Raw genomic sequence first — 57,671 nt, forward strand, 5'->3', positions numbered from 1 at the left:
TGGATAACCTATATTAGGCAAAGCGTACGTACATTAATAACCTAAATTTTTATTTGCATCCCTTCAGATCATTATATAAAGAATTGAGTAAAACGCCTTCATAATCTTGGCCTAATTCCCAGATCATTGCTCCTCCCAGCCCTTTGTCTTTTATGTATTTAGCTTTATATCCAATGGACTTTTTATTATCGTAAGAAATAAAGGTGAAGCCGTCAAATAGCCAAGGGACCTTTGATTCTTTATGAAAAAAATGTACAAAGTTCGGGTCATCTATGTAATTTTTTACGATGTCACTGTAGCTTATAGAATTTCCGTGGGAAAAAGGTTGGTATAGTCCATAATTGATATCGGGCACATCCTTGTACTCGTATCCGTAGAAAGGAATTCCCATAACCATTTTATCTCTTGGGAAGCCAGTTTTTATCCAGTTAGTAATGCCTTCATCAACACTCCATTTATATTGGGGGGATCTGTCACTATTAGTAAAAAGAGGTGCATTAAAGTCAGTGAATTGATCACGGGGTCCATGAATATCATAGGTCATAACATTTACATAATCTACATATTCTGCTAGTTTATCCAGTTCTATATTATTTAGGTAATCGTTGTTCGTAGCTCCTGCAAAAGTAAGCAGATAATGTTTTCCATCTATTTTTCCCCTTTCATCCAACTTTTCTCTTAATTTCCGCATTAAAAGGGTGAAGTTTTGTTTATCCTCCGGTCTGGTTTTATTGGTGGGCAGACCTCCCCCTACGGGATACTCCCAGTCAATATCAACACCATCAAATTTATATTTAACTATAAAATCAATAACGCTATCGGCAAATGTGTTTCTGGATTCTTCCGTAAGAGCAACATTCGAGAAGTCTCCTGACCAATTCCATCCGCCAATGGATATTAAGGTTTTCAGCTCAGGATTTATTTTCTTTAATTTATTTAATTCCTTAATATTTTTTTCGTCTACATCTGGATAGCCAAGTTCTATTTTTAGGTCATTTCCTATATTGGCAAAGGCATAATTGATGTGTGTTAGCTTTTCTGCATCGATATCTTTGGGAGAAACTGTTTTATTCCAGGCTGCATAATAGCCTACTATCTTTTCAGGTTTTCTTACCCTGCATCTTTCTATTAGCCAACAAGTTATTATGATAAGCAGTAATAGTATTAAACTTATCACTTTGGATGAAAAAGAGGATTTAAAAGTTTTTTTATTTATTTGCATATTGCTCCCGAATAATATATTAATTAATATTTATATTATATCTATGAAAATATTTTAATATTATTTAATAAATCTATAAATATTCTATTCATTCATCTTTTGTGTAATAAAAAATGACTATCCAATACCTCTGGGGTTAATAGGATAATCATTCTTTATTACATTTCTTAAAAAATAGGAATTTTATTTTAGCTGTTTATTTTGTTATGAATACACTGCTTTATAATTTGCAGGTTTTCCTCTGTGGCCTCTATTCCATCTATGACGGGAGGTTTGTATTTATTATTTAGAATATTTCCTTTTATGACATACTCGTACCAAGTTGCAGCCAAAGCATATCTTCCATAAACCAAATGCATATGGAATCCATCTCTGCATAGACTTTGCCCGCCATTTTTATAGTCAAAAGGAGGCAATGTTCTTAGTTCCTGAATCACCTCTCCAAAAGGAATAATATCTAAGGATAGTTCATCAGCCACTGTTTGGTAACATTGAATCAACTCCCTATACATAATATCCTGATTTTTTTGGTAATAGCTAAAATGTGCATGATCGGAATCGATTTCATAGGCCCAGGTCTGATGGATTAGTTGCTTTGCATTTGGAACATGTTCTTTGATATAATTGGACAACTTTTCTATGTAAGGACGATAGGTATCTATCAGCCCGCTAAAGCCACTGCATTGCTGCATGGTTACTACATCCCATTCTTCTTCCACTAAGGTTTCAAGTATGGAAGCATATTTTCCATTAAATGTGCCATTTAATTGATATTCGTAATCTTTTTTATTCTCAACTATGTTATTCCAATGGGTCTCTAAAGAACAACCACCTATATAAAGATTAACAAGTTTTAATTCTACTCCACCACTCTTTGCTACATCATACAAATAGGTAGTAGAATCTTGAGAAAAACTATTTCCAATAGCCAATATTTTAAGCATCTTTTCACTCCCTTGTATTCTTTAGTAAATCAATTTGCGAGATTTAAAGTTACTTCGCAAATTCTACAAGTTAAGCATAGTATCAATGCCATTATTAGTCAAGATATTTTATCCTTTCCTAAGGGATATTGAAAACAATTTTCTCAAACTAAGCCTAGCCCATAACTGCAAATAAATAGATAAGAGGGATATTAAGAAGCTCATTTGCTATACATTATTGATTTTCCTTATCTAAGGTCACTCATAGCATACGGATTTAATATACTCCTACGCCCCAATGCATACTGTGGTTGTTTCATCAGATTGTTATATACAGAAATTAACTGTTTACCTACTTCTTTTATATCTTTTTCCTTTGCCATTTCATATCCCTGCTCTACCAAGGATGGCAGAGTATGATTTATAATTCCCTGGATCTTAGCTTCAAATTGAGGTAAGTCATTTCCGGTATATATATTTTCACCATCTTTAAACCAGCCCTGATAAATAGGTATATCACGTATTAATACGGGGATTTTCATGGATAAGGCTTCTAATAATACGATTCCTTCCGTTTCTTCATGGGTCAGGAATAGGAATAAATCACTTCCGCTATAGGCATCTTTTAACTCTTCCCGATTTACATAGCCGGGGAAATACAGATTTGGCAGTTTGGTTTCCACTGCTTTTTTAACATCGCTTGTTACCGTGTTTAGATTGGTATATCCAAACCATACGAATTTATATTCAGGCATTGCCTTTGCCAGTTCTACAAAATCTAAAATACCTTTTCTCTCAATGTATAATCCCACTGAAATAATTATTTTGTCCTGTTCGTTAAAATGATATTTTTCACGAAAACGTCTGCCGCCTTCCACGTCTTTCTTAAAGAAGTCTAAATCTATACCATTAGAAATATTAGTAATGGGCTTTTTCAAACCATATCCCTCTAATATGCTTTTAGAATACAAAGTTGGTGTTATGATAACATCTCCGCTGCTGTAGCATTTCATCAGCCATTTTTTAAAAAGAGGTGAGATAATATTGGAACCGCGAAATGAATTCTTAAAATCTTCTTCTGTAGAATGGGCATGATATACTACTTTTTTGCCTTTTGCCTTAGCTATTTTAGCCATAAAATAAGAGCTTGGAAAAACAGTATTAATATGTACAATATCATACTCATTCTTTTTATTTGTTGTATATGCAATGTGATTTTCTTCCAAGGCTTTGATTTGATGATAAATTGCCCTTCCTACGCCGCTTTTTTCGACCATTTTAAGATGATCGGAATGTAATAATATTTTCATATAACCATGCTCCTTCCAAGACCTGAAGATTTTGTGGACAGCACAAATCTCCTCTTTCATAATTTTATTTGATAAAACTTAACAGATACTGGCCAACGCTGGTCAGTCCCAGACTATAAAGGGCAATTGACATTGGCTTACCAAGTAATATAATTGCCACGAATTTTTCTAATTTCATTTTTGTCAGGCCTGCAATATAGCAGAGCAAATCATCCGGAGCTACCGGGAAAAATATAGCCAATGCGAACATGGTGTCAAATTTCCTTCCACGATCAATCCAGCCAATATATTTGTTATAAGATTTCTCTCCGATAATACCTTTTACAAAATCCTTTCCGTACTTTTTAGAAAGTAAAAATACAAGAATGGAACCAATGCATATTCCGATATAATTATATAGGAACCCAACCCATGGTCCAAATATTACGATTCCCGCAACGCAGCTGACAGCCCCAGGTATAATGGGCACTATCACCTGGGCAATTTGAATTAAAACAAATATCAGACCTGACCACATTCCGAATCTTAGAATGAATTCACGAAAAGATTCTGCCGAAGAAAATAAACCGGTTTTATATCCATAAAGAATAAAAAGGCAAAATACTGCCAGTCCTATCCATGTGCTGAATTTGAGTAAAATATTTACAAGCTTTTTTCTCTGCATTTTATACCTCCAAGTATGAAGTATTTATCATTCATACTTTATCACTTTATATTTATTCTTCTATTTTCCATAGTATATAGGACATATGTAACTTTTAAATAAATATTATGTTATATTAATTTCTTGAGTTTATTCCAGCCCAATTATTTATAAAAAATCAGGGATTTATGTTGTTTCTATTCACCCCATTGGTGTTCTCTATTAATAATAACGACATTGTCGTCTAATAATCTTCAAAAAGATATGTATTTATATCCCCCATTAAAAATCAGAGCAAAAACCGGGTATTTTTTAACCTGATTTTTGCTCATTAAATTAATATAAATTTTAGTTCTCTTTCTTTATTCTACTATTTGATGATTTCTAAAAGTCCCTTTGACAAGTGGAATAATTAATAATGATATAATGATTGAAAAGATAATGTAGAAGGTTGCCGGCGTGAATACCTGTCCCAGAACTTCAAATAAATACACCGAAAAAATATTAGGAAATTCAGTAGCCTTAGCAGGGAAAATCTGAAGCAATTGATACAATAATCGTTCTTTGGGTGATACATGAAATAATCCCGGCAAAAACAAAAGCAAAAATGACACTGTAATAACCAAAAAAGAAGAATTAAAACAGGATGAAAGCAGCATGACTAACATTCCAAAAAGTAAAATAACGAAGATAGTAGTAACAATAGCAATCAAGCTTGCTGTTAACATAGTAAGAGGATATGTTGAATAGACACTTAAAGTTTGTATTGCCATATTTCCTCCATCAAATCCATGCAGCAATAACATTAGCAGCAGAAAACCAAATAGCGTAAGAAACGATGCGCCTGCTATAAATGTCACTCCTGTAAATAATTTTGCAAAGATTGCCTTGCTTTTACCATGTTTTGAGGACAATATAATCCGATCTGTTTTTAAATAATATTCGTTTGCAAAAATCGGTGAGAGGCAAATTGCAATAGTAATCATTAAAATCAATGCAATAACTTTTAAATATTTATTAAAATACAAATACCCATCATAATGATCGTTGTAGTAGTTTTTACCTTAGAAAGCATTTCAAAATGCTTTTCTCTTTCTTTTTGAGACAAACCGGATAAACTGTTAATATGTTCCGTAGAAGCCTGATTTATGGAATTATAAAAGTTTTCCCCCTCCTTAACTGTAAGTGTATCGATGGGTTTTACTTCACTAGTATTGATGATTTGGAATCCATCGGTACCAAGATTATTCGTATTTACCTCATATATACTATTTATGATGTCAGCCGCTTTTTCATATGGCAATACATATTTTATATAAGAATAAGATTTAGAACCTACACGTCTGCCGTGATCAATATAGTAGTTTTCATCACTGAATATCATAATCGTATTTTGTTCAATTACTTCCTTTATAAAAGCTTCATCCATTACTCCTGCTTTAGAGCGAATTACCTCTCTATCCAATTTCATGGCTTCAAAGGAAGATCTTCCACTGCTCTCGTGCCAATAAAAGTGACTTTTAACTGATAAGAACGCTAAAAATGCAGCAATTATAACAAGCAGCAATAAACTAATTATGGTGCTTTTCCTTTTAAAAAGTTTTTTATACTCAAAACTTACAATGTCAAAAAAATTACTCATTTTGATTCACCTCACTAAAATAATATAAATATAAATCTTCCAAGGTTGCTTTTACACAAATAGAATTCTCATAAGGCTTTTTATCACATACCAAGCGTAAAAATGTTTTTTCATTCTCTTGTCTTATATTGATAATCGGATACAAAGTCATTAAATCTTTTGCTTCTCTATTATCAATGGTACATTCAAAAACCTTGCCGTCAATCACTTTAATAATTTCATCTAAACTTCCAATATGGATTAGCTGACCATCTTTCATTATCAAAATTTTCCCGGCAATATTCTCAATATCAGAGACTATGTGAGTTGAAAGCAGTACAATTCTATCTGTCCCCAGCTGTGAAATTAGATTCCGGAAGCGTACACGCTCTTTGGGGTCAAGCCCTGCAGTTGGCTCATCCAAAATTAGCAGCTTAGGATTATTAAGCATAGCCTGTGCAATTCCAAGTCGTTGTTTCATACCCCCTGAAAAGGTCTTGATCTTTCGCTTTGCCATATCAGATAGGGAAACAAGTTCCAGCAACTCGGCTGATTTCTCTTTGGCTCTTTGTTTTGTTAAGCCTTTCAAACTTGACATATAACACAAGAATTCCATTGCCGTAAACTCAGGATAATATCCGAACTCCTGAGGTAAATATCCCAGTGCATCCCGGTAGTCCTCATTTGTTACATCCATCCCATTAAATTGAACCTCACCACTTGTAGGTTTTAATATACCGCATATCATTCGCATTAAGGTTGTCTTTCCTGCACCATTGGCACCCAAAAGTCCATAAACACCTTTTGTCAGTGTTAAAGACATTCGATCCACAGCAATTTTATTTTGATATTGCTTCGTTAAACGATCTATTGTAAGCTCCATTGTAATTCCTCCGTTTTTTTAATAAGTTTAACTACTTGTAAAATCATCAGTACAAGCAAGGCGAAGAATACCATATCCCATAAGTGAAAGTATCGGATAGTAAATACCGCCTGATTTGAATACATTAAAACACTGTTCAGCACACTGACAAAGCAGCTGATGCCGCCACAAATATAAGACGTATCTCTTGTCTTTACATAATTGAGTACGAATAATGATAAAGTACAGGTAAACATAAAAGGAACCAGCATATAGATTCCCAAACGCCAAAAGCTATAATCTGTTCTTCCATTCAGTAATAATAAAAGTGTAATAAGTACAACCGCATTTAGCCCCCCCAATATCCCCAAACGTACCAAAACAATATCAGAAAGGCTGTATTTGCAACTCATTTCAAGTTCTGTCATATGATAAGAGGTACTGCGGGATATCTCCATAACTGCAACTAAAACTATAAACGGCATCACCGAAGAAATAATCCATAATAATCCGAATATATCATCAACCTGGGCAAATTTTAATCTAAGTAAGGCACCCATTACTAAAACAATTGAGGTAAGCCAAACACGCTTCCGGATATAACCTATTTGACTCAAGATGAAACCACTATATTTTATTTTGGGGAAATTAATCCTTTGCAAAAATTCTCTTTTTCTCACTGGTGATGGGGTATCAAATGCTGCCTGTATTTGCATTTTTAGCTTTTTATTCAAGAAAAGTCCTCCTCTCTTAAAATGAGTTTTAGTCTATTTAATGCGTTATTTATTTTACGATAGATACTAAATCGTGAAAAGCCTGTAATACTGCTGATTTCCATCATTGACAGTTCATTAACAAACCGTAAGAATACAAGTTCCTGCAAGTCACCAGGCAGGGCACTGATGGCTTGTTTTATAGTTATACTAGTTTCAAGATCTTCCAGTGTATTTTCTGATGGAATATCTTCATCTAAAAGCAGCATTTCTTGTTTTGTATATGTATCAATACACAGATTTTTTGCAATAGTATAAAGATACGCAAGGGGTTTCCCGCGGCTGATATAGGAACTTTGACTGAAAAACTTAAGAAAGGTCTCCTGTGTCAAATCTTCCGCCAGCGTTGAATTTTGTACTTTGAAATAGCAGTATTTATATATTTTATCATATTGGTCCTTGAGCTCTAAAGACACACGAAAACCTCCTTTCATTATGAATAACGATTCATTGGTGTATTATGTGCGGGTAAAATAAATTTTCTTTTCTATTTCTTTTTCTTTTTCTTTTTCTGTTTCTTTTTCTTTTTCTGTTTCTTTTTCTGTCTTTTTTTCTGTCTTTTTTTCTGTCTTTTTTCTATGATTGAATTAAGCCTATGTCAGCGATTATATAATTTCCATTATACCATGAGTGTAGTAATTCCATATTAGATCTTCAGAACAAAAAACTGTCATTCTGGAAACATAAGTTCAGCAAAGCTGAATTTCACGCTTTCAAAATGACAGTTTTTCCAACTGCTTATCGTCAGTTATAAAGCAGCTGTCTTATTAATAGTCAATCCTCATATTTCAGAAAATATAAGCATATTGTCGGGCAGATTTTGGAGACAATTCCAGGTTATTATAAAAATGATTACATAATATTTATTTCATAATCCAGTTTCGGATCATTTACAATAGTATCTTGCATTGGACATTTAGCCTCTATTGTGTTAATAAAATTCTTAATTTCATCTTCTGTATTGTCAGCACTAATAAGGTACTTTGTTTTAATACTGCTAAAACCAATTTTGGCATTTTTGTTTTTTCCACTAAATCCGTCCGAATCCATTTCCCCTTCCATTTTAATATAAAGTTCTTTTAGCTTTATATTAGCTGATTCCGATAATGTTCTTGCAACCATACATTTGCAGCCTCCAAGTGCGTTCAGAAACACTTCACCAGGGCACAATCCTTCATTATTGCCACCGGCTTCTTTTGCTTGATCCATGGTTAGTTTAAAATTTCTTGCACGGCCTTCTACTTTTAACTCATCCATTAATTTTAATTCTGCATTTATATTCTCTATCGCCATAATAAGACCTCCTATTGGATTATTATCTATTAATAACGAAAGTGTTATTCTTAAAATAATAAAATAAGGATTTATTATAAAATATAAAATAAAGAGAACGACAAGCTTTTTCTAATATAATGTATATCAAAAAGGTGAAGAACTCCAATATGTATTGGTCGCCGCTTCACCTTTAATGATCTATAATCAGCTTTATATCCAACAATTTTAATGATTCACCATAAAGATATAATTAACCGGACCAGTCAAAGCATCCTTTTTAGGAAAGATGGTAACATAATACGTTCCGGTTGTAAGCACACTATCGATGACAGACATTTCTGTATCATCTATCAGTTGGGGAGATGCAACTTCCACTACTTTTCCACCTTCATCCATGATTGTAAAATATACATCTTCCATATTTGCTGATGTGTGAACTCCGGCAAATCGAAATTGGGAAGGAGTGGATAATTCAAAACGATAATAATCAATTTCATTTGGAATAATTGTTCCAGAAACCATAGCTCCAAACTCTACTGTTTGACAATTTTCTTTACTGCCGCTAACGGTGGTATCTTCATATAACAATAGAGATTTTGAGGTCTCTTCATAAAATTCCTCCACAGTCATTGGATTGGATGTATTAACCTGATAAATCTGAGGAAGGTAAATAGCAAAATTTAAATTTTGTCCGTCCACTAAGTACATAGTATTGATCCCAATAACTTCCCCATATGCATTCAGTAAAGGCCCTCCGCTATTTCCTTTTGACATAGCAGCATTGGTCTGTATATAAGTGATTCCCTCTAATTTGCGTAAATTATTAGTTACTATGCCATCGGAAAAGGTATCGGTAAGTCCTAGTGAACTGCCGATGGTATAAACGGTTTCTCCAACGGTTATTCCATGCTGGTTATGCTTTAATATATCATTTGTAGTGGGTATCCGAAGGATTGCTAAATCCAATTCTTCGCTATATCCTAAAATATATGAAACATCATAGTTTTCTCCATTACGCATATGTACTCTAATACTACTAGTATCTTTAATGACATGGTAATTGGTTATAATAGTTCCATGATCAATAAAAAATCCGGTTCCCAATCCACGATTGGTATTAATCTGAACGGTAGATGAAACACATCTTGCATAAATTTCTTTTGCAGATAATTCATTTTTATCATCTTTTATAATGTCTTTTACCGTAACGCGAATTTTTAATACCTCATTTGTTTTGCTGGAAGTAATAGTTATGGTTGTTGTACCCTTTCCTTTTGGAATAATGTCTAGAGGTGCATTACCCTCTGACCATTGTCCCAATTTGTAATCCGCAATCTTTGGATTCTCTGTCTTAATTATTAAATTTTCTCCTGATGGATTATCAGAAGATAGGGTTAACTGAACTGTCTCATATATTGTAATATCCGTAGCACTGGCATGAAGCTTTTTATCTGCTACTGTTATATGGCACTGGTATACCTTCCCGCCATTTTTTCCTGTAACGGTGGCTTTCCCTAGTTTTTTTGCCAATACCAGTCCCTCATTATTTACAGTGATGACAGAAGAATCGGAACTGCCCCAGCTTACTTTCCCGGCAGAGCCTTTAATAGAAAGTAACTTCGTATCCGCTATCCCTATCTCTAATTTTTTATCACTTATATCCGTATTCTCAACGGTTACCTTGCAGGAATAGTTCTTAGAACCAACAGCAGCCGTTATAGTTGTACTGCCCTTCTTTACTCCCGTTACTTTACCGGTATCGGAAACCGTGGCTATCTTTTTATCCCCCGAAGTCCACTTCACCTTGTCCTTTGTCCCATTCACTTTCAAAGAATACGTTCTTCCCACATACAACGTAATCTTTGATTGATTTAATTTGACAACCGCAGCCTCCACAATCTCATAATTCATAAGTGGCAAGCTTACAGGAACCGCCAAAAAGGATGTTGCCAGAAAGACTGTAATAATAAGCTTTTTTATCTTTTTCATTTGTAACTCTCCTTATACAAAATGTCATTAACAATTCTTTTAATATTATAACTTACGAATCCCTATAAAACAAATCATCTACCTAATTGATCAAACCGCTTTGCCCACTCTGTTTAAATTAATCTTAGAGAGTAGGGGATGATATATGTTTTATGTGACTTTGGTAAATTCGCCATGGTTCTTATACTATAGGAATCGCGCCAATCCTTAAAAATGGAGATGTCTGAGGTGGCAGCGCCACCGAGTTATCCATTTTCAAGGATGCCTTAAGCGATTACTATAGTATTAGAACCATCGAATTTCCCTACGGAACATAAAACATATATCATCCCCCTACTTTCTAAGATCTGAATAACCCACCTTGGGCAAAGCGTCCTAGCACATTATTCCACACTCTTTAAAGATTCCACCATATCAATTTTTCTCAACCTATAAAACATAAAGTAGTTGACGAACCCAGAAAATCCAAAGGTTAATAAACCGCTAAACACATAGCTGATTCCTTTCATTTGCCGTCCAAACATAATAGTATCAATCTCTGCGGTTAATATAACAAACCGGTGAAGAATAATTCCAAGGAATATACCTACAAAGACTCCAACGGCAGTTAATATGATATTTTCCCGGTATACATAAGTTGCAACTTCTATATCTTGAAATCCCAGAACTTTTAATGTGGCCAGTTCACGTTTTCTTTCGTTTATGTTGATATTATTAAGATTGTATAATACAATAAAAGCTAACAGTCCCGCTGAAATAATCAACACATACACCACTATATTTAAGCTGTTTAGCATATCATGAATCTGATCCTGCAAATAACTGGTAAACAATATGGAAGATACCTGTGGGAAATTAAGTACCTGGGAGGCAAACTTCTCCTCATATACTGCATCCTTATTCAAAGACTTTAAATATATCTTATTATATTCAGGAACTCTGCCATATAATTTTCCATAGGTAGACGGTGACATGAAAATATAATGAAGCATATAGTTTTCAACTATATGGGATACCCTAACCTCTATACTGCTAACCTCTCCATCTTTTATGGTTATGGTGTCGCCTGTCTCCACACCCAGTAAAGATGCCAGCTTTTCGGTGATAATAACACCATCTTCTTCTAAATCGTAGTTTTCATAAGTTTTTCGGTTTCTAAACTCTATAAAGTTTTTAATATGTTCTTTATCCTCAGGCACAATCAGTGTAACACTCTTTTCCTTACTTTGATGACCTGCATCCACGGTTTTCTCATTTGTTTTTATAAAATCTTCCACATTAGAATCATTCTCAAGGAATTCATAAATGTTCTTATCCGTATCAGAATCATTATCTACTTCTTTTTCTTTTAATGTTATGATGGAATCCTGATGCCAGAGATCAACATATTGAACATCCGACATTGCGGATATGGAATCTTTTAATCCAAACCCTACTAAAAGCAATGCCATACAGCCACCTATTCCAAATACAGTCATAAAGAAACGTTTTTTGTATCTTAACAAATTTCGAATCGTGGATTTGGTTGTAAAGTTAAACTTTTTCCAGATCCACGGAATTCGCTCTAAAATAACTCGTTTTCCTACCTTAGGAGCTGCCGGGCGCATTAACTGAGCCGGTGATTCCATAAGCTCTTTATAACAGGCAAGGTAAGCAGCCAAAGTAGTGCACAGTACTGCGATTATGGTAGATAACAGCCCAAAATACATATTATAAGGAGTTATAACTTCCGGTATATTTTGATAAAGAATTCCATAAGCCTTAATAATTACTTTTGGAAGTAATTGTTCACCAGCCAGCACCCCAAGAAGGCTTCCCATCATACTGGCCAGAAAAGCATACATAATATATTTGCCGGCAATCGATGTGTTCTTATAACCCAGGGCTTTATAAGTACCAATTTGAGTTCTTTGCTCTTCCACCATACGAGTCATAGTAGTTAAACTAACTAAAGCTGCCACTAAGAAGAAAATAGCCGGAAATACTTTTCCAATATTGCCGATTCTCTCAGAATCCTGCCCATATTCAACATAGGTTTGGATGCTGTTCCTATCCAGTACAAACCATTTAGGAAATTCCACTTTACTTAATTTTTCTTCAGCCTCTGCAATCTCTTTCTTTGCATCCCCTATTTCCCGTTCTGCTGTTTCTTTTCCTTCCTCATACTCTTTTATCTTATCCGTCAGAGTAACTTTGGCATCCTGCAATTCCGTCTCTTTCTCTGACAGTAAAGACTCTGCTTTTCTTATTTCTTCTTCCCCATTGCGTATTTCTTTCCATCCTGCTTCTATTTGTTTTAGCCCTTCTGTAATCTTTTCACGATTTTCTGCAAGGGTCTTTTCTCCGGCTAATAGTTTTTGTTCCTCCTGGTTTAATACTTTACCTGCTTCCTTTAATGTTTTTTGCTGTTTATCCAGCTCCTCTTTCCCGGCATCTAGTTTAGACTTGCCCTCCTGCAGCTGTTTTTTCCCTCTATTTAGCTCATTCTGTTTCTCTTTTAGTGCAGCTTCCCCTGCTAAAAGCTCCTGCCATTTATCCGGATATAAATCTTTATAGGGTCCTAACTGTTCTTTTTGGGCAGCTAATTCTGTCTTAGCTGTATTTAATGTACTTTGGCCTTTATCCAGTTCCTGTTTTTTCTCTTTCCATGATTTCATGGAAGTGTTCCAGGTTCCATATGCAGTATTTAGGGTTTTAACACCTTCTTCATACTCTGCTTTCTTAGTATCAAATAACTCTTTACCTTTGTTAAAGTCGGCTTCTGCCTTAGTAAGCTCTTTCTGCCCTTCCTTTAATTCCTTTTCTTTGGTGGACAAATTATTCTTATTAGTTTCTAACTCATTCTTATTGGATCTTAGTTCCTCCCAAGCTTTTTTTATCTCATCATCACCATCTGCAATCTCTGTTTTTGCATCTTCAATTTTCTTTGCAGCATCTGCCAAATCTTTATTTACTTTCGTTTCGTTATCTGCTAATTCTTCTTTTGCATCTGCTAATTCCTGCTTGGGTTCATCTAGAACTTCCTGATAACGGGCCTCTTTTCTGCTTTCTGCTATCTTTTCAATATTGTCCGCTACCGCCTCTACTGTTTTATCATATTCTGAGGTATAACTCATAAGCTCTTTGGCTTCTTTCACGGTAACAAAGATTTCTGTGTATGCCTCCATGGTAAATGCATCTTTTGGTACTACAACAAAATTATTAACTTTTCCATTTCCAATAGAGCTGCTGCCCCGGTCAAAAGATAAGTATTTGGAACTTGATCCTACCCCCACTATAGTATAAGTATTTTCTTTAAGACTCTCTGATAAGTCTTCTTCCGTACCCGATGCAAAATGAAGGACATCTCCTATTTTAAATCCTGTAGCCGCCAGAAATCGTTCGTCTACCAGGCACTCTGTAGTCGACTGAGGCAGCCGGCCTTCCAATACTCTAATCTGATTTATGTGGTCAGTTTCAGACATGACTTTAAGAACCATTTCTATTTCCTCGGAGTCTAATAAAACATCCGCAGAATAAGAAGGTTCCACGTTCTCAACTCCGTCTATCTTACTGATTTCTTTTACATCTTCATCGGTAAGACCTAACGTGCTTAGTACCCGGATATCCATTAAATTGCTGCTGTCATAAAAACTGTCGGCTGATATTTTCATATCCGGCTGGGAAGCACGAATTCCGGAGAAAAATGCTACGCCAAGTGCGACAATTAGCATAATGGATAAAAACCGGTTTAAACTATTTTTTATTTCTTTCACAAAATCCTGCCTGATTGCTTTTCGCTTTTTCTTATTATTTTCCATGATTCACTCCACTACTCAAGATGTCTTACCATTCTATTGTTTCTACGGATATAGGGTTATCATTCACTGTCATACCGCTCACTCTTCCGTTCTTAATCTTAATCACTCTGTCTGCCATTGGTGCTATAGCTGAATTATGGGTGATAACAATCACTGTCATTCCATTTTCCCTGCAAGTATCCTGTAATAATTTCAGTATGGCTTTACCGGTATTGTAATCAAGAGCTCCCGTTGGTTCATCACATAATAACAGCTTAGGATTCTTAGCCAAGGCTCTGGCTATGGATACTCTCTGCTGCTCACCGCCGGATAATTGTGCTGGGAAGTTTAATAGCCTTTCCCCAAGTCCTACTTCACATAAAACAGCTGAAGCCTCCATAGGATTTTTACATATTTGGGATGCTAATTCTACATTCTCCACCGCCGTAAGATTCTGTATCAGATTATAGAATTGAAATACAAAACCTACATCATCTCTTCGGTAGTTAGTAAGTTCTTTCTTACTAAATTCGCTAATATCCACTCCATCCACCATAATACTTCCTTCACTGCAAGAATCCATACCCCCTAATATATTCAGAACCGTAGTTTTTCCTGCTCCGCTGGGTCCTACAATTACAACAAATTCACCTTTATTAATTTCAAAATCAATTCCATCTACCGCTTTAATGATAACTTCCCCCATGCGGTAATATTTCTTTACATTCTTTAATTCTATAAATGAAGACATACTGCTCTCCTATTCTAAAAAATTTCAAAGTGTAGCTATTGTTAGGTATTATACTACGTTAGCTTCATGAAAACCATTATAAATTTATGAACTTTTTGGAAATTTTTTTAAAGATACTTTATTTAACCTCGTCAAGTAGTGACAATGAAATTATGAGCAAGTAGCGCAAACGGATTGCGAATATCCCCTTTGACTTCTTTTATAAGTTTCTTGTCTAGTAACAAAAAATATGCTACAATCTCAATTAATCGATGAAAAAGTACCACTATTTTAAATTTTATTTTGGAAAAGGGGATTTATCTTGAAAAATACTAAAAGAGTTTTGGCTTTGATTGGAGTTTTATTGTTATTATGCATACCTGTTCTCCTTGTAATAGGTGCTTTTACTGCTTCACCGGATTCTACAGCACTATTTAAGGCAAGTATTTTCTGTGCCATTGTTGTACCTATTATGGTATATGCTTATATACTAATTTACCGCGTAATTAAAAAGAATAACAAGGAACAGATTGAAAGCAAGCAAATAGATAAAAAAGATGGCCGGAATTGACAACCATGAAAGGCTATGATAATATAAAAGTGCTGTACGACTGACGGAAGTGGAATTAACCACGGGGAGTACAGCACTTTGAAAGCCGACCGTCTGGGCATAATGCTTGGAAGGGTGGGCATTTTTATTGCATTCCGATGTTACAAGATAATTCGGATTAAATTATGAAAATCATGAGCAGAGTAGGATTTTGTGCGTAAATCAATGATTTGCAGTGTCTTCTGAACGGGGAGTTGTCAGAGGAACGAAAAGCCTTTAAGGCTTACGGTACAAAGTTCGCATCCCGCTGCTACATAAGGAGAAGCGGTGTTATTATATATAGTACCTCTTGTTATGTAGCTGTGCTGCATAACAGGAGGTGTTTTTTATGATTGCAACATAATGTATCAATTTAGCCATAAACTTTCAACAATTTGTTCCAATAAGAAAGGAGAAGTTAAATTGAAAAATTCATCTTTTTATGTGCGCCGCATTACAATATCTGCGGTATTTCTTAGTATTTCCCTGGTTTTGAAAACCTTATTTACTTTTTACATACCCATGTTTGGGCAAAATGGAATGAGCATCAATATCTCTGGTATATTCTCCATAATGCCGTCCATTTTATTCGGACCTGTATATGGAGCTGTGACCTCCGGACTTTCTGACCTTTTAGGTTATCTTTTAAAACCAATGGGGACATATATTCCCCTTATGACCCTGGTGGTAGCTGCCGGTGGATTTATCAGGGGTGTATTGTGGTCTGTTCTGGGCAATAAAGACAGTAAGAAATTAAGAATTGCAATTGCAGTATGCTCGGTATTCCTTTTAGTAGCAGGTATCTGCAACATGACATTTTTGTCTGCCGATGGCATTGATAAAAATTTTTACGAACACGTACAAAAGGAAGAAATAAATACAGATAATATGCACCTTGTCAGCAAAATGCTTATCACAAGAACCATTGACACAAAAGACCCCTCGGGGAACCTGAGTACCTATATTACTTTCGTAACAGCAGGAATACTTGGCAGTGCTGTTCTTGGAATCCTTTTATTAACTGCGGACCTCTTTATCTCAAAGAAGTTCCTGCATGGCACAGGCAAAGGACAAATTCCTCAGCTTCTTATTACTATGGTCGGTTCAGGTCTGGTTGTAACTACTCTTAATACGGTAGTATTGCGTGAAACAATTTTTACCGCATGGAAGGTGCTGCCCTTTGCAGTAGTATGGATACCCCGTGTTATAGAGGAGATTCTCGGAAACACTATTAAGGCATATTTTGTATCCATACTATTGGGTGTTTTCCGGAAACAGCCCGGCTTGAATGAGCTGACTGATAAGCCCTTGTAATGCGTCCAAAGGAAATCCTCAGTTACATCTGACCATCACGGTTCAGTGGCTTGATCTTTTCCTCTCACAAACGGATAAAAACCATTCCTTCTGTTTATGAGAGTAAAGATCAAGCCACTATTTCATTTTGCTAATCTTCTATGCTTAACGTAGCCGAATACGAAAACACCCATAGAAATAATTATTAATATTGAGTATATCAGGATATCCCAAATATCTGTTACAGACTGTTCTGTGAATTTAGATACAACGCTGTTAATCCACAAAGATATGGGCAAGCCGGAAATTACTGCAAATGCCGCAGCTATATATCCTGGTAAATTACTTTTACAAAATAATAAATAGATTTCCCAGAAATAAATCAGTGCAATGGCAGAAACCCGAATACCGATTGGTAATATTAGCCCAGCAATGCCGATAACCCGTTCCAATGCAAACAAAAAAGGAATTATTAATAAACTAAGCAATATAAGGGATATGTGGATACCCTTTTTACTCCATATTACAGTTGGCTCTATGATTGACCACACAAAAATAATGGAGGTCATTGGAAATAACGCCCAGGTTAGCTTTCCATTGATTGCAAAATTACAGATTGTACATACAATAATTCCAAGTAATAAGATTGCAGAGGTAATTATTGCATAAATCACTCGTACATCTTTGGATTTGTTTTTCGTTGCAGTATCCGCATATTGGATAGTTGTTTCTATAATAGATTCCACCTCGGAGGAAGACGATTCCATCCTTTTCCCGTTCAATAGTTCGTTTATCGTAATACCCAAGATGTCACAAAGGACAGGTAACAAAGAAATATCAGGACAGCTTAATCCACGTTCCCACTTTGAAACAGCCTTATCAGTAACGCCTAGCTGTGCCGCCAGTTCCTTTTGCGTCATTTTGTTTGATTTTCTTAGCTCTGAAATAAATTGAGACATTTTCCCATTATCCATATTCTCCAACCTTTCTTATATTGCTTTATACGAATATTTTAATTGATGTTTTTCATATAAGCAATAGACTTCCGGTTGAATACAACAAAAGAAACCAGCGGTAGAGTTAACAAAGGCAGTAACAAATCTAAGTATTGCAAATTACTGCCGAATATTTTCTCACTGACATGGAAAGTGTCCATTGGAACAGCTTAATTAAAAATGTTTCCACATTAATCTCCCCTTTCCTTTATCCATTTCAACAGTTCATCAAGTTCACTGTTCTTTATCTTCTTGCCATCATACAGTGTTGTCACCAGACTGGCAAATGAATTGCCATGAAAGCGTTCCATGAAGTCACCAGTTTCAAATTTCAAATATTCTTCTTTGCTGATAATCGGAAAATAGGTACGCTCCTTTTTGTCAAGTATTTAAAAAATAATTTCGCCTATTAAATTTAGAATCATTTATTCTAACTCCAATAGGCGAAATCCTGTTAATTTATCTTAATAATTTTGCCAATTCCCCTTCATAAACCATATGAAGTTCATGCAGCGCTCTTGTAATAGCTACATATAAGAGTTTTGCATCTGCATCGCTGGCTTCATAACTATTACAATCCGGATTCCATAAGATAACAGAATCAAATTCTAAGCCTTTTGTCATATGAATGGGAAGTACCATAATGCCATTGGAAAAATTCATATCCTCCATATTTTCAGTAAGTTCTTCCACTTCTATATACTTATTTAAGTGCTCATATACTATTCTGGTTTCTTCTATAGTACGGCAGATAATTGCAATAGTCGTATAGCCGTCTTTATGATTTGTGTTGATAATATGGATTACTTTTGACAGCATCTCCTGCTGACCCACAGTCTTGGTAATGGATACCTCTTTTCCATGTCTTATAACCGGTTCTATATCATAAGTTTTAAAAGTACATTGTCTTAAAACTTTACTTGCAAAATTGGAAATCTCCACCGTATTACGATAACTCTTAGCCAAAACGTAAAACTTGTCTTTATCCGGATAGAATACTTCTTCTTTCAAGGTTTCCCAATCATTCATACCGGTATCATAATATATATTCTGGGTTATATCTCCCATGATTGTATAAGTACAATCGTGAAATAATTGTTTCATTACGTAAAATACCGAAACACCAAAGTCCTGGGCTTCATCTACTATAATATGGCTGACCTGCTCAAAATCAATGGTTAATTTCAGCCTTTTTTTAATGTATGCGAGCATGGCTAAGTCGTATAAATCAATCATCTTTTTATCAACGTTATCCATGAGCAGCCGGATCACTTGTTCTTCCGGTATCTCGTAATTCAAATTTAGATAATTCTGTTGATTTAAAATTAAATCCTGTAAAAAATTTTTATAAAGTTCAATTAGATTTATTTTCATACTTTTCTTTCCAAAATAATCTTTAAACTTTTTTAATTCAATACTGATGGCTTCTTTCTCCTGCTGCTCTCTTTCATTTACCAGCCGTATTTTGCTGCTTAATCTCTTATTCAGTAAATCAATTTTTTCTTGTAAAGGTTTATCTTTAAATATATCCAGGAAACCTATAATTTCAGATTTTGAATAAACTTCTTTGTTATGGTATACAATGGAATCCAGCTTCAAGCTCTTTATTTCATAATCATTTATATATGTTTCCAAGGCTTTGATAAAGGATAGAGAACCTTTAAATTTGTTTAGCGCAATCTCTTCCCCGGTCTTTTTCATCTGGGATTGCTTTGAGAAATTATCTTTTAATACATATTTATTTTTCTTTATATCAAAATCTTTGTTTAAAAGTATGTTCAAGAATTCTACCATAGTCATTTGATTAATATTATATACATCAAGGTTAGGCAGTACCCCTGTAATATAATTTAATAACATTTTATTACTGCCGATTATATAGAATTCGTCGGAACGAAGCTTTTCTTTGTAATTATAAAGGATGTAGGAAATACGGTGCATGGCAACTGTGGTTTTTCCGCTTCCTGCTACTCCCTGAACAATTACATTATGCCATGGAGTGTCCCGAATAATCTCATTTTGTTCCTTTTGAATGGTTGCAATGATTTCCCCTAATACCACTTCTTTATTCTTACTTAGGTACTTCGTCAGGAATTCATCATTTGCAATAACATCCGTATCATAATAGTCTATTAGTTTACTATCACCTATTTCAAATGTTCTTTTCAAATTTAGTGAGATATAAATGGGATCTCCATACGGTGAAAGATAGGAGCTTTCTCCCGTTTCACTGTCATAATAAACACTTGAAACAGGTGCCCTCCAGTCAACAACCACTATATCGGTACTGCTTCTACTGACTCCGTTCTTCCCTATATAAAGAGAATATATTTTATCCTCTTGAATTCCTTTATCAGAATCTCCTGTTTCATTCTCTTCATGTTCCACATAGTCAATTCTTCCAAAGTAGGGTTTCTCCAGTGCGGACAGGTTTTTGTTTAATGCTCTTTCCATATCTGATTGCATACTAAGTCCAATTACCAGATCATTATGGAGTTCCGGATTATTGGAGCGGTAATTATCGTATAATTCCTTAGTTTCTTCCCGAATTATCTTTAACTTTTTCGTATAGCCATCAATGTTATTCTGAATAACAGCCACACATTGTTCTAAATGATCCTCTTCTTTTTTCCACTCACTTCTTAGCTCTTCATGTTTTTCATTAAAACTATTGTTGTCCATTCTTCCTTCCATGATACCTCCTTAAGGTCGTTAGCGAACTAATGGTTTAAGTTCTTTATTTACTTTTTCTCTGGGTTACTGTTACATAGTACTGGAAATTTAAAATAAATACTAGACTTTTTTTTCAAAGTATGTTATGCTGTAAAATGAAGTGTACCTAAAAATAAGCATCTAACTTTGTAATAGTTTTCCAACCATTGGTATGAATGGTATCTCAATGAATGAACGTTGATGTAACCGTTCTTTTTTTTGCAAAAATACCCTATGCAATATAGATAATTATTAAAAACAATAAGCTGCCATTCCAAGCTACAGACAATCCCAGTAGAAATCAAAGAAACTTCACAGAACTTAGATATACTAAATTCCATATAGGAAGAAACTCGCCTTCATAATGAGGTTCGCAGCTTATAATGACAGCTTTTTTAACATAATGATATTTAATTCTTTGTTTTGTAAGACGTAACTTTTAATTTCTCTCACTATAATACTTATTTATATCCCAAATCCTTCTCCACTTCATGAATGGTCTTAATATTCTCACTTTCATAATCATTTAAAATAGCCGTATCAAATTGGTCTGCTGTAAATCTTGGTTCATACCATAACTGTGCCTTAAAATAATTATTTAAATCTTCATTTTCAAAGATTCTTCCATGTCGTGCATATATCTCATTCCTTGCAACCAATAAAACATTTTTGCTGCAACCTTTAAAATCTTCTTTCTTATAATACTGTTTGTCTGTATCAAATATTGGGTTAATTATTACTGTAATATCAGTAGTAAGCAGCACGCTTTCTCTATAGCCTATTATTTCACTATAAAAAGAACAATTCTCCTGATAGGTGTCTCTTTCTTGTACCTTTGCAATGAATTTCTCTTCGGACATACTCTCTATTTCTTTATAGTAATCCTCATTTACACTGTTTTCAGCAGAGATAATTTCTTTGTTCTCATTTTGTTGACTGCCAGCTTCCTCCTCAACTTTTCCGCTATCATTCTCTTCTATAATGTTATTTTGAGATTCTTCTTCCGGTCTTTCATCCTTATCATTCATAATTTCTGGTAAGTCTTCGTTTGTTATAGGAGAACTTGATTTAGTTTCTGTTTGCTGATTTATTTCTTTATCCACGATAATATCCTGTTCTTTTAATCCGTATGATTTACTGCAGCCAACTAAAATAAAACATATCCCTAAACCCATTATTAATATTTTTTTCATATGAATTCACGCTTTCATTTTCTTATATTCTATATATTCTATATATTTTTATATAGACTTCCTTGTTACGACTAAAAAATAGTTCTCATCCTTGTTGTCAAATAAATGAATTACTCCTCAGCCTCTTCCTTTATTCTCTTTAGATGTTCTATGATTTCTTTCTCATATCCTTGCTCGGAAGGTTGGTAAAAGACTCTACCCTTTAGTTCATCTGGCAAATACTGCTGTTTCACATAATGATTTTTATAATCATGGGCATATTTATAGCCCAATCCATGTCCTAATTCTTTGGCTTCTCCATAATGAGCATCCATCAGATAGGAAGGTATGGAGGCCGTTTTTTCATTCTTTACGGTTCGCATTGCCTCTCCAATTGCCACACATGCCGAATTGCTTTTCGGAGCACATGCCACATAGGAAACCGCCTGAGCTAATATAATCTGAGCTTCCGGCATACCAATCCGTTCCACTGCCTGTGCTGCCGCAGTGGCAACTACCAAAGCATTGGGATCCGCATTGGATACATCTTCTGCAGCGCATATCATGATTCTCCTTGCTATAAATGTAATACTTTCTCCTGCATATAACATTCTTGCCAGGTAATAAATAGCTGCGTCCGGGTCCGACCCTCTCATACTTTTAATAAACGCCGATATGGTATCATAATGATTATCTCCGGTTTTATCATAACGGATTACTCTCTTTTGAATACACTCACTTGCAACATCAAGTGTTATATGAATCTTCCCATCTTCTGAACGTTCTGTAGTTAAAACTCCTAATTCAATAGCATTTAATGCAGATCTGGCATCTCCGTTAGCAATATCGGAAAGGAAATCCAATGCCTCTTCATCAATAACAGCATTATAAGCACCCATTCCTTTTTCTTTGTCTGTTAGTGCTCTGAGAATAAGCTTCATTATATCTTCCTGCTCTAAAGATTTTAATTCAAATATGATAGAACGGGAAATAAGAGCGCTGTTTACTTCAAAGTATGGATTTTCTGTCGTTGCTCCAATTAATACAATGGTTCCGTCCTCCACAAAGGGCAATAGATAATCCTGTTGTCCTTTATTAAAGCGGTGAATTTCATCAATAAACAGTATTGTTTTCTTACCATACATGCCTATATTGTCTTTTGCTTTGCCAATTACTTCTTCCATATCTTTTTTTCCAGCAGAAGTGGCATTAATCTGAGTAAAAATAGCACTGGTAGTATTGGCAATAACCCTTGCCAAGGTAGTTTTTCCTGTCCCCGGCGGCCCATAAAAGATAATGGAGCTGATTTTGTCCGCCTTGATTGCTCGATATAGCAGCTTGTCTCTACCAATAATATGGCTTTGCCCTACTACTTCTTCCAATGTAGTAGGACGTAATCTGGAAGCCAATGGGGATTCTTTCTCCATGGTATTACTTCTCATATATTCAAATAAATCCATAACAACCTCTATTCCGGCGCCTAAGCGCCTTTTAATAGCACCAGCACAAATTACCGGTTACTAATCTCTATTCCAGTGCTTTGCACATATTTATTATTGTATTAGATAAAATATTTTTCGTCAATCTATTCAAATTTATAAGAATTCAATTTAATCTAAGGTTTAAACATGAAGATTTCCTGTGAGCAAAATACCACTAGTCCCTTAACTGACGGACTAATTTATCTGCCTGTCTGCCATAGCTTCATCAAAAATTTCTGCCATGTCAGACTGCTCACCATATTCGAAACCTATCCTTCCATCATATGCCATGGAATCACAGGAATCGGTAGCGATAAATATACGCAGAGTTTCTCCATCCTCACGTGTAAATTTTATTAAAGCGGTGTAAGGACAGCCGGAAAAACCGTATATCTCCTTGCTGTTAATTGCTCTATCCATGAGCTTTGACAACACATTAAGCTTTTCAGAATCATTTACAGTTTGCAATCGCAAATCAGTGGTATAAGAACCATCGGCTTGCTCTACTCTTTCCGGGAAATCAATATCAGCACTTTTTAGGGGAATTTTAAACCATTGTGCATCAAAGCTTCCATAGTCTGTATCCATAATATTTCTTATTTTTCCCATGATAAAGCTATATACAGCTTCGTTGTATTCAAGGGCAATAAATTCCTGCTTCATAGTAGACATGATATAGCCTGCTGAATTACTATTGCCTACAAACGCATATTGATTCCCATCTATATGCAGTTTGACCCCCGTTGAGTGTATAGTTATGTCCTCTCCATGCAGATACTTCCATGCATCCTGCTGTGATGTTACAGTATCTATAACCTCCGAGGAGGAGAACAGACTACTAATTTCTTCAAGTTCATTGTCGTTTATGTTGATAAAACAGGAATATGGCGATGAATAAAAGCTTATGGTATCCTCATCTTGATAGTAAAATTCAATGCAGGGACGATCTGGGCTATATAACGATAAACCTGTATTCTTATTTATAAAATCCAGCTGTTCTCTTCCATTTTGAGTAAATGCAAGAATGAATGTCTGATTTGCGTATTCGCCGGAGCCTTTGCTTTCACTAAAGCAAAAACAGTCAAGGTCTTCCTTTCCAAAAGGTAACTCAAGAATATCATAGCCTTCAAGTTTATATAAAATATTTGAATTATTATCCTTATCGTAATAGCCGATTTGAAGAACCTCGCTTTTTGCACCGGATTCTGAATAATAACCTATATCAATGCTGCTAAAATCATCATATATGGGAGCATCCTTACGCCGACTGGCCAAGTAATAATCCATGCCGTCTCCTGCTGTCCGTCCTATGATATCATAATGTCCCATCAGCATCTCAGATACTTGCTGTGTTCTGCTTTCGTCCATCTGCTGAAACGAGGCACCATTAAGATAACTTTCAACAAGAGTAATATACTCTTCCTGGGGAGTAATTGGCATTGGCTCCGATGTTGCACCCACTGACGTTGGAGATGTAAAATCTAAGTGCTTATCGCTTTCAGAAGCTGGCCTCGTACAGGACATTATCCAAAGTGTAACAAATAGAAATATAGCAAATAAACAGGTTTTTTTCATATTTTAGGTCCCTCCCCAAGTATAGATATGAATATTTAACTTTAGCTGGCATGATGTGTTGCTAAAGTATTTATTTTCCATACTATTTTACCAAATAAGCCCAGACATTACAAGTTTATTTTCACCTCCTTCTGCGTTTCCTTTTAAGAATATTATACGCCATTTCACAAAGCATGCGATGCTGGTGCTGGCTCCACTGAGAAAATTGTTCCGCCAGACATTAGAGTTACTCTAAGAAGCTGACACGGAGTACGTTACTCTGTGCAGTCTCTTGTAAACTGTACTCTATTTATGTTAGAATAACAATGAATAAAATTTTGGAGGTATTACATGACAATTCCACAAGACCCAATGATATTATTAAGTTTTATCAACACCTATTTAAGAGATCATTATAAAAGCCTTGATGATTTATGTAAAAGTCTGAACATAGATGAGACAAGCCTGAAAGAAACTTTAAGGGGAATTCAGTATGAATACGACCCTGTTCAAAATAAATTTATTTAACGGTTAACCAAAGACTACTATTAATTTCAGCAATTATAAAATTATTTACTAGGAGATGATTATAATAGATTCCTTTCGAATTGTTTACCAGGGCGGAACCGGTGAAATCACAGAGAAGAAATCCAGATTTATCGCCACCGTTGTGCCGGTGAATACAGAAGAAGAAGCCATCACATTTATAGAACAGACAAAGAAAAAATATTACGATGCCAATCATAACTGCTTTGCTTATGTTATTGGTGATAATCATGAAATACAGCGCTGCAGCGACGATGGGGAACCGGTCAGGACTGCTGGCCGTCCTATGCTTGATGTATTACTGGGAGAAGGTATACACAATGCTGCCTTAGTTGTAACCAGATATTTCGGAGGAACCTTACTGGGCACCGGTGGTTTAGTAAGAGCTTATCAGGGTGCTGCCAAGGAAGGTTTAAATAACAGTGTTATTCTGGAGAAATTAGACGGTATCCGGCTTCAGATCACTACCGATTATAATGGCATTGGCAAACTCCAATATATTACCTCTCAAATGGAAATTACAGCATTGGATACCGAGTATACGGATATTGTTGTTATGACCAATTTAGTACCTGTGGAACTTTATGGGCAATTCGAGAAAAAAGTTATTGAAGCAACCAATGGTAAAGCAGTCATAGAGAACTTGGGTAATGTTTCTTATGCAATAATGAATCATTCGGTACTGCTATTATAATGCATAATTTGGGAATACTAATTGTAAGATGTAAGCAAATTATCAAGATTCCTGTAACAGCTTAATGATTTAATATATTATGAAACGTTTAAAAATGTTTTAAGATTCATGTCGTCAACAAATTTATCTTTATTTTACATTATATATTTGATATAATGGCAGGATAAAGGAGGTTTTTTATGGACTTTAGTAGAAAAGGAACACAAAAAAAACAACAACAGATAAAATCTACTTCTAGAAAAGTTGCTTCCAAAGCGGGAGTGTCTCTTTTTAGAATAGTATTAGTTGGTATTGTATTTTTGGCTATAGTAGGATCCTTTGCTGGCTTTGGTATATTAAAAGGACTGGCTGACAGTGCTCCGGACATTGATCAGATAAACGTTGAACCAAATGGCTTTACAACCAATATATATGATAGAGACGGTAATCTTATTCAATCTTTAGCTGGTGCAGAATCCAATCGTGTATATGTAAAAATTGATGAAATTCCTGAAGTGGTTCGCAATGCTTTTATCAGTATTGAAGATGAAAGATTCTATACCCACGATGGTGTGGACGTAAAAGGTATCTTTCGTGCATTTTTCTCTGGTTTAAGCAGCGGAAAATTTGACGAAGGTGCCAGTACCATAACCCAGCAGCTTATTAAGAACCAGGTCTTTAACGGCGGTGCGGAAGATAATTTTGCTGATCGTTTAGTAAGAAAGGTTCAGGAACAATATTTAGCTATACAGCTGGAAGATAAATTAGATAAAGACCTTATATTAGAATATTACCTGAACAATATTAACCTGGGTGCAGGAAGTTATGGTGTGCAGACTGCTTCCAGACGTTACTTTAATAAGGAAGTGGGACAACTTAATTTATCAGAAGCAGCTGTTATTGCTGCCATTGCCCAGTCACCGACCTATATGAATCCAATTTCCCACAAAGAAAACAATGCGAAACGTCGTACTGAGGTTTTAAACAGCATGCTTCGTCTTGGACATTGTACTGAAGCAGAATACAACAAAGCGATAGAGGATGATGTTTATTCCAGAATTCAATCTGTTAACGAAGAAATAGCAGATGAGTCTTACTATAGTTATTTTGTAGATGAATTAATTGAACAAGCTCTTGAAGATTTACAAACAGAAAAAGGATATACTTATACTCAGGCAAGTAAAGCTTTATACAGTGGTGGTTTAAGTATATATACTACGCTAGATTCCGATGTACAAAAAATATTAGATGATGTGTATTCCAATCCGGATTACTTCCCTGCAGTAGGTTCCATCTCATATTGGGAACTAAACTACGCGTTATCCATTGAAACAGCCAAGGGAGAAACCATACATTATCATCTTAAAGATTTAAAAGAATTTGCAGGCTCCACCAGCAAATACTTTACTTACTTTTCCAAAAAGGAAGATGCTTTAAATCTGATTAAAGATTTTAAGGAAGCTAAGCTGAAAGAAGACGATACGATATTAGCTGAAAATACCAGTTTAATATTACAGCCTCAATCTTCCATGGTTATTATTGATCAATCCACCGGTCAGGTAGTAGGACTCATAGGCGGGCGTGGTAGAAAGACAGGTAACAGAACTCTTAACCGTGCCACTAACACAGTAAGACAGCCCGGTTCCGTATTTAAAGTCCTGTCCACATATCTACCTGCTTTGGATTCAGCAGGAATGACATTGACAAGCGTTATTGATGATGCCCCGTTCCAATACCCAGGCACATCAAAGTATGTTTCAAACTGGAATAAAAATGTTTATGAAGGCCTTACTACATTAAGAAGAGCAATATACCGTTCCATGAACGTTGTTACAGTTAAAACATTAAATCAGGTAACACCACAAGTTGGTTTTGACTATTTACAAAAACTTGGATTTACTTCCTTAGTAGATACCTGGACGGATAGTAATGGCAGACCTTTTTCCGATATTAATTTATCCACTGCACTTGGCGGTATCACAAAGGGCGTATCAAACCTTGAATTAACGGGTGCTATGGCTGCTGTAGCCAACAGTGGTATTTATACCGAGCCTACTTTCTATACCAAGATTTTGGACCATGACGGTAAAGTGTTATTAGAGAAAAAACCTGTTACTCGTCAGGTTATGAAAGAATCTACCTCCTTCCTTTTAACAAATGCAATGGAAGACGTAGTTAAAATAGGTACTGGTACAGCTCTTAGATTCCCTAAGCTTCAAATGCCGATTGCAGGTAAGACAGGTACGACCTCAGATGATAACGACTTATGGTTTTCCGGATACACACCTTATTACACTGCTACTATATGGTCCGGCTTTGATAACAACCGTCCGCAAGTTGATAAGAGCTATCATAAACGGATATGGCGTGATGTAATGGAACAAATTCACATTAAAAAAGAACTTAAAAATGTTCCATTCACAATACCGGATTCTATCGTTACTGCTCAAATATGTACAAAGAGCGGTAAATTAGCCGCAGAAGGATTATGCGATCATTATATCGGAGGTTCTACCGTAAAAACAGAATATTTTGCAAAAGGTACTGTTCCTACAGAAAAATGTGATATTCACGTAAAGGCTACCGTATGTAAAGACTCGGGAAAAATTGCAACAGAATTTTGTCCTCCATCTTCTACAAAGGAACAAGTGTATTTAGTAAAAGAAGAAACTCATGCTACACATGATACTCCAAATATTTTACCGACAGAAACTTGCGATGTACACACAGCTGGAAATTCTGTAAAACCGGATTTTCCGGACTTCCCAGATTTTCCTCCTACCGATTCTCAAACTCCTACACCACCTCCATATCCTGATGATGAGAACGAGAATGATGAGGATACCATAGAATCTGAGTTTCCAGATATCTTTAACTATAACTATTAAATTAATCACCAGAAGGGGCAAATATTTTGCCCCTTCTGTTTTAAGCTAATCTATATTAAAAGCAGTCAATACACCTTTCTATAGTAATTAAAAAACCATACGCTTTCAAACACATCTATTATATGAGTTAACAAGTTAATTGGATTCATCTTAATATTAAGGTATACCGCACTGCTTGAAATATCTGTTTTAACTTTTCATCTTTGGACTAAATATAAGTGAAGCTAAATACGCAAAAATTAGTGCTGATGAAATACCTACGGCAGATGCTGTAAATCCACCCTTAAATACACCAATAAACCCCTCTTTCATAATACCTTCCTTAATTCCTTTAAACAATACATTACCAAAACCAACAAGTGGAACCGTTGCACCTGCACCTGCCCATTTTGCAAAAGGTTCATAAACTCCAATGGCTCCAAGAAGCGCTCCAAGGCAAACCAGAATTACCATAATTCTTCCTGGCATGAGTTTCGTGTTATCCATAAAAATTTGTACTACTGCACAGATTCCTCCACCTACTAAAAATGCTATTAAATAGTCCATAATCTACTCCTATCTACTTGCTTAGCAAGTTTCCAGTATAACACCGTGAGCGATTCCCGGAATGGAATTACCTTCGTTAAAGCTTACGGTAGACTGTAAAGATCCGGTAGGTACAAATAATACCCGATTCCATTCTCCACGTCTCATTTTATACAAAATGTATCCTGTCAGTGTAATAGCGCTGCATCCGCATCCGCTTCCGCCTGCATGGGTATCCTGAGATTCCTGATCAAAAATCTCCATGCCACAGTCCATATAATTACTGCTAATATCAAAACCATCCTGTTTTAATAAATCTATTAAAATATCTTTACCCACACATCCAAGATCACCCGTAATGATTTTATCATAGTACATTGGAAGTTGATTTATGTCTTTTAGATTTTGTGATATAGTAGTATATGCTGCTGGTGCCATGCACGCTCCCATATTCATAGAATCTTTCAGACCATAATCTACAATTTTGCCTACTGTTATACCTTTTATAACGACATTTTTTTCTTCTTCTTTATGCTTGTTTTTATCTTTTGATTCATTCTTACCAATTACTACTGCTCCACTTCCTGTTACCGTCCAGCTTGCCGAAAGAGGTCTTTGATTACCATATCCCAAAGGAAATCTAAATTGCTTTTCAGCACCTGCAAAATGACTGGAAGTGATTGCTATTACTTTATCAGCATAACCTCCATCTACTAAAATTGCTCCAAGGGCCATGGATTCACCCATAGTGGAACACGCTCCATATACTCCAAACATGGGTATTTCAAGGTTGACGATTCCAAAGGACGTAGCAATTAATTGTCCCAGCAAATCTCCACCTATTAAAAAACGGATATCCTGATTCGTTAAGCCTGCTTTTTCAATAGCTTTTTCTGCTGCCCGTTTCATTAATCTGCTTTCTGCATCTTCCCAACTCTTTCCACCTGCCATAGGATCTTCTTCAATTTCATCAAAGAAACTTCCCAGAGGACCTTCCCCTTCCTTCTGTCCGGCAATAGAAGAACCGGATAAAATGAGAGGAGGATTTTCAAAAAGTATACTTTGCTTTCCTGCTATTTTATTTGTAGTCATATTTTTATCAGACATTTTAACCTCGATTCCAGCGCTTCAGCGCATTTCTAATATTCACACTATCCCTAACTGCATTAAAATGTAATAAATAATACCTAGAATCCAAGAAGAAAAAATACCATATAAAATAACCGGTCCTGCTATGGTAAAGATTTTACATCCAATACCGAAAACATGTCCTTCTTTCTTATATTCTACTGCAGGAGCCGCTACAGAATTGGCAAAACCGGTAATCGGCACAACCGTTCCAGCACCGCCAAATTTAGCTAATTTAGGATATATATTTAATCCGGTGAGCAAGACGGATAAAAATACTAAGGATAATGTTGTATAGGCGGCGGCTAAATCTTCCGATGCTCCCCAGTATTTATATAAATTACTAAAGCATTGTCCTATGGTACAAATGATTCCTCCCACTAAGAATGCTTTTAACATGTTAAGAAACCAGCTATGCTTTGGAGTCATTTTCTTAACATACTCATTATACTTTTCCCCTTTTGTATCCTGATCATGTTCCATTACAACATCTTGAGCACTAACATCTTGAGTATTAACATCTCCTGCATTGATATTTTTATCATCCATTCTGTATCAACTCCTTTGATTATTAAGATTATGCTTTAAAGTACATCTGATATAAACTTCCTAATGCCTTTCCTATGGCCATGCATAATAGAAGATACGAAGTTCCGGTCCTTAATTTAATTCTCTTAGTAAATACCGGGAATACTTTTGTAACTTCTGCTAAAGCAACTGCCATACACCCTACATAACATCCTGAAAATATCCCAAATATTATAAGTCCCACTATTCCAAATGGGAGGGAAGGTTGAAATAGTATTACTATATTACCAAGGGTTGCACCCAGAACAACAAGATCCTCATACAAATGTATTTTATCTGCTGAATCTGTGTGAGTTGCTAACCGATTAATTACTCCGATGGTGGTAATAAATGCAAATAACCCGCCGGCTACGACTACTCCGGAAGCGATACCAATTATAATTAGTACTATTATTTTAATCAACATCAATTATTTTATCCTCCCTACTCGCATTGGCTATAAGTGTTTTATCCAGTTCCTCTTCATATACACGCATTTGAACTTTTAATGGAGTTGGATCATTGCTTAATTTAACCTTAGAAAAATGATTGTAAAATACAATGATCCCTATGGGAATTCCAATAGAATAGCTTATTTCCAATATTGTTCCACCCTCTTTTTTACTGCCCATAATTAATTCATATATTTTATTAAAAACTTCATCCACACTGACATCTGTATTAAAAGTCATAATTGCAAAGGCAGAACCAAAGAATATAATGAGGGAGACCATTATAATTTTTAAATACTTAAGTATTTTTTTCTCCTTATTAGGCGGCTGATACTGTAGGATAAAGTCAGTTTCTCCTAGATTAACAACCTGTACTTCGGGATAAATAGAGTGGATCATTTCAATTATTTTTAATATTGAAAAAACATACTTTGTTGCATCGTTATCCTTTATAGCCAGAATTACCTGCTTTTTTAAAACATTCACCATATCTGTATCTGTACTGTAAAGTTTCGCAATATCTTCAAGATATACCACTTTATTTTCCGACATACTATCTTTATCCACTTTAATATACAAATACTCATTACTCATAAGCAGCCTCCAAGCACTGATGAAAATGTTTATATAACATCACTGTAAGATTACCATTTCTAATTATTCTTCAAGAATACTCAAAGATTCTTTACTTCTCTATCCGGTCTTTCAATCTGAATATATCCATTTACCAAAGTACCTTTATATTCCACGTTTTTGTTCTTTTTTGGCAGAATGATAAAGACAATAATAACAAATAATACAGCTAACAGTGTAAGTAGCACCAATGCTCTTTTTAAATAAGCCATTTATTCATCCCTCTTTTCATTTTTTGTATTTCTATTGCTAAGCAATCAAACAAATTACAATTGTTTTTCATGTATCTTTAATTAATTTTTAGGAAAGGAAAAAGCATCAGTATTTACTGATGCTTTTGGTTTACTTGATTTTATTATATGTTTCGATTATTTTTCTATACTGGAAATATCTACATCATTTTTTCACGCATTTTTAATAAAATTTTCTTTTCTAATCTTGATACCTGCACTTGAGAAATTCCTAATTCTTTTGCTATATCCGTCTGTGTTCTATCCATAAAATATCGAAGCCTGATTAATTCCTGATCTTTTTCATCCAAAGACTCAATGGTTTCTTTTAAGGCAAGCTTGTCAATCATCATTTCATTTTCATCATTGGTTTGTTCTAATTTATCAATTAAGTAAATAGCGTTTCCATCTCCCTGATAGATGGTTTTGTATAAGGACTCCACTTCAGCTCCTGATTCCAGAGCCATTACCACTTCTTCTTTCGCCAGATTCATCTCTTGTCCGATTTCATCTATAGTTGGTTCTCTTCCATATATATTATTTAATTTCTCTCTGGCAATCCTTATCTTACCTGCAGTTTCCTTTAAAGAACGGCTTACTTTTATAACACCGTCATCCCTTAAAAAGCGTTTGATTTCTCCCATTATCATGGGCACTGCATATGTGGAAAACTTTACATCATAGGATAGGTCAAATTTATCGATTGCTTTAATTAAGCCTATACTTCCAATCTGAAATAAATCCTCCGGTTCGTGACCCCTGCACATAAATCTTCGGACGATGCTCCATACCAAACCCACATTATCCATAATTACTTTGTCTCTTGCTTCTTTATCACCCTGTTGGGATCTACGAATTAACTCAATGTTATCCACTGTTTCACTCCCTTCTAAAGGAATTTTTTACATCTTGTAAGCTTTCTTAATGAATTATTTTTTTCATTTTAACCATAGTCCCTTCCCCAACTTTAGAAATTACTTCTAAGTCATCCATAAATGCTTCCATAAAAGCAAACCCCATACCTGATCGTTCTAATTCAGGTCTGGTTGTATATAAGGGTTCCATGGCCTTTTCAATATCCTCAATACCAACACCAAAATCCTGTACCTCGATATAAACTTCATGATTACATATTTTGCAATATACTTTTATCTTGCCTTTACCATTGTTATAGCCGTGTATAATTGCATTGGTGACTGCTTCGGAGACAGCTGTTTTAATATCTGCAATTTCTTCAATGGTAGGATCCAGCTGTGCAACAAAACCGGCAACTACCATTCTTGCAAAGCCCTCATTTCTTGACTGGCTTTCTACTTCCAATATCATTTCGTTTGTATAATCCATACATATCCTCCTGTTAAAACCCCTTTATGCTAAGCATAATTTTTTATTGGTTTATTTTCTTATCTAATCATTAACCATACATAGTCGCGGTTTTCTATAATTAAATTCGGGAATTTATTTATTAAATCCGGGAATTTATTTATTAAATCCGGGAATTTATTTATTAAATTCCTCTACTGCATCTTCAATGGTGTTGAACTTGTGAATTATTTTATACAATCCGGAAAGGCGAAAAATTCTATCTACACTTTGATTCACCCCAGTGACAGCTACTTTTCCCCCGGTAAATATAATCTTTTTGTAGCGTCCCATAATTACACCGATTCCCGAACTATCCATAAAATCAGAACCGGTAAAGTCAAATACAATATCCTTAATGTTCTTTCCGGATATAAGTTTATCGGACTGCTCACGAATGGTAAGTGCGTTATGATGATCCAATTCTTCCATTAATTTAATTATCAAACATTTATTTACAACTTCAAAGTCCGCTTTCACCCCCTCCCGTAATTGATAAATCGACGTATTTTTTGGTTTTTCTTTTTTCTTCTCCATATTTTCCCTTCTTTGTGCATCATTTTACATTACCTATCTATAAAAAAAGACGCCTCTAATGAACACATTAGAGTTGTCTTTCTTTCAAAATCATTTTTTCATTTGTGCTGTATCGTACTATCTTCCAATTTCTCTTAGCTTACCATTGGCTTCACTTGCACGATTGCTGTCAGGAAAATTTTCAGTTACCATAGTATAATAAGTAGCAGCCTTTTCTAAGTCTCCTTTTTGGTGATAGGATCTTCCAATAAAATAGATTGCATTTACATTGTCTGCATTATATTCAAAAGACTTCTCTAATAGTTCTAAAGCTTCATCGTATTTTCTTGCAGTATACCTGTCATGTCCATTACCGTATAAGAGATCAGAAGCCTTCATAAAGGACACTTCCTTAATTTGATTATATATTTCTTTTGCTGCAGGTATTTCCAATTGATCCGGATTAACCTTACCTATACCATCTGCAACAGCAACATAATCCATATCATTTGGATTTCCTTTTGCTAATTCTGCTAAATACGTGGAAATTCCGGCAAATAAATTATCATATATAGCCCCATCTACCTCATTAGTCTCATATTCACTTAATTGTTTCTCCAGATTTTTCACTTCGTTCTGAAGGTCTTTATTTTCTTTCTCCAAGGAGGACAGGCTTTGTGTTTGCTTACTTAAAGACTCACTATACTCTATTTCAATTTTTTTAGCTTCTTCCAAAGCATTCTTTTTAACAGTAGGCACAATCAGAAAGAATAAAACAGCGATACCTATTGCAACACCGATAATCAGATTCACAAATGCCCAGACATTCGGCTTGTCTTCTTTATAGGTAGTAGTAGGAAATACAGTTTGTTCCTGAGTCTGTATTACTTTTTTGCTTTCCCTTTTCCCATTCTTTATATTGTCTTGTAATATATCAGAACTTTCATCCAATTCATGCAAATATCTTAAGGTTGTTGTATTGGATACATCTATTTTACTAGCTTTTGATAAAGCTTTCAGTGCTTTATCTCTCTCACCATTCTTTATATAAAGTAAGGCCAATAACTGTAAAGCCTTAACAAAATGCGGATTTAAGCTAGTTACTTTCTTTAGTTGTATAATAGCAAGGTCATCACTGCCTTGTTTAGCCGACTGCAAGGCTGAATTATATTTCTTTATGGTTTGATTTAAAGTTTCTAACTTAGTTGGATTGGATTGTAAGGATTCCATGTAATCATCTGCATCGTTATTCTCTGCTTGAAAATGTTTACTAATGACCCATTCACTTAGGGCGGAAACTGTTTCACCAACTTCATAATATACTAATCCCAATAAATTTCTGGCATTAGTATTTCTTTTATTCAATTCAAGGCTTTTTTTCAATATCAAAACAGCGCCAGATAAATCCCGCACTTTTGCTTTTTCTAATCCTTCATTATAATACATGTTGGATAGCATAATTACTTTTCTAAAAGTTGTCAAGTCGGTACCGCATCTTTCACAACGGTTTCTTTTTGATGCAACTATACTTCCACATTCCGGACAAATCATTTTTTATCTCCACCTAACCGTTTATTCTTGTAAAAGTTCCATTTTTAAGGGTTCCATAAAAACAAGTATAATGCCTTATAATTCTTCAATTCCTATAGTATCTATAATTGAAAAGGCATTTTCTTGCTAAATCTTTTAAGCTTGTATCGCTTATTTATCTTTTAGTTCTTTAATCATACTTTTTATTAAATCAGTAATATCTGCTAAGTCATTGTTTTGAATCACATCTTCTGCTTGTTCCACTTCTAAACTTGGTTGAAATTTTGCAATTTCTTCTTCAAAATTAATCATTTTATAACCATACTCCTTTCAAAGTCTGGATACTCTGTGCTTAGCACAAATCTCAAAAAGAAAGCTCGTCCTATCCTCTTATGGTCTTTACCTTTTTTTAAAATTATATTATTTCCTTTAATAATAACTATAATAGTGTGAAAAATCAAGATAATATTGCCATATTAAGTTTATTTTTTATAAAATTATAATAGAGGCAGAGTAATTCCTACCTCTATTATAATAATACCACCCTATTATGCAAGAAAAACTGTTCGATTCACTTCGACAGATTTATTTCCTAAAGAAACTAAGTCTCTCTGTTACTTGGTTCATCATGTTCGTGTATTTTTCTAATTTTTCCTTTTCTTCCGCTATTTTAGCTTCCGGAGCTTTACTTACGAACTTCTCATTACTTAGCATACCCTGAACACGCTTTAATTCGCCTTCTAATCTGGCTTTTTCCTTTTCCAGACGTTCAATTTCTTTTTCCGTATCAACCAAATCTGCAAAAGGCATATAAATAGTTGCTTGTGGTATAACTGCAGTTACTGCATCATCGGATATACCAGTCTTATCCTTTTGAATGAAAACTTCTGCCCCATATCCTAAAGTTGCAAAGAATACTTTACTGTCTTCAAAGATACTGCGAAGATTATCATTTTCTGAAACAACATATACATTTGCTTTTCTGCTTGGTGGAACATTCATTTCAGTACGAACGTTACGAATTCCTTTTACTGCGCCTTTTATGGTTTCAACTGCTTCCTCTTCTTTGGAATAATTCATTGCTTCATCATATACCGGCCATTCTGATATCATAATGGAATCATTCTCTGAGTTTGTATCTTCCATTTCTTTTAAAGTACAATAAATTTCTTCCGTTACAAATGGCATATATGGATGTAATAATTTTAAAGAGGTAATCAGAACCTGTTTTAAAGTCCATATAGCACCTGCTTTTGTTTCATCCGTATCGCTGTAAAGCCTTGGTTTTACCATCTCAATATACCAGTCACAGAATTCTTCCCAGATAAAATCATAGATTTTCTGAACTGCAACCCCCAGTTCAAAGCTCTCCATGTTATCCGTAACTTCTTTCACTAAGGAGTTCGCCTTGGATAGAATCCATTTATCCGCATCAGTTAATGCTTTTGGATCAATATGATCACTGGTCTTAGCCTTTTCCAGGTTCATCATAATAAATCTGGAAGCATTCCATACTTTATTAGCAAAGTTTCTGCTGGCTTCTACTCTTTCTATATAGAAACGCATATCATTACCGGGAGCATTACCAGTTATCAGGGTTAATCTTAAAGCATCTGCACCGTATTGATCAATGATTTCCAAAGGATCAATACCATTTCCAAGGGATTTACTCATCTTACGTCCCTGGCTGTCTCTTACTAATCCATGCATCAATACTTTATTAAATGGTGCTTTTCCGGTATACTCATATCCTGAGAATACCATACGGATAACCCAGAAGAAGATAATATCATAACCGGTTACTAATACGTTGGTTGGATAAAAGTACTTGTAATCTTCTGTTTCTTCCGGCCAGCCCAGAGTTGAGAATGGCCATAATGCAGAACTAAACCAGGTATCCAGTGTATCTTCATCCTGTGTTAAATGAGTGTGACCACATTTTGGGCATATAGTAGGAGTTTCTTTGGAAACTACTACTTCCCCGCATTTATCACAATAATAAGCAGGTATTCTGTGTCCCCACCATAATTGTCTGGATATACACCAGTCTCTGATGTTATCGGTCCAATTAAAATAGGCTTTGTCAAAACGTTCCGGTACAAATTGGATTTCCCCGGTCTTAACTGCTTCAACAGCAGGCTTTATTAACTCATCCATTTTAACAAACCATTGTTGTTTAATTAATGGTTCTACAGTTGTATCACATCTATCATGAGTACCTACATTGTGAACATGTTCTTCAATCTTAACTAATAATCCTAATTCGTCTAATTCTTTAACGATTCTCTTTCTAGCTTCGTAGCGATCAAGACCCTGGAATTTACCTCCATTGCTGTTAATGGTAGCATCATCGTTCATAATGTTGATTTCAGGCAAGTTATGTCTCTTACCTACTTCAAAGTCATTAGGGTCATGAGCGGGTGTTATCTTAACCACACCAGTGCCAAATTCTTTATCTACATAAGCATCTGCAACAACAGGTATTTCTTTATTTACAATTGGAAGTAATACTTTTTTACCGATTAAATGTTTGTATCTGTCATCTTCTGGATGAACGGCTACCGCTGTATCTCCAAGCATGGTCTCCGGCCTTGTGGTAGCGATTTCTACAAAGTCTCCTGTTCCTACAATCGGATACTTGATATGCCAGAAATGTCCTGCCTGTTCTTCATGCTCTACTTCCGCATCGGATATACTTGTCTGGCAAACCGGACACCAGTTAATAATTCTGGAACCTTTATAAATATAGCCTTTTTCAAAAAGACGGATAAATACTTCCTGAACCGCTTTGGAACAGCCTTCGTCCATAGTAAATCTTTCTCTGTCCCAGTCACAGGAGGAGCCCATTTTCTTTAACTGGCTGATAATTCTTCCACCGTATTCATCCTTCCATTCCCATGCTCTCTTAAGAAATCCTTCTCTTCCCAGGTCTTCTTTATCAATGCCTTCTTTTTTCAGCTGTTCAATAATCTTTACTTCTGTAGCAATACTTGCATGGTCCGTACCTGGCTGCCATAATGCATTATATCCCTGCATTCTCTTAAAACGGATAATAATATCCTGCATGGTGTTATCCAATGCGTGTCCCATGTGTAATTGTCCAGTAATATTTGGCGGTGGAATCACAATGGTAAACGGTTTCTTTGTCTTATCCACTTCGGCATGAAAATATTTCTTATCCAGCCACTTTTTATACAATCTGTCTTCTATGTCCTTGGGATCATAGGTTTTAGCCAATTCTTTTTTCATAATAACCTCAATTCCGGTGTCTTAGCACCATTTTAATAATGAAGTGATTTGTGCAGCCGCACAAATTGCTAGTTGAAAAAGTTTACTTTTCTCAACCTAAATTCGATTCTGACGCCCTTGCGCCCTTTTCTTTTTACACATAATTAAGTGTCATAGTTTCTATTAAATGAATCTTGTTTTATATTTATCCGTTAAACTTTGACACAAAAAAAGCCCTCGTCTTAAAAAGGACGAAGGACCGTGGTACCACCTTTATTCGTGACAACTTATCTTTTATATGGGAAAGCATTTATTATAATTACTTTTTTCTCCAAATATAAGATACAATTTATCACCTCTATGAAGTCTGGTCTATACCAAACCTCTTAGCCTGTAACGGGGCTTACCGTTATTTCTTACTAAACACTTCATTGTTTTTGTTCAGAAATACTGTTCCGGAGCTACCTTCAATAAGCTTTCATTAAGATGACTTTTCAGCCTGGGAGCCATCCTCTCTGCTAAGATACACTTATCTAATCCTCTCCATCACTACATTTAATTTATATATTTTATTATAATTTGGCTTATTACTTATAATAATATGCAATATTTAATTTTCTGTCAAGTGGTTTTTACAGGCAGCCCAGGACAAATCTATGAATCATGCTATATGCTGCCCCAACATAGTTAGAAATCAAATTATAAAACCCTAACTGTAAAAGAAACGGACAGTTTCAAACCGTCCGCTTCCATAATTCTTTCTTAATGTATGCTGCTTGTTATTTCTTTAATCTATTCTTTTCTTATCTATTTTTTTATTATTCTTTTTCTCTATTCTTTTTTCTATTCTTTCCTTGTACCGTCTGCTTCCACAGTATAGCCGTCAATAGTGGTGTTCACCGCCATCTTCCCGTCGACGTGGAAATAATACCACTTGCTGCCGATTCGCACCCATTTTCCAGCCTGCATAACACCATTCACATCAAAATAGTATTTCACACCATTTTCATTATGCCAACCAGTTTTCATAACACCATTGGACTCCAAATAATATTTTTGTCCGGCATCATTTTGATTCCAGCCTCGTGCCATACTCTCGTCCATAACAAGCTCTACGAAACGACGTATTATGGTACTTGCCTCAGCCCTGGTAACATTGCCCTGTGGATCAAAGAGGTTATTCCCTTTGTCTTGTAGGATGCCCGCCTGCTGAATGGCTTTCACTGCTTCTATCTTGTCGGCAGCGATCTTCCCACTATCTGAGAATGTGACTGCCGCGATGGAAACTGGCAGCTTATAATCTATAGCCTTTGCATAGTCCACCATTATTGTGGCCATCTGCTGCCGGGTGATCTGCTGATTTGGACCAAACTTGTTACTGTCAATACTCTTTAGGATTTTGTTTTTAACAGCCCATTCAATGTAAGGCATAGCGGGATCGCTGTTCTTTACATCGGAGAAGGTGCTAATTTTATAAGTGCTCACGTCCGCACCGGAAAGTTTGCCCAGTGCCATCAGGAATGTTCCCCGGGTAATGGCAGTATTGGGTTCAAATGCAGTCTTTCCTGTACCGCTGATAAGTCCCCTGCTTGCTGCGAAATCAATATTATCCTTAGCCCAATGGTTTTTAGTATCGGTAAAGGCCGGAGCAGGTGTCTTATAGCCTATGCCATAAACAGAAAGGCTGTTTCTGCTGAAAATAAGTTTGCCGTTTGTATAGCTGGATTTGGTCAGCAGCTGTGGATTACCCTCTTTGTCTATATACACGCCAAATAAGTTTCCGGTTTTTCCATTGGCAGAGGCTTTGTAGGCGATGGATAGCGTTATCATGCCCTTGTCAAAGTTTTGGATATACTTTGCCTTACCATCTTTTTGATAGCTTACGGTCAGGTCATAGACAGGCCGTTTGCCAATTAGTGCTTTAGCTTCTTTAGATAGCTTGTTCACCGGTGACAGGCCGATAGTGACGGTTCCCGAAGTTTGTACGTTTATCTGTTTAATAGCCACTCCATCGAAAGAAAAGCTTATCAGTGGTGTATTTACATCAAAGCGTACCACACCTTTGCTTTCCAGAAGGGCGAGAGCTTTTTCATCCAACTTCAAGCTGGCACTTTTTCCGTTTGCACCGAACCCGATATTGAATGCAATTCCGATTCCATCCGCTGTTTTTTCCTTGCTTTTAGCCTCTTTTATGGCAGCATCAATCAATTTCTTAACCTGCCCTTCGGTGATTGTGACGGAAGCAATGCCGTCTTTATTTACCTTAGCGGTTAAGTTTGTGGACGCGATGGTTGGCTGATCTGGCTTTTTATCAGTGGGAAGATTTGGTTCGGAAGGTATATAGCCGCCGCTGCCGCCTGTGCCTCCGTCTGTACCGCCTTCCTCTCCGCCGGGATTACCCGGATCGGTAACAACGGCATATGTGGCCTTAATTAGGGTGGATTTATCACTCATGATAAAAGTAGTATCTGGGCTGGCGGCGTTTTCCAGTTTCCCACTTCCGGATACGATGTTCCAACGTTCAAACCGCATGCTAGCCGGAGCCGTATCAGCTATAATATTTACCTTTTCTCCTTGCTCATACTCACCGCTGCCACGGCCATCCAATACTGTTAGCGCATATTTTTCTACCAAACCGGCCAGCTTTACATCATCATAATACACACCTGTTGATGTAAAGAATTTACTCATACCCAGCCAAATCTGTGCATTAACCGCACCCTCTGGTACTGGAACGGTAGCTTTTACTTCGCACCATTCATTGCTTGTAGTTGTAACATGGATGATGTTGACACCATCCTGATCCTGTCCTACCTGCTTGCCGTTCTCATCATAATATCGCATCATCAATGTGGCTTTCCCATCAGGCAGCAGCATACGTACGCTAGCCATATAGGATTTTATCCCCGGAATAAGTTCAATAAAATCAGAACGCATAAAGATGTTTTCACTTGTTGAAGCATCTACCAGCTTCAGACTGAATTCTCCTTCATACTTTTGCTCGCCAGTAATTTGATAAGAACAAGCCGTCCAGGGTTCGCCCCACGTTGTCCAGCCCGGGATTACGCTAGCATTTTCCTCTAATGATGGATTCGGGATGCTCAGAGGCACTGGCACATCTCCACCCGCCATTGCAGCTTTGAAGGAGAGGTTTGCAAAGTAGACGCTATCCGCCATGTAGTAGGGGGACAGTCCAATCCATACCTCGGCACTCACTGCACCAATCGGAGCAGTACTGGGCTCTGAAAGCTGCTGCCATACACCCTGCCCGGTTTGGTACGATTTTCCTACTTCAGGAGCAAGTTTTGTATTATTTTGATCGTAATACCTCACATATACTGTGCAACGGCTAGGTTGGCTAGTGCCATCCGCCCCCATTACCGACCCGCTGTCCATAAACAGGCTGAAGTCGAAATTATAAGAAATCCCCTCGACAACATTCATTTTGTCACTTATTAGGAAAACACCATCAGTCGTTGATATATCTATAAATTTAGCACTGTCACCTCCCTCAGCCGCTTCTCCGTTGGGGCCTGGAGCCTTATCCACGATTACATCAGCCAAATTAGGATTGCTTTGGTGCGCTTTCGTCCAGTGATTCAAACCACTACTAAAATCACCATTGAGGAGCAGTTCGTCATTTGTCAAATTTGGGATATTAGTCATGGCGAATGCATCAAAATAAGCACTGCCTTCGCTCTGTGCAACAATGCGCGCCTTTATAGCACTTCCGGACACCGTACCACTTATCGTAACCTTTTCCCATGCACCTGTACCGACTGCACTTGCGCTTTGCTCGCCTGCCAACTGTCCGTTCGCATCCAGAAACTGCACTGTTACTATAGACTGCCCGCTCACCGGATATACCTGTGCGCTGGCTTCAAAAGCTTCCCCCGGCTGCAGGTTGGCAATGTCTCCGGAGATAGCAGAACCGCTGACAACCAGCATGGAATTCCTGCCATCATACTTTTGCACCTCCGAAAGGCTGACACCATTGCCCCACCAGCCGGAAATAGATTCCTCAAACTCCTCGAAGCCACCGTTTTTCACCTCTACCGGAATCTCTACGATTTTAGGCTGCTGCTGTATCCAACCACCGTCAATTACACGTATTACCTTTAGCGTTGTAGCACCGTTGTCCAGAAAATACACGTTCTGCCTGCCCTGGTTGTCATAAGCCAGTTCGATGAAGTCTACCTCTTTACCGTCAGCCGGCACTGTAACATGATCCCAGTTTTCGCTGGCAGGATCCACTACTGTCAGTTTACCCCCCAAATCAGTATACATCAGACCGTCCTCACCAAATTTGATGTGCACAGGCCGCCACATGCCCCGCCCGGAGATTTCAGGGTAGATATTTTTATATTTGGATACGGTATTAGTTTCAGTATCCAATGTGAATAAAATACCATCCGCCGCTCCCCACAGATTGCCTTCCTTATCAAAGATCAGCCCACTGATCATAGGGGTGTTTAGGCCTGGAATATCCAGAGTGAATTCTGCTGTCTTGGTTTCAGCTGCCACATTCCATACAAACACCTTAGGTGGTTCTGTAGGCAGGGATTCAGCTGGAGCATTTAACCCACCTCTTTGAGATGTTGATCCATAAATTATTCCGTCCTTCATAGCAAGCCCTACGATGCTCTGTTTCTCCACCACATTGCGGTATACCTTGTGGGTACCGTCAGCAGGATTATAGATTGCAAGGGCGCCGCCTGTTTTACCGTAATCCGGGATGGTACCAATCAGCAGCAGGCCTTCCTGATACTCCATGATGTAAGGGCGGTCCTGTTCCTGCGTTGTTTTCATTTCAAATAGTGTTTGAAACTTGCCAGGCTCTCTGGTATCCATAGACTGAATAACAGCACCGGGATAAATACCAAAGTATACGGTATCACCCTCGCCGGCTGCAATGCCCTCTGCTTGGCCCTGGTTATACATACGAGCTTCCTGAGTCCTGGGGTCATATTCCGCACCTTTAGGTCCACCGGGGTATGTGGTCATATATAACTTGCCGTTGTTGCCTGCTGTCAGGTTGTGCAGCCCAAGGGGCGCACCCATTACAGAGGCCTCTGCACGGGTAGTTGTTTTGTTGGCTACATCCATATATACGATTTCGCCGCCACGGGAAATAGTCAGTACCATTGGTCTCCCGTCCTTGACCATCACAGTCCCACCACGCAGTCCGGATGGATACTTAGTAATCTTCTCTACAATATCCAGGGTTTTATGGTTAATCTGCATCAGGTGGCGGTCATGAATTAAATAGGCATAATCACCATATACAGGCAGATGGGTAAAGTTCCATACACCAAAGTCATAGTCTTCCTCATCTTTAACACCATCCATATGAACTACCTTGTCGTCCCATTCATGTTTATCCAGATGGTAGAACAGCAGCGCGTCCTTTTTACCGTTATCCACATGGGCCATCAGGGTATCTCCTGCGATGCCCATGCTATAAACATACTGCACTACACCGTCCGCAGGATCTTTTTTGATTCGTTCATGCAGATCACTGGGGGTAATGTCAACTATCTTATTTTGATTCTTCAAGTCCATTACGTGAACCTTGGCTGCCAGACCCAGTCCTAAGTACAGCTTGCCGTCTTTATAGGCCATAGAGCGCACATAGTCGCTATTCCCGGAGGGATCGGCCATACCTAAATCCTCCAGCTTGCCGGTGGAAGCATTGTACTTTACCACATGGGCACCGCCTGACTTATATGTACCAAAATAAATATTGCCCTTCTCGTCCCCTGCGGCACTCCAAACCTGATGTCCTTCAAGGACTGTACCGATTTTTTGGGAAGTCTGGGTTGCCGGGTCGTACACATATAATACACCCGCATCTCCCGCCACATAGATTTTTCCATCCGGCGCGGCGGTATGAGTATAGGCTGTTCCGATTCCAGGCATCTGTTCGAGATCCACTCTAAGGTTGCTTTCTACATCCACCACACTGAACACATCTCCAACCGCAGCGGCATAAGCATACAGGCGTCCTCCATAGGTATTAAAGGTAGCTGCGGGTACATTGGGAGTTGAAGCCATGGGCCCCAGATCCTCAGCGGCCATGAATCCCCGCCCCCTTAAGGAAGCAGCCACAATTTCACTCTCCGAATTATCGGCCAGAGTCCTGGGTACTCCCAGAAGGGAGAATACCATTGCTGCCGCCAACAGGGAGGCAATGAGGCGTGGCGCGCCTTTTATCCATTTTGGATTTGTTCTTTTACGATGCATACATTATCCTTCCTTTCATAATGTTGTTGTGGGTAATTTGTTCATCCATGCAATAACACTGATTTGTTCTGGGATTTTAGAATGTTTTCAATATTCCTTTTCATCCCATTCTTGTTATGTCCATTCAGTTATGTTTCACAGCTTAGACATTTTCTTTTGGTTTAGTGTTTTTAATTTACCACCGCCTTGCAATTATCATATATTAAATATCAATAGCTCCAAGATATTGGTATATGATTTTTCTCAGCCCTATTTATCTGTCTTAAGCTTTCGTCAATAATATGTTTAATATGTAATACAATTTAGAGATAAAGGCTGACAATTTGTATATACCATTGTCTATATTCTAATAATGTATTGGTTAAAATAAAACATATTGCTTTGCCAATTAATAGAACTATATTGCCTTATTGTCTAAAAACTCATATAAATTCAGGCATTTTTTAGTCATTTTTTACATTACGCCAAAAAACGCATGAACGAAAATAATTTCATTCATGCGTTTTTTGTAACAAACAGTTATTACTACTCGTTTAGATTTATTCCGAATCTTTCTAACAACTTTATAATTTCTTCCTTCTGTCCCGGATTCTTATCTAATACTTTTTGAATCTCTTCAATGCTGTGTTCTTTTATTTTATTGGTATAGTCAATTCTCTCTCTTAGCTTTTGCCTTCTGACATTTAGGCGATGTCTTACTTCCACCATTTCTTTATTATCAATAATTGCAATTGCCTGGTATATCCAAATTTCAGGATCCGTTAGCTCATACAGTTTTAGTTCCAAAGTTAATTGCCTGTTATACTGCTCTAATAATTCTGTGTTCTGACGGTAACGTTTTTCTTCCTCTTTGGTTTTTAAGTATAATTCCCAAAGACAGTAAAACTCCTCATAACTTTCTACCATATACTTCTGATAATTATAATCCAATGCATTCCGATTATTAATATATTTAATTTTCACCTTATTTAATAATTGAATGGCTCTATTTAGCTTTAATTCCGCTAACTTACTTTCTTTTCTATTCATATTGCTTTGATATAATACATATAAAGTACATCCCAAAGCCATAACAATGGTTAATATAAAAGGGATCTGCATATCTGCCTGAAAGGCGTTTTGCAGAAGATAAAGCACTATAAATAAAGTAATTACCAATAAAATAATGGTGGTAGATATTTTTTTCAGATAATGCTGTTTATCTTCCAGTTCCTCCCGCTTGTTATATAAGTAATCCTTCTCTCTCTCCAGATGACCCATGTCTTTCTTAACGGTTTCCTGATAGGTCTCATACTCTTTTATCTTTGCCAGCTCAGAGGGTATTATTTCTTCATATTTTCCGATATTGACAAACTGAGCATCTGTAATTCTAAGAGTACTGCTTTGATACTTTGAACGTTCTCTGGTGAAAGTTATGATATTTCTGGCTGCATCATTTACATTCTCCCTGTCTTCCGCAGGTATCTGATCTATCTTTTGAATATCTGTCAAATAGGAAGTTACAGCCTGATATTCAACCTTAAGTTCTTCCATTTGTCTGGCAGACTCCAGAATTTGCTCACAATTTTCCGTAATAATTCTGCTTGGATCATCGCTGTAATCCACTTTGTAATTTTTCTCTATTGTTTCTTCACCATAAGCCAGGGAAGAATCGTCTATTTGTATTTGATTTTTATCTTTTATTTCTTTATCGTTCTTTGATCCAAGTAACCTCTTTAGAATTCCCATTATGAATACCTTTCTGCCTAAAATCGTTTAGTTCGTTTACTTTTTTAATATCCAGGATTATATGATCCATTTAAGAATGCTCTCTTCTGAATTCCTGTTTCCATCCATTTATTAATTCATCGGCTATTCTGTACAATTGATTAATCTTACCGGTTTGTTTACATTCACGAAATTCTTCCACAATTTTATATTCTTCTGTTTGTTCTGCTTCTTCAAGGCTGGTATTGACTTCAACCAATATCTCTTCTTTAAGAACCTCTGTTACTCCATAAGATTTGGCCTCTTCAATTAAAATATCCTCCTGCTTACTAAGTTTTAATGCCATAAAATATTGTTTTAAGGATTCTGGATTCTTATTTCTTTCATAAGCTTCCTTAAACCCTTCTGCCGCCTCTGCTATACCCACCATATGAAGTTTTATAATCGCCAGATTATGAAGAAGGTTGCCATATTCCTCACTGGATAGGCTGGTTACTTCTTCCCCATCTAATATCTTCTCATATACGGCAGCAGCTTCTGCAAATTGTCTGTATTTTAAGCAATTATCCCCTTTTTTCTTCAATTTCTCATAGGGAGATAGATTTACCTGTTCATCCAGATTGCGAATAAACCCCTTTATTTCGAATTCTGTGTAATAATCACTGCTGCATAGGATACTAACTGCAAATTCTTTCAGGCTGCCTTTGTTATTTTTTATTTCTCTTAATTTATCAGCTCTGTCTTCTAATCCCAATTCATCTTTTAACCATTGAATAAGCGCCTCTCCAAAGAAATCTTCATTCAACAGTTCCACATTGTTATAGATGTAGTAACACAATTCCTCAACGGAATAAACTTTTGTATTTGTTATTTTAAAATAAAAGGGTATGAAAGCATGCTTTCCATTGCAAATAATCAGCTTTCCCATTGGACTCCTCCTCTTTACTGTACTACAATCTCATTTTCTGCAATTTGTCCGGATGAAGGATAAAAACCACCAAATCCTTTATCTTCTAAAGTTATCACTGCATTGTTATAATCTTTAAACTTAATATTGATTCTAATTCTTGTACATTTGCTGGGGCGTTCCGGTAACCCGGTTAAACTAATCCTGTGCTCTTTAATTTCTCCGCTTATGATACTTTTCAATTTCACTGCAATTTCTTGTTCATCGTCCAGTATAACATCCAGATTGTTGTTTATTTCATACCAGGGCTTTCCTGCCTTTACCAGTACCACATCCGCTATTTTTCCATTGTAATATCCGGTAATAAAGATATCACTTTTAATCATTTCTTTGCTTAGAAATAAATACTCAGACAGTTTGGAATCCCCTGCTAATTCTCTTGCCGCATAACAGGCACCTTTTACGTAAAGATTCTGCCCCTTAAATACACGCCGTCCTACACATAATTCCTTTAATATATTGTCTGCCCAGGTACCTTCAAAACCCGTGCCTGTTGCATAAATCGTTGAAACTATCTGTTTATGTAAAACCCTGTTCGCTATATTTCCAAAGATGTATTCCAGGTTTTCTCCGTTTCTATATTCCTCCAGCATAGCATAGCTTAAGGTTTCTGAGAAATCTTCTTCCTTAATCCCCACCACATATGGCCTTGTTCTGTGATTAATGGAGATTTGCGAATAAAATAATCCTTTCTCATCAAAGTCAAACATTCCAATGTCATTCATCCACAGTTCATTACTCTGGCTTAAGGCATAATACTGGTAACTGTGAGAATGACTTTGTATATATCCCCGGTCTTTTCCAATACCCAGATTCTCTAATGCCAGATATAAACCCTTTACAACCTTTTCATCCAGCTCTTTCAGCGTGATAATAATCTGTAAAATAGTATTTTGCGGGAACTTTTTCTTTAAAAGCAGTAAACATTTGCGCAGATATTTTTCCATTAGTGTAACCGGATCAAATTCTGTACCAAATATTTCTGTGTTTTCACCAGTCTTTAGTTTGATTAATAAATCATTTACAAGCACACCGGTACCTAATTCGCCGCAGGATACGGCTTCCTCTCCAAAAACCCAATCCTTTGAGTAGTTCTTAACCCCCAATGCGGTAGGTATCAGATACCTGCTCTCTTCCAAATCAATACAAATAGATTCCGGCTCATAGGTTTTATAATTATAATAACTAAGCTGAGAGAAATCATCACACAAATCGAATCCTACTATTAAATTTCTTTGCTCATTGCCCAGTTGTTCACTCATAATAATCTCCATTCTGCCGAAACACCACAAATTTGGGTATCAGCGCAATATTTGCACTAATGTAGAATTATCTGCACCTACTATAATGGTTTGAATACTTTTGATAATACATAGCCTTTTCTTATATAACTTTCTATGCTGTCAATCATGGTTTTCTCATCCTTCATATCCATGGCCATTAACATAAAATTCAAATGATTGAATCTGGTATCTTCATCTAATTCCATGTCCTCACCTAATTTAACTTCCACACTTTCGGTAATATTAACCTGACCTTCCTGGTTCTCTTCCGTAATGTAGTACTGAACCCTTTCATTATAGAATACTATAAACTCTTTCACATGGATGCCCAAATAAACATTTGGCATGGTTTCTGTGATAAATTCTTCTTCATTATTCTGTTCTTCTATCTGGTAATGTATATTTACCTTGTGTCTGGGGTCTGTAATATACTCTATAAAGAATTTATTATTTAGCTGTGCCGGCAGCAAAAAATACTTTTCATAATTTTTAAAGAAAGGGAGAATGATCCCCTTTTTTATAAATTTCAGCACATTTATTTCGGCAAATTCCAAATCCTTGCCTTCCAGAACATCTTGTTTTGAATATTCCTTTAGCAGGGCTAACATGCAAATATTATTTTCTTCGTAATTTAATTCCCTTTTCATAATACGGAACAGTTCCGGCTGTATGAACCGGTCTTTGATTAAGTACATGTAACCGCTATAGGATAAAAAGGCTCGAATAATTTTATGGTTATAACTTTTTTTGTAATACTCCATAAATACAGATAAGGTATCCACCAAATAGCTCTCTGAGAAAAGCACTTGCACCAAGATACGCTCATCTAATTTCAATGTATCAATTTCAAAGGAAGAAGCTGCTTCCCATATTTGAAACATTTCTTCGGTAGTTCCATAAAAACAGTTTACCATATAGCGTAAAATATCTTCATTGTACTTACCGTTTTGAAAAATATAATAGCATAAAGCCCTTAATACATCCTCTGCTTCTTTATTGGAAATCACCCAATTATCCTTCGTATTTCTTTGGTTTATACCCATATTGGAAACAGAATATTCTCCATCAAGATGTATATTCTGCAATACTCTGGAACATAGCTTAATTAACCGGTTAAGAGCTACCCCTTCAAAGCCGTATTCTTTTAATCCTGTCATAGCTTTCTGGTATAAATCCCGGATAATGCACAATTCTATAATTTTATTCCGCTCTTCTTTATTTAGATCCTTAAAATCAATTTCTAATAAATAAGCCTCCAGAAGTTCACCTTCATAGTAATCGTAATAATAATCTATCAGAGTCAGAATATTTTCTTTATAATATTCCTTTGATAAACTAGGTATTTGTAATACTCTTTTTCTTAATTCTATGGACTTTACATCCGCCTTCTGATAAATTTGTACCTTTTCCGAAAGATTTAAAAGCAGCATCTGGTGACTAACATTGTATTCAATACAGATATTGGCGAATTCTTCCGGTCTCATTAGTTTATTCAGTGTATAGTCTATGGTTGTAAAATACCGGTTATCATATCCGTCCACCAAATAAAGTTCCGCACTCTCTGTATAAATGTCAATTTGTGCCCCTCCGTTGACAAAAGGAGCATACACTTCACTATTCATTTCCTTATGGGCAACATACACACCTTTTATGTTAGGATTACTACAATATATTTCCTGCTTGTACATAATGTAGGGCAGCTCTTGGGCCATCTCCGAAGTGATGGTCTCCTGTGTTAATATTTCCTCATATAATACAGCAAGGCTGGAACTAATATTATGAGCCATCAGCTGTTTTAATGCAAACTGCTCCATATGTTTTAAGTAAGTCCGGTAGATGGCAGGGTTTATCTCTTTATTCTTAATCACATAAGCATAAAGGAATGCCTTTTTACGGTCATGAAGATTGCTGTTATATATAAAGTATAGAAGAACCGGTTGTGGAAGGATGATATCTTCTTCCTCATTCATGGAATACATATAATATTCATAAAGTTCCGTAATACGTAATTGTTCTTCTACCCCTAACTTAAACCATCTAAAATAGGCATTGCTTCTTTGATGCCCTTTTATCAGCAATCCACATATAGCTGATAATGCATCTTTTAATTTATATTTTTCATAAATGAGTACCAGACATTCATGAACCAATCTATGAAAAGCTTTCCTTTTACCTGCTAAATATGTAAACTGCAAAGCTGCATCTTTATTAAGGAACTTCTGCTTAAGTCCCCAGTGTAACACTTGCAATTCAAATGGTCCCAATTCGTATAAAAGTGCTGGATCCTCATTGAATATAGTTACTGCTTCAAAATATAAAACAGGACTGTGGCAGCCCTTTTTATACTCTTTCTTGATATCCTCCAGCTTTAAGCCTTTGTTATTATCGTATCTCTTATCCACATATAGTAAAAACCACAAAAGCTTCCAGTTATCGCAGCTGGTTTCATATAAATCACGTATTTGAATCCGGGCCGTCTCAATATAAGTATCTTCTTTATATAGTAAAGCTTGCAGATATAAGTAACCACAATAAGAAATAACGTTGGATTCATGCATCCCTTCCAGCTTTTCCTTAAGTGGCTCCAGTAATTCCTTAGCCAAATTATCTTTATCCGATATAATTTGCAAATGAGCTTTTAACAGTTGATACTCTTCTTTTTTCTTTTCGTCAAGAAGTATGGCATGATCTAGTAATTCCATATTTTCCAGAACATACTTCGATAAAGAAATCCGGTTCATTCGAAAATCCAAATAATTTTTTTCTATCTTTAACAGAGTTTCTTTTATCTTTCTACGATTGTAGTCCGCTTTAAACTCGGAACTGCAGCGTTTACAATTTACTTCCACCACAATAGTCTGGTGTATCGATTTAATGTAGATTCGTCCGTAATGATTGCCGGGCTTTAATTTCTCCGGATTAATAATAAACTCAAGGGGATAGGTATTGCCTACAAAATTATCAGACCAAATTAATTTATGTTCTAATTCAATAAAGGAGGAATCCGTACTGACACGAATATCTGTATAACCCCAGTTGTCTTTTGTTAACGTAAGCTTGTCTTTAAAGCTTTCTTTTTCAATTTGATAATTTAATAAGAGTTTATCAACGGAAATATTGATTCGTAGCTTTTTGTGAACAGCAATTAAAAATTCCTCCATTGCTTGACTTGCAGATCTGCTTTTTAAAAGATTCTCATATAATTGTATATATTTTTTCTCGTAAAGCAAAAAGATTGGTATGAATTCTTCTGATTTAAAGATTTTTAATGCTTCGGCCCAATCAGCTTTCGCCAGGTTGGCAAATTGAAATAAATCCTTTATCTTACCCATGGACGAGTTACAATATGGAGGATCAAAATTTACAGTAAATGGAACCTGTAATTCTCCGCAATCACTGACAATACTAATAACCCCCTTAGCATTGTCACCGGGACTCATATTTTTCCCATTAAACTGATATTGTATGGTATTTAAAGATTCTGTGAATCTGGTTTGTTCCAGCTCTAACAGCTTGTTGGAAGAATAAAGAACCCCTTTTATGGGGGTATCCTTACTATTCTTTATAGTAAAACTACCGGAGTATGTATTACCTGAAATAATAGAAATCTCTAATTCCCCTTGGGAGACTATAATACGAGGAGTTTCATATTCAAATATTCCATTGGCCAGTCGATCCACTTTTTCTTTCAATTCTTTCCACCCCAAATTTGATAGTATACTGCTTATTGTTGTATTTTACACCGCTTCAATTACAATGATTATAACACTAATCGACATAAATTAGCAATAGTCACTTGTCCTTAAGATTATCAAATTAATCTGATTTTGCCTTAATTGATATCATCGCATTTTGAGACCAATGCATTTTCTTTCATGTTCCTTCAATTTATCTCCATGAGGACTAAATATCATTGTATTGTAACTTTTGTATATGTGGTATAATATACCTATATACCAATTAAAACTACGGTAGTAATTACCCTAAGTTTACATCAAATAAGGTAATTAATTGTATAACAGAAAGGACTTGATCAATTGATTAAACCACAGGAACACTTTCATGGAAGTGATTTAGAGAAAATAGAAGCTGCTTATGGTATTAAAAAAGAAGATATTACCAGCTTTTCAGCAAATGTAAATCCCCTTGGTATTTCTCCAAAACTTCGTACTGCTTTAGCAGATAGAATTGATGCCATAACAGGATACCCTGACAGAGAATATACTGAACTTAGAACCGCCATTGCAAATTACATTCATGGAGACAGGAACCATATTGTAGTAGGTAATGGTTCCACCGAATTAATCTCTTTATTTATTCAAATTACCCATCCAAAGAAAGCTTTTATTATCGGACCTACCTATTCCGAATACGAAAGAGAAATTACTTTAGGAGGAGGCAGCTCTCACTATTACCCTTTAGAGGCAGAAGCCGACTTTAAGCTGGATGTGAAAGCTTTAGAGAAGGAGCTGTCTGCGGACTTTGACTTACTTGTTATCTGTAACCCGAATAATCCTACATCTTCCGCTATTCCTACAGCAGACATGCGAAAGATTCTTGATATATGTAAGCAAAAGAATATATATTGTATGGTTGATGAAACCTATGTAGAATTTACAGATGATATTAACCAGATAACTTCTGTTCCATTAGCAGAATCTTATAATAATATTATCATTTTACGGGGCATATCCAAATTCTTTGCAGCTCCGGGCTTACGTTTAGGCTATGCCATTTGTGGTAATGTGGATTTACTCAGAGAAGTTAATAAGAAGAAAAATCCATGGACCATTAATACCCTTGCTGCCATTGCTGGGGAGATTATGTTCAGTGATGAAGAATATATCGGTAAAACCAGAGATTTAATTCACAGGGAAAGAAACCGAATATTCAACCTATTAAAGGAATGTAAAAATGTGAAAGTATATCCTCCTACTGCTAACTTTGTACTGGTTAAAATATTAAAAGAGGGCATTACTGCAGCGGATTTATTTGATGCTGCCATTCGAAAAGGGTTCATGATAAGGGACTGTTCTACCTTCCCTTTCTTAGACCAGAAATTTATAAGATTTTGTTTTATGGAGCCGGAAAAGAATACAGAACTATTAGAATTGCTATTAGACCTATTGCAATAAAATCAAAGGCAAATTTTTATGCTTTCATTATAAAAGATGTCCCAAAAGTAATTTTCAACTGAAGCCAATATAAGATATAGTACATTTAATATACTGTATATTGTAGTAGATTCAAAGGGAATTACTTTTGGGACATTCTTTTGCTATTCCGGTCTTTCAAAAACTCGTCTGTGAAAGTTGGAAACTTCTTAACTGATTGCTCTTAACGGCTGATAAAACTCCTGGGCATATTCATTGAGCAGACGGATTGTATTTCTCATATCACTTTCCGTCGTATCCGGATGAATTGCACAGATTCGTAAAACCTTTTTGCCCTTCAGTTCTGTAGTAAAAACACCGGCATAGCCATTATCAATAATTGCCTTAGAGATTTTCTGATTCAGCTCATCTGCCTGTTCTTCTGTTATGCCGGAAGGAGCAAAACGGAAATTCACAATGGCAAGCTGGGCATGAGAAATGATTTCCCAATCTCTTTTCTTTTTTAATTCATCCTCTGCCCATTCTGCAAGCTGAAATCCATGTTCGATAGCGGCGCTCATGACCTCCGAACCCATTACCTGAAGGGTAAACCATAATTTTAATCCACGGGTAGGTCTGGTCAGTTCCATTCCCATATCTCCATAGTTTACCTGATCTTCCTTTGCCTCCAGATCCTTAAGATATTCCGGATTGGCATGAAAGGTATTAATTAGATTTGCTTTGTTCTTTACCAGAACCATACCACAGCCATAGGTCTGGAACAGCCATTTATGCGCATCCCAGCTGATACTGTCCGCAGCTTCAATTCCTTTAAGGAGATACTTATATTTCTTCGTCAATAAGACGGAAGCTCCATATGCACCATCCACATGCATCCATATACCATAGTTCTGGCACAAAGAAGCAATTTCCGGCAAGGGATCAACACTGCCGGTATTGGTAGTGCCTGCACTTGCAATTACAACAAATGGTATCAAACCATTTGCTCTATCTGCTTCAATGGTATTTTTTAATTGCTCCATATCCATTCGGAACCATCGGTCAGTAGGTATTTTTCTGATTCTGGTATTGGGAATTCCAATAATACGTAAGCCTTTTGCCACGGAGCTGTGAGTTTGATCCGATACATAAGCCACACCCAAATGTTGGGTTTCCTCTTCTAATATGGTATCACGGGCGGCAATAAGGGCCGTCATATTGGCCATGGAACCACCGGATACAAACAGCCCGCCGGACTCCTCTGTATAACCTGCCTGTCTGCAAAGCCAGCCAATCAATTCCTGTTCAATACAACTTGCCGCAGGACTTGTTGCCCAGCTTCCCCCATGAATATTATAGGCTGCAGTCATAATATCACCAAGCCAGGATATCATGGATGCAGGTCCCGGAACAAATCCGAAAAATCGTGGATGATTTGAACTTGCCCTGTATTTATAAACCTCCTCCATCATCTCAGTTACTGCTTTATCTATAGAGCATCCCTTAGCTGGTATACCGATTTTCTTCAGCTTGGCAATCTGGCTGTCGTCTGCTTCTTGCATAATCTTATGTGCTGCCAATTCCCGCTTGTCTGCGCAAAACATCCGGACAAAATCCTCCGCTGCCTGCTGCATTTGATTGTTGAATGTCATTTCCTGTTTGTTCATCCTATCGTCACCTTACTTACTTAAAATATTGTAAATGTCAGCAAAAAACTTGACTTTTCTTACTTCCTATAGTACCATGTAACCATGTATTTGTAAAATTCATAGATTTAATAATATGTATTTAAAATATTTATAGATTGTAAGGTTGAAAGAAAATATACAAATAGAAAGAGATGCCATAAATCACTTCTTTTAACCTATTTATTTGTGGCAATATCGCATTCTGTAACCAAATGTGATATGCAATGGGTGTAAATAATGGAACTTAGAAATATTGCAACTTTTTTAAGGGTGGCTGCAACACAGAACTTTTCCAAAGCAGCAGAACAACTGGGATACACACAATCCACTATCACGATTCAAATGCAGCAATTGGAGAAAGAGCTGGGAACACAGCTCTTTGAAAGAATCGGCAAACAAGTGAATCTGACAGAACAGGGAGAAGCTTTTATCTTTCATGCCAACGAAATCATGAGGGTCACCAATACGGCTAAAACCTTTGCATCGGATGCTGATGTGCCTACCGGATTACTTCGGATTGGAAGTGTGGAATCCCTATGTACAGCAATCCTTCCGGAACTATTGCTGCAATTTCACCGTATCTGTCCTCAGGTAGAGACCATTATTAGGACCGCTACTACAGAGGAATTAATAGATATGGTCAAATGCAATGATATTGATTTATTCTTTACATTGGATCAGAAGGTATACGGTTCGGAATGGGTAAGAGCTGTACAGCAGGAGGAAGATATTGTTTTTGTGACCGCAAGCAGCCACTCCTTTGCAAATAAAAAGAAGATTGATTTGCGAAAGATTATAAAGGAGCCATTTATATTAACGGAAAAAGGCGGCAGCTACCGCTATGAATTAGAAACGCTCCTGGCTGCCCAGGAGATGGAGATCAGGCCTGTATTGGAAATCGGTAATACCGAAACTATTATTCATTTAATAGAAGAAGGCATGGGAGTTTCCTTTCTTCCTCTATTTTCTGTTGAAAAAGCAATCAAACAGGGTACCTTGTCCCGGATTCAAACAGATATCCCCACCATTCAGATGTGCAGTCAGCTTCTCTATCACAAGAATAAATGGGTCACTCCCCAGATGCAGACATTTGTTACACTGGTACAGGAGTTTTACAAGAAATAAAAGAAAAAGTCATTAATCACCCCATATTCCTACCGTTCCTATATGGAGATGCAAGCAGCCGCGACAGTGAAAATCGTCGCGGCTGTGTTTATGCTATCTTGGTTTTTTAATGATTTCTTCTCTTCCCGGTCCATTTGAAATCATGGTAATAGGAACTTGTATTTCTTTTTCAATAAATTCAATGTATTTTCTGCAATTCTCAGGCAGATCTTCATATTCTTTAATTCCCCGAATATCTTGGTTCCAACCGGGTAATATTTCATAAACCGGTTTAGCTTTCCCAAGTTTCACGGTTGTAGGGAAGTCTTTTATTACCTGTCCATCCATTTCATAACCAACGCATACCGGCAGTTTATCCAGATAG

Annotated in this window: 45 protein-coding genes, 2 riboswitches and 1 other annotated feature (1 of these 48 running past the window's edge); of the genes, 7 read left to right on the forward strand and 38 right to left on the reverse strand. The window is 36.4% G+C overall.

Annotated elements, in window-relative coordinates; all coding sequences use genetic code 11:
- Positions 1-49: 49 nt before the first annotated feature.
- The 13 genes from RT261_RS14295 to RT261_RS14355 all read right to left on the reverse strand — a co-directional run bounded on the left by RT261_RS14295 (position 50) and on the right by RT261_RS14355 (position 15,148).
- Positions 50-1,177, reverse strand: coding sequence for a glycoside hydrolase family 18 protein (locus RT261_RS14295; RefSeq protein ID WP_313133454.1), 1,128 nt, complete (start codon positions 1,175-1,177; stop codon positions 50-52).
- Positions 1,178-1,410: 233 nt separating this feature from the next.
- Positions 1,411-2,166, reverse strand: a complete 756-nt coding sequence (locus RT261_RS14300) for a DUF4886 domain-containing protein (RefSeq protein WP_313133455.1) — start codon at positions 2,164-2,166, stop codon at positions 1,411-1,413.
- 227 nt (positions 2,167-2,393) lie between these two features.
- Positions 2,394-3,455 (reverse strand): glycosyltransferase family 4 protein, encoded by a 1,062-nt coding sequence (locus RT261_RS14305; protein ID WP_313133456.1) that lies wholly within the window; start codon positions 3,453-3,455, stop codon positions 2,394-2,396.
- A gap of 64 nt (positions 3,456-3,519) precedes the next feature.
- The gene (locus tag RT261_RS14310; protein WP_313133457.1) at positions 3,520-4,119 is read right to left on the reverse strand and encodes a TVP38/TMEM64 family protein; all 600 of its coding nucleotides are present in this window, start codon (positions 4,117-4,119) and stop codon (positions 3,520-3,522) included.
- A gap of 341 nt (positions 4,120-4,460) precedes the next feature.
- Positions 4,461-5,126 (reverse strand): hypothetical protein, encoded by a 666-nt coding sequence (locus RT261_RS14315; RefSeq protein WP_313133458.1) that lies wholly within the window; start codon positions 5,124-5,126, stop codon positions 4,461-4,463.
- Positions 5,105-5,740, reverse strand: coding sequence for a hypothetical protein (locus tag RT261_RS14320; protein WP_313133459.1), 636 nt, complete (start codon positions 5,738-5,740; stop codon positions 5,105-5,107). Before RT261_RS14320 ends, RT261_RS14315 begins: the two co-directional genes overlap by 22 nt.
- Complete coding sequence (locus RT261_RS14325; RefSeq protein ID WP_313133460.1) at positions 5,733-6,602, reverse strand: ABC transporter ATP-binding protein; 870 nt, start codon at positions 6,600-6,602, stop codon at positions 5,733-5,735. Before RT261_RS14325 ends, RT261_RS14320 begins: the two co-directional genes overlap by 8 nt.
- Complete coding sequence (locus RT261_RS14330; RefSeq protein WP_313133462.1) at positions 6,587-7,315, reverse strand: hypothetical protein; 729 nt, start codon at positions 7,313-7,315, stop codon at positions 6,587-6,589. The genes RT261_RS14325 and RT261_RS14330 overlap by 16 nt, the downstream gene beginning before the upstream one ends.
- Positions 7,312-7,770, reverse strand: a complete 459-nt coding sequence (locus RT261_RS14335; protein WP_313133463.1) for an RNA polymerase sigma factor — start codon at positions 7,768-7,770, stop codon at positions 7,312-7,314. The genes RT261_RS14330 and RT261_RS14335 overlap by 4 nt, the downstream gene beginning before the upstream one ends.
- Positions 7,771-8,206: 436 nt before the next feature.
- Positions 8,207-8,647: an OsmC family protein gene (locus tag RT261_RS14340; RefSeq protein ID WP_313133465.1), complete on the reverse strand. Its 441-nt coding sequence runs from the start codon at positions 8,645-8,647 to the stop codon at positions 8,207-8,209.
- Positions 8,648-8,854: 207 nt separating this feature from the next.
- A complete protein-coding gene (locus RT261_RS14345) occupies positions 8,855-10,618 on the reverse strand; it encodes a trypsin-like peptidase domain-containing protein (protein ID WP_313133466.1) in 1,764 nt (587 codons plus the stop codon).
- A gap of 383 nt (positions 10,619-11,001) precedes the next feature.
- Positions 11,002-14,418, reverse strand: coding sequence for an FtsX-like permease family protein (locus RT261_RS14350; protein ID WP_313133468.1), 3,417 nt, complete (start codon positions 14,416-14,418; stop codon positions 11,002-11,004).
- Positions 14,419-14,443: 25 nt separating this feature from the next.
- Positions 14,444-15,148 carry an ABC transporter ATP-binding protein gene (locus tag RT261_RS14355; RefSeq protein WP_313133469.1) on the reverse strand — a complete coding sequence of 235 codons (705 nt, stop codon included), beginning with the start codon at positions 15,146-15,148 and terminating at the stop codon, positions 14,444-14,446.
- 301 nt (positions 15,149-15,449) lie between these two features.
- Between RT261_RS14355 and RT261_RS14360 the strand changes: the two genes are divergently transcribed.
- Both RT261_RS14360 and RT261_RS14365 read left to right on the forward strand, forming a co-directional pair.
- The gene (locus tag RT261_RS14360; RefSeq protein ID WP_313133470.1) at positions 15,450-15,698 is read left to right on the forward strand and encodes a hypothetical protein; all 249 of its coding nucleotides are present in this window, start codon (positions 15,450-15,452) and stop codon (positions 15,696-15,698) included.
- Between the two features lie 26 nt (positions 15,699-15,724).
- A riboswitch (ZMP/ZTP riboswitch) is annotated at positions 15,725-15,804 on the forward strand.
- Between the two features lie 70 nt (positions 15,805-15,874).
- Positions 15,875-15,989: riboswitch (THF riboswitch) on the forward strand.
- Between the two features lie 150 nt (positions 15,990-16,139).
- Positions 16,140-17,030 carry an ECF transporter S component gene (locus RT261_RS14365; protein ID WP_313133471.1) on the forward strand — a complete coding sequence of 297 codons (891 nt, stop codon included), beginning with the start codon at positions 16,140-16,142 and terminating at the stop codon, positions 17,028-17,030.
- A gap of 122 nt (positions 17,031-17,152) precedes the next feature.
- On the opposite strand, the gene RT261_RS14370 is transcribed toward RT261_RS14365, so the two are convergent.
- The 6 genes from RT261_RS14370 to RT261_RS14395 form a co-directional block, all read right to left on the reverse strand.
- Positions 17,153-17,983: a helix-turn-helix domain-containing protein gene (locus RT261_RS14370; RefSeq protein WP_313133472.1), complete on the reverse strand. Its 831-nt coding sequence runs from the start codon at positions 17,981-17,983 to the stop codon at positions 17,153-17,155.
- A 212-nt stretch (positions 17,984-18,195) separates the two neighbouring features.
- Positions 18,196-18,393, reverse strand: coding sequence for a BlaI/MecI/CopY family transcriptional regulator (locus RT261_RS14375; protein ID WP_313133558.1), 198 nt, complete (start codon positions 18,391-18,393; stop codon positions 18,196-18,198).
- A 70-nt stretch (positions 18,394-18,463) separates the two neighbouring features.
- On the reverse strand, positions 18,464-20,698 hold the full coding sequence (locus tag RT261_RS14380) for a HelD family protein (RefSeq protein WP_313133474.1): 2,235 nt from the start codon (positions 20,696-20,698) through the stop codon (positions 18,464-18,466).
- 479 nt (positions 20,699-21,177) lie between these two features.
- Positions 21,178-21,909 (reverse strand): YARHG domain-containing protein, encoded by a 732-nt coding sequence (locus tag RT261_RS14385; RefSeq protein WP_313133475.1) that lies wholly within the window; start codon positions 21,907-21,909, stop codon positions 21,178-21,180.
- Between the two features lie 110 nt (positions 21,910-22,019).
- Positions 22,020-23,348 (reverse strand): replication-associated recombination protein A, encoded by a 1,329-nt coding sequence (locus tag RT261_RS14390; protein ID WP_313133476.1) that lies wholly within the window; start codon positions 23,346-23,348, stop codon positions 22,020-22,022.
- Positions 23,349-23,564: 216 nt separating this feature from the next.
- Positions 23,565-24,944, reverse strand: a complete 1,380-nt coding sequence (locus tag RT261_RS14395; RefSeq protein WP_313133477.1) for a hypothetical protein — start codon at positions 24,942-24,944, stop codon at positions 23,565-23,567.
- A gap of 330 nt (positions 24,945-25,274) precedes the next feature.
- Here RT261_RS14395 and RT261_RS14400 point away from each other — a divergent pair, with 330 nt between their 5' ends.
- From RT261_RS14400 to RT261_RS14410, 3 genes are all read left to right on the forward strand, one after another.
- Positions 25,275-25,451 carry a DUF4250 domain-containing protein gene (locus tag RT261_RS14400; protein WP_313133478.1) on the forward strand — a complete coding sequence of 59 codons (177 nt, stop codon included), beginning with the start codon at positions 25,275-25,277 and terminating at the stop codon, positions 25,449-25,451.
- 61 nt (positions 25,452-25,512) lie between these two features.
- Complete coding sequence (locus tag RT261_RS14405; protein WP_313133560.1) at positions 25,513-26,163, forward strand: YigZ family protein; 651 nt, start codon at positions 25,513-25,515, stop codon at positions 26,161-26,163.
- A gap of 179 nt (positions 26,164-26,342) precedes the next feature.
- Positions 26,343-29,030, forward strand: coding sequence for a transglycosylase domain-containing protein (locus RT261_RS14410; RefSeq protein ID WP_313133480.1), 2,688 nt, complete (start codon positions 26,343-26,345; stop codon positions 29,028-29,030).
- 189 nt (positions 29,031-29,219) lie between these two features.
- Here the strand turns inward: RT261_RS14410 and RT261_RS14415 are convergent, their stop codons facing one another.
- The 17 genes from RT261_RS14415 to RT261_RS14495 all read right to left on the reverse strand — a co-directional run bounded on the left by RT261_RS14415 (position 29,220) and on the right by RT261_RS14495 (position 53,093).
- A complete protein-coding gene (locus RT261_RS14415; RefSeq protein WP_313133481.1) occupies positions 29,220-29,576 on the reverse strand; it encodes a SpoVA/SpoVAEb family sporulation membrane protein in 357 nt (118 codons plus the stop codon).
- A 21-nt stretch (positions 29,577-29,597) separates the two neighbouring features.
- Positions 29,598-30,662, reverse strand: coding sequence for a stage V sporulation protein AD (spoVAD, locus tag RT261_RS14420; protein WP_313133482.1), 1,065 nt, complete (start codon positions 30,660-30,662; stop codon positions 29,598-29,600).
- Positions 30,663-30,701: 39 nt separating this feature from the next.
- Complete coding sequence (gene spoVAC / locus RT261_RS14425) at positions 30,702-31,166, reverse strand: stage V sporulation protein AC (protein ID WP_313133562.1); 465 nt, start codon at positions 31,164-31,166, stop codon at positions 30,702-30,704.
- 94 nt (positions 31,167-31,260) lie between these two features.
- On the reverse strand, positions 31,261-31,677 hold the full coding sequence (locus tag RT261_RS14430; protein WP_313133484.1) for a stage V sporulation protein AB: 417 nt from the start codon (positions 31,675-31,677) through the stop codon (positions 31,261-31,263).
- Entirely contained in the window at positions 31,667-32,296 is a 630-nt protein-coding gene (locus RT261_RS14435; protein WP_313133485.1) for a stage V sporulation protein AA, read from the reverse strand. Before RT261_RS14435 ends, RT261_RS14430 begins: the two co-directional genes overlap by 11 nt.
- An 80-nt stretch (positions 32,297-32,376) precedes the next feature.
- On the reverse strand, positions 32,377-32,547 hold the full coding sequence (locus RT261_RS14440; protein WP_313133486.1) for a hypothetical protein: 171 nt from the start codon (positions 32,545-32,547) through the stop codon (positions 32,377-32,379).
- A 179-nt stretch (positions 32,548-32,726) separates the two neighbouring features.
- Positions 32,727-33,440 (reverse strand): RNA polymerase sporulation sigma factor SigF, encoded by a 714-nt coding sequence (gene sigF / locus RT261_RS14445; protein ID WP_313133487.1) that lies wholly within the window; start codon positions 33,438-33,440, stop codon positions 32,727-32,729.
- A 46-nt stretch (positions 33,441-33,486) separates the two neighbouring features.
- A complete protein-coding gene (spoIIAB, locus tag RT261_RS14450) occupies positions 33,487-33,909 on the reverse strand; it encodes an anti-sigma F factor (protein ID WP_313133488.1) in 423 nt (140 codons plus the stop codon).
- A 156-nt stretch (positions 33,910-34,065) separates the two neighbouring features.
- Entirely contained in the window at positions 34,066-34,464 is a 399-nt protein-coding gene (gene spoIIAA, locus RT261_RS14455) for an anti-sigma F factor antagonist (protein ID WP_313133490.1), read from the reverse strand.
- A 117-nt stretch (positions 34,465-34,581) separates the two neighbouring features.
- Entirely contained in the window at positions 34,582-35,994 is a 1,413-nt protein-coding gene (locus RT261_RS14460; protein WP_313133491.1) for a tetratricopeptide repeat protein, read from the reverse strand.
- Positions 35,995-36,144: 150 nt separating this feature from the next.
- Positions 36,145-36,285, reverse strand: coding sequence for a hypothetical protein (locus RT261_RS14465; protein ID WP_313133492.1), 141 nt, complete (start codon positions 36,283-36,285; stop codon positions 36,145-36,147).
- A gap of 273 nt (positions 36,286-36,558) precedes the next feature.
- Positions 36,559-39,222, reverse strand: coding sequence for a valine--tRNA ligase (locus RT261_RS14470; protein WP_313133493.1), 2,664 nt, complete (start codon positions 39,220-39,222; stop codon positions 36,559-36,561).
- A 223-nt stretch (positions 39,223-39,445) separates the two neighbouring features.
- Positions 39,446-39,760, reverse strand: a binding site (T-box leader).
- Between the two features lie 284 nt (positions 39,761-40,044).
- Entirely contained in the window at positions 40,045-45,279 is a 5,235-nt protein-coding gene (locus RT261_RS14475; RefSeq protein ID WP_313133495.1) for an S-layer homology domain-containing protein, read from the reverse strand.
- Positions 45,280-45,969: 690 nt separating this feature from the next.
- The gene (locus tag RT261_RS14480; protein ID WP_313133496.1) at positions 45,970-47,172 is read right to left on the reverse strand and encodes a hypothetical protein; all 1,203 of its coding nucleotides are present in this window, start codon (positions 47,170-47,172) and stop codon (positions 45,970-45,972) included.
- Positions 47,173-47,242: 70 nt separating this feature from the next.
- Positions 47,243-48,079 (reverse strand): hypothetical protein, encoded by an 837-nt coding sequence (locus RT261_RS14485; protein WP_313133498.1) that lies wholly within the window; start codon positions 48,077-48,079, stop codon positions 47,243-47,245.
- A gap of 14 nt (positions 48,080-48,093) precedes the next feature.
- Complete coding sequence (locus tag RT261_RS14490; RefSeq protein WP_313133500.1) at positions 48,094-49,380, reverse strand: DUF5716 family protein; 1,287 nt, start codon at positions 49,378-49,380, stop codon at positions 48,094-48,096.
- Positions 49,381-49,460: 80 nt separating this feature from the next.
- Positions 49,461-53,093, reverse strand: coding sequence for a DUF5717 family protein (locus tag RT261_RS14495; protein WP_313133501.1), 3,633 nt, complete (start codon positions 53,091-53,093; stop codon positions 49,461-49,463).
- A gap of 345 nt (positions 53,094-53,438) precedes the next feature.
- Between RT261_RS14495 and RT261_RS14500 the strand changes: the two genes are divergently transcribed.
- Positions 53,439-54,536, forward strand: coding sequence for a pyridoxal phosphate-dependent aminotransferase (locus tag RT261_RS14500; RefSeq protein WP_313133503.1), 1,098 nt, complete (start codon positions 53,439-53,441; stop codon positions 54,534-54,536).
- A gap of 188 nt (positions 54,537-54,724) precedes the next feature.
- On the opposite strand, the gene RT261_RS14505 is transcribed toward RT261_RS14500, so the two are convergent.
- Positions 54,725-56,161: a pyridoxal phosphate-dependent decarboxylase family protein gene (locus tag RT261_RS14505; protein ID WP_313133504.1), complete on the reverse strand. Its 1,437-nt coding sequence runs from the start codon at positions 56,159-56,161 to the stop codon at positions 54,725-54,727.
- 258 nt (positions 56,162-56,419) lie between these two features.
- Between RT261_RS14505 and RT261_RS14510 the strand changes: the two genes are divergently transcribed.
- Positions 56,420-57,307: a LysR family transcriptional regulator gene (locus RT261_RS14510; protein WP_313133505.1), complete on the forward strand. Its 888-nt coding sequence runs from the start codon at positions 56,420-56,422 to the stop codon at positions 57,305-57,307.
- A 93-nt stretch (positions 57,308-57,400) separates the two neighbouring features.
- Here the strand turns inward: RT261_RS14510 and RT261_RS14515 are convergent, their stop codons facing one another.
- Positions 57,401-57,671 carry the 3' end of an adenylosuccinate synthase gene (locus RT261_RS14515; RefSeq protein ID WP_313133506.1) on the reverse strand. It continues 1,010 nt past the right edge of the window, so 271 of the gene's 1,281 nt are visible here — the last part of the coding sequence; the start codon falls outside the window, past its right edge — the gene reads right to left on this strand; its stop codon occupies positions 57,401-57,403.

Origin of the sequence: Anaerocolumna sp., assembly GCF_032079385.1 — a bacterium.
Classification (GTDB): domain Bacteria; phylum Bacillota; class Clostridia; order Lachnospirales; family Lachnospiraceae; genus Anaerocolumna.

Excerpts from the sequence above, each read along its gene's own strand:
- RT261_RS14345 (WP_313133466.1), bottom strand. The coding sequence starts at position 10,618 with ATGAAAAAGATAAAAAAGCTTATTATTACAGTCTTTCTGGCAACATCC.
- RT261_RS14465 (WP_313133492.1), bottom strand. The coding sequence starts at position 36,285 with ATGATTAATTTTGAAGAAGAAATTGCAAAATTTCAACCAAGTTTAGAA.
- RT261_RS14325 (WP_313133460.1), bottom strand. The coding sequence starts at position 6,602 with ATGGAGCTTACAATAGATCGTTTAACGAAGCAATATCAAAATAAAATT.
- RT261_RS14435 (WP_313133485.1), bottom strand. The coding sequence starts at position 32,296 with ATGAGTAATGAGTATTTGTATATTAAAGTGGATAAAGATAGTATGTCG.
- RT261_RS14355 (WP_313133469.1), bottom strand. The coding sequence starts at position 15,148 with ATGTCTTCATTTATAGAATTAAAGAATGTAAAGAAATATTACCGCATG.
- RT261_RS14510 (WP_313133505.1), top strand. The coding sequence starts at position 56,420 with ATGGAACTTAGAAATATTGCAACTTTTTTAAGGGTGGCTGCAACACAG.
- RT261_RS14430 (WP_313133484.1), bottom strand. The coding sequence starts at position 31,677 with ATGTTGATTAAAATAATAGTACTAATTATAATTGGTATCGCTTCCGGA.
- RT261_RS14370 (WP_313133472.1), bottom strand. The coding sequence starts at position 17,983 with ATGGATAATGGGAAAATGTCTCAATTTATTTCAGAGCTAAGAAAATCA.
- RT261_RS14400 (WP_313133478.1), top strand. The coding sequence starts at position 25,275 with ATGACAATTCCACAAGACCCAATGATATTATTAAGTTTTATCAACACC.
- RT261_RS14310 (WP_313133457.1), bottom strand. The coding sequence starts at position 4,119 with ATGCAGAGAAAAAAGCTTGTAAATATTTTACTCAAATTCAGCACATGG.
- spoVAC (WP_313133562.1), bottom strand. The coding sequence starts at position 31,166 with ATGGAACATGATCAGGATACAAAAGGGGAAAAGTATAATGAGTATGTT.
- RT261_RS14380 (WP_313133474.1), bottom strand. The coding sequence starts at position 20,698 with ATGGAAGGAAGAATGGACAACAATAGTTTTAATGAAAAACATGAAGAG.
- RT261_RS14320 (WP_313133459.1), bottom strand. The coding sequence starts at position 5,740 with ATGAGTAATTTTTTTGACATTGTAAGTTTTGAGTATAAAAAACTTTTT.
- RT261_RS14350 (WP_313133468.1), bottom strand. The coding sequence starts at position 14,418 with ATGGAAAATAATAAGAAAAAGCGAAAAGCAATCAGGCAGGATTTTGTG.
- RT261_RS14460 (WP_313133491.1), bottom strand. The coding sequence starts at position 35,994 with ATGATTTGTCCGGAATGTGGAAGTATAGTTGCATCAAAAAGAAACCGT.
- RT261_RS14485 (WP_313133498.1), bottom strand. The coding sequence starts at position 48,079 with ATGGGAAAGCTGATTATTTGCAATGGAAAGCATGCTTTCATACCCTTT.
- RT261_RS14470 (WP_313133493.1), bottom strand. The coding sequence starts at position 39,222 with ATGAAAAAAGAATTGGCTAAAACCTATGATCCCAAGGACATAGAAGAC.
- RT261_RS14505 (WP_313133504.1), bottom strand. The coding sequence starts at position 56,161 with ATGAACAAACAGGAAATGACATTCAACAATCAAATGCAGCAGGCAGCG.
- RT261_RS14395 (WP_313133477.1), bottom strand. The coding sequence starts at position 24,944 with ATGAAAAAAACCTGTTTATTTGCTATATTTCTATTTGTTACACTTTGG.
- RT261_RS14475 (WP_313133495.1), bottom strand. The coding sequence starts at position 45,279 with ATGGCCGCTGAGGATCTGGGGCCCATGGCTTCAACTCCCAATGTACCC.
- spoIIAA (WP_313133490.1), bottom strand. The coding sequence starts at position 34,464 with ATGGAGAAGAAAAAAGAAAAACCAAAAAATACGTCGATTTATCAATTA.
- RT261_RS14440 (WP_313133486.1), bottom strand. The coding sequence starts at position 32,547 with ATGGCTTATTTAAAAAGAGCATTGGTGCTACTTACACTGTTAGCTGTA.
- RT261_RS14415 (WP_313133481.1), bottom strand. The coding sequence starts at position 29,576 with ATGGACTATTTAATAGCATTTTTAGTAGGTGGAGGAATCTGTGCAGTA.
- RT261_RS14480 (WP_313133496.1), bottom strand. The coding sequence starts at position 47,172 with ATGGGAATTCTAAAGAGGTTACTTGGATCAAAGAACGATAAAGAAATA.
- spoVAD (WP_313133482.1), bottom strand. The coding sequence starts at position 30,662 with ATGTCTGATAAAAATATGACTACAAATAAAATAGCAGGAAAGCAAAGT.
- spoIIAB (WP_313133488.1), bottom strand. The coding sequence starts at position 33,909 with ATGGATTATACAAACGAAATGATATTGGAAGTAGAAAGCCAGTCAAGA.
- RT261_RS14410 (WP_313133480.1), top strand. The coding sequence starts at position 26,343 with ATGGACTTTAGTAGAAAAGGAACACAAAAAAAACAACAACAGATAAAA.
- RT261_RS14300 (WP_313133455.1), bottom strand. The coding sequence starts at position 2,166 with ATGCTTAAAATATTGGCTATTGGAAATAGTTTTTCTCAAGATTCTACT.
- RT261_RS14490 (WP_313133500.1), bottom strand. The coding sequence starts at position 49,380 with ATGAGTGAACAACTGGGCAATGAGCAAAGAAATTTAATAGTAGGATTC.
- RT261_RS14385 (WP_313133475.1), bottom strand. The coding sequence starts at position 21,909 with ATGAAAAAAATATTAATAATGGGTTTAGGGATATGTTTTATTTTAGTT.
- RT261_RS14340 (WP_313133465.1), bottom strand. The coding sequence starts at position 8,647 with ATGGCGATAGAGAATATAAATGCAGAATTAAAATTAATGGATGAGTTA.
- RT261_RS14390 (WP_313133476.1), bottom strand. The coding sequence starts at position 23,348 with ATGGATTTATTTGAATATATGAGAAGTAATACCATGGAGAAAGAATCC.
- RT261_RS14305 (WP_313133456.1), bottom strand. The coding sequence starts at position 3,455 with ATGAAAATATTATTACATTCCGATCATCTTAAAATGGTCGAAAAAAGC.